43 protein-coding genes and 2 pseudogenes (1 of these 45 running past the window's edge) are annotated in these 57,671 nt (G+C 71.1%); 11 read left to right on the forward strand and 34 right to left on the reverse strand.

Annotated features, from left to right (window positions below; all coding sequences use genetic code 11):
- Positions 1 to 121 precede the first annotated feature (121 nt).
- The 3 genes from K336_RS0104020 to K336_RS0104030 form a co-directional block, all read right to left on the reverse strand.
- The gene (locus K336_RS0104020) at positions 122 to 409 is read right to left on the reverse strand and encodes a transposase (RefSeq protein ID WP_028706352.1); all 288 of its coding nucleotides are present in this window, start codon (positions 407 to 409) and stop codon (positions 122 to 124) included.
- A gap of 301 nt (positions 410 to 710) precedes the next feature.
- Positions 711 to 1,058 (reverse strand): hypothetical protein, encoded by a 348-nt coding sequence (locus K336_RS0104025; RefSeq protein WP_123826031.1) that lies wholly within the window; start codon positions 1,056 to 1,058, stop codon positions 711 to 713.
- A gap of 265 nt (positions 1,059 to 1,323) precedes the next feature.
- Positions 1,324 to 1,632 (reverse strand): thiamine-binding protein, encoded by a 309-nt coding sequence (locus K336_RS0104030; RefSeq protein ID WP_021796358.1) that lies wholly within the window; start codon positions 1,630 to 1,632, stop codon positions 1,324 to 1,326.
- A gap of 321 nt (positions 1,633 to 1,953) precedes the next feature.
- On the opposite strand from K336_RS0104030, the gene K336_RS0104035 reads away from it, so the two are divergent.
- Positions 1,954 to 2,544: a YagU family protein gene (locus K336_RS0104035; protein ID WP_021796364.1), complete on the forward strand. Its 591-nt coding sequence runs from the start codon at positions 1,954 to 1,956 to the stop codon at positions 2,542 to 2,544.
- A 427-nt stretch (positions 2,545 to 2,971) separates the two neighbouring features.
- Here K336_RS0104035 and cydC read toward each other — a convergent pair whose 3' ends face one another.
- From cydC to K336_RS14285, 5 genes and pseudogenes are all read right to left on the reverse strand, one after another.
- A complete protein-coding gene (gene cydC / locus K336_RS19265; protein WP_233418720.1) occupies positions 2,972 to 4,552 on the reverse strand; it encodes a thiol reductant ABC exporter subunit CydC in 1,581 nt (526 codons plus the stop codon).
- Positions 4,553 to 4,846: 294 nt separating this feature from the next.
- A pseudogene (cydD, locus tag K336_RS19270) lies at positions 4,847 to 6,463 on the reverse strand (thiol reductant ABC exporter subunit CydD); the annotation flags it as partial.
- Positions 6,464 to 6,647: 184 nt separating this feature from the next.
- A complete protein-coding gene (cydB, locus tag K336_RS0104045) occupies positions 6,648 to 7,793 on the reverse strand; it encodes a cytochrome d ubiquinol oxidase subunit II (protein ID WP_021797372.1) in 1,146 nt (381 codons plus the stop codon).
- Between the two features lie 10 nt (positions 7,794 to 7,803).
- A complete protein-coding gene (locus K336_RS0104050) occupies positions 7,804 to 9,312 on the reverse strand; it encodes a cytochrome ubiquinol oxidase subunit I (RefSeq protein ID WP_021797374.1) in 1,509 nt (502 codons plus the stop codon).
- A 371-nt stretch (positions 9,313 to 9,683) separates the two neighbouring features.
- Positions 9,684 to 10,307 carry a 3'-5' exonuclease gene (locus K336_RS14285; protein WP_162142553.1) on the reverse strand — a complete coding sequence of 208 codons (624 nt, stop codon included), beginning with the start codon at positions 10,305 to 10,307 and terminating at the stop codon, positions 9,684 to 9,686.
- Positions 10,308 to 10,501: 194 nt separating this feature from the next.
- Here K336_RS14285 and K336_RS0104060 point away from each other — a divergent pair, with 194 nt between their 5' ends.
- Together K336_RS0104060 and K336_RS0104065 are read left to right on the forward strand one after the other, a co-directional pair.
- The gene (locus K336_RS0104060) at positions 10,502 to 11,956 is read left to right on the forward strand and encodes a hypothetical protein (RefSeq protein WP_155944976.1); all 1,455 of its coding nucleotides are present in this window, start codon (positions 10,502 to 10,504) and stop codon (positions 11,954 to 11,956) included.
- A 298-nt stretch (positions 11,957 to 12,254) separates the two neighbouring features.
- Positions 12,255 to 12,629 (forward strand): FKBP-type peptidyl-prolyl cis-trans isomerase, encoded by a 375-nt coding sequence (locus tag K336_RS0104065; RefSeq protein ID WP_021798411.1) that lies wholly within the window; start codon positions 12,255 to 12,257, stop codon positions 12,627 to 12,629.
- 549 nt (positions 12,630 to 13,178) lie between these two features.
- On the opposite strand, the gene K336_RS0104070 is transcribed toward K336_RS0104065, so the two are convergent.
- From K336_RS0104070 to K336_RS0104080, 3 genes are all read right to left on the reverse strand, one after another.
- The gene (locus K336_RS0104070) at positions 13,179 to 13,592 is read right to left on the reverse strand and encodes a hypothetical protein (RefSeq protein ID WP_028706356.1); all 414 of its coding nucleotides are present in this window, start codon (positions 13,590 to 13,592) and stop codon (positions 13,179 to 13,181) included.
- A 114-nt stretch (positions 13,593 to 13,706) separates the two neighbouring features.
- A complete protein-coding gene (locus K336_RS18415; protein WP_155944977.1) occupies positions 13,707 to 13,859 on the reverse strand; it encodes a hypothetical protein in 153 nt (50 codons plus the stop codon).
- 579 nt (positions 13,860 to 14,438) lie between these two features.
- Positions 14,439 to 15,164 (reverse strand): hypothetical protein, encoded by a 726-nt coding sequence (locus K336_RS0104080; protein ID WP_155944978.1) that lies wholly within the window; start codon positions 15,162 to 15,164, stop codon positions 14,439 to 14,441.
- Between the two features lie 180 nt (positions 15,165 to 15,344).
- Here K336_RS0104080 and K336_RS0104085 point away from each other — a divergent pair, with 180 nt between their 5' ends.
- Positions 15,345 to 15,689, forward strand: a complete 345-nt coding sequence (locus K336_RS0104085) for a cupin domain-containing protein (RefSeq protein ID WP_028706358.1) — start codon at positions 15,345 to 15,347, stop codon at positions 15,687 to 15,689.
- Here K336_RS0104085 and K336_RS0104090 read toward each other — a convergent pair.
- The 7 genes and pseudogenes from K336_RS0104090 to K336_RS17485 form a co-directional block, all read right to left on the reverse strand.
- Positions 15,671 to 16,597: a sensor histidine kinase gene (locus K336_RS0104090; RefSeq protein ID WP_021798413.1), complete on the reverse strand. Its 927-nt coding sequence runs from the start codon at positions 16,595 to 16,597 to the stop codon at positions 15,671 to 15,673. The genes K336_RS0104085 and K336_RS0104090 overlap by 19 nt on opposite strands.
- Before the next feature lie 12 nt (positions 16,598 to 16,609).
- On the reverse strand, positions 16,610 to 17,434 hold the full coding sequence (locus tag K336_RS0104095) for an ABC-2 family transporter protein (protein WP_021798405.1): 825 nt from the start codon (positions 17,432 to 17,434) through the stop codon (positions 16,610 to 16,612).
- A 1-nt stretch (position 17,435) separates the two neighbouring features.
- Positions 17,436 to 18,338, reverse strand: coding sequence for an ATP-binding cassette domain-containing protein (locus K336_RS0104100; RefSeq protein WP_162142554.1), 903 nt, complete (start codon positions 18,336 to 18,338; stop codon positions 17,436 to 17,438).
- A 252-nt stretch (positions 18,339 to 18,590) separates the two neighbouring features.
- Entirely contained in the window at positions 18,591 to 19,277 is a 687-nt protein-coding gene (locus K336_RS0104105) for a response regulator transcription factor (protein WP_028706360.1), read from the reverse strand.
- 84 nt (positions 19,278 to 19,361) lie between these two features.
- The gene (locus K336_RS14290) at positions 19,362 to 21,620 is read right to left on the reverse strand and encodes a heavy metal translocating P-type ATPase (protein WP_043150250.1); all 2,259 of its coding nucleotides are present in this window, start codon (positions 21,618 to 21,620) and stop codon (positions 19,362 to 19,364) included.
- 48 nt (positions 21,621 to 21,668) lie between these two features.
- Positions 21,669 to 21,881, reverse strand: a pseudogene (locus K336_RS0104115) (heavy-metal-associated domain-containing protein); the annotation flags it as partial.
- A gap of 83 nt (positions 21,882 to 21,964) precedes the next feature.
- On the reverse strand, positions 21,965 to 22,294 hold the full coding sequence (locus K336_RS17485; RefSeq protein ID WP_226906078.1) for a metal-sensitive transcriptional regulator: 330 nt from the start codon (positions 22,292 to 22,294) through the stop codon (positions 21,965 to 21,967).
- A gap of 739 nt (positions 22,295 to 23,033) precedes the next feature.
- Between K336_RS17485 and dnaB the strand changes: the two genes are divergently transcribed.
- From dnaB to cysE, 3 genes are all read left to right on the forward strand, one after another.
- Positions 23,034 to 24,374, forward strand: coding sequence for a replicative DNA helicase (dnaB, locus tag K336_RS0104125; protein ID WP_028706361.1), 1,341 nt, complete (start codon positions 23,034 to 23,036; stop codon positions 24,372 to 24,374).
- Positions 24,375 to 24,694: 320 nt separating this feature from the next.
- Entirely contained in the window at positions 24,695 to 25,243 is a 549-nt protein-coding gene (locus tag K336_RS0104130; protein WP_021798087.1) for an NAD(P)H-dependent oxidoreductase, read from the forward strand.
- Positions 25,244 to 25,272: 29 nt separating this feature from the next.
- The gene (gene cysE / locus K336_RS0104135) at positions 25,273 to 26,046 is read left to right on the forward strand and encodes a serine O-acetyltransferase (RefSeq protein ID WP_021798099.1); all 774 of its coding nucleotides are present in this window, start codon (positions 25,273 to 25,275) and stop codon (positions 26,044 to 26,046) included.
- A gap of 35 nt (positions 26,047 to 26,081) precedes the next feature.
- Here the strand turns inward: cysE and K336_RS18420 are convergent, their stop codons facing one another.
- Positions 26,082 to 26,219, reverse strand: a complete 138-nt coding sequence (locus K336_RS18420) for a hypothetical protein (protein ID WP_021798094.1) — start codon at positions 26,217 to 26,219, stop codon at positions 26,082 to 26,084.
- Positions 26,220 to 26,401: 182 nt separating this feature from the next.
- On the opposite strand from K336_RS18420, the gene K336_RS0104145 reads away from it, so the two are divergent.
- Positions 26,402 to 27,625: an acetyl-CoA hydrolase/transferase family protein gene (locus K336_RS0104145; RefSeq protein WP_021798089.1), complete on the forward strand. Its 1,224-nt coding sequence runs from the start codon at positions 26,402 to 26,404 to the stop codon at positions 27,623 to 27,625.
- Here the strand turns inward: K336_RS0104145 and K336_RS14300 are convergent.
- Positions 27,549 to 28,955: an MFS transporter gene (locus K336_RS14300; protein ID WP_051245399.1), complete on the reverse strand. Its 1,407-nt coding sequence runs from the start codon at positions 28,953 to 28,955 to the stop codon at positions 27,549 to 27,551. The two genes, K336_RS0104145 and K336_RS14300, sit on opposite strands and share 77 nt — an antisense overlap.
- Positions 28,956 to 29,233: 278 nt before the next feature.
- On the opposite strand from K336_RS14300, the gene K336_RS14305 reads away from it, so the two are divergent.
- Both K336_RS14305 and K336_RS0104160 read left to right on the forward strand, forming a co-directional pair.
- A complete protein-coding gene (locus K336_RS14305) occupies positions 29,234 to 29,968 on the forward strand; it encodes an ArsR/SmtB family transcription factor (RefSeq protein ID WP_051245386.1) in 735 nt (244 codons plus the stop codon).
- Between the two features lie 197 nt (positions 29,969 to 30,165).
- Positions 30,166 to 30,444 carry an acylphosphatase gene (locus tag K336_RS0104160; protein ID WP_021798097.1) on the forward strand — a complete coding sequence of 93 codons (279 nt, stop codon included), beginning with the start codon at positions 30,166 to 30,168 and terminating at the stop codon, positions 30,442 to 30,444.
- 610 nt (positions 30,445 to 31,054) lie between these two features.
- Here K336_RS0104160 and K336_RS18425 read toward each other — a convergent pair.
- The 4 genes from K336_RS18425 to K336_RS0104190 form a co-directional block, all read right to left on the reverse strand.
- Complete coding sequence (locus tag K336_RS18425) at positions 31,055 to 31,645, reverse strand: ABC transporter permease family protein (protein ID WP_155944979.1); 591 nt, start codon at positions 31,643 to 31,645, stop codon at positions 31,055 to 31,057.
- A gap of 1,902 nt (positions 31,646 to 33,547) precedes the next feature.
- Positions 33,548 to 36,478: an ATP-binding protein gene (locus tag K336_RS0104180; protein ID WP_021798084.1), complete on the reverse strand. Its 2,931-nt coding sequence runs from the start codon at positions 36,476 to 36,478 to the stop codon at positions 33,548 to 33,550.
- Positions 36,475 to 37,485, reverse strand: a complete 1,011-nt coding sequence (locus K336_RS0104185; protein ID WP_028706367.1) for a hypothetical protein — start codon at positions 37,483 to 37,485, stop codon at positions 36,475 to 36,477. Before K336_RS0104185 ends, K336_RS0104180 begins: the two co-directional genes overlap by 4 nt.
- Positions 37,475 to 39,298, reverse strand: a complete 1,824-nt coding sequence (locus K336_RS0104190) for an HSP90 family protein (protein ID WP_028706368.1) — start codon at positions 39,296 to 39,298, stop codon at positions 37,475 to 37,477. Before K336_RS0104190 ends, K336_RS0104185 begins: the two co-directional genes overlap by 11 nt.
- A gap of 269 nt (positions 39,299 to 39,567) precedes the next feature.
- Between K336_RS0104190 and malQ the strand changes: the two genes are divergently transcribed.
- Complete coding sequence (gene malQ, locus K336_RS14315; protein WP_081660567.1) at positions 39,568 to 41,493, forward strand: 4-alpha-glucanotransferase; 1,926 nt, start codon at positions 39,568 to 39,570, stop codon at positions 41,491 to 41,493.
- Positions 41,494 to 41,665: 172 nt separating this feature from the next.
- On the opposite strand, the gene K336_RS0104200 is transcribed toward malQ, so the two are convergent.
- The 10 genes from K336_RS0104200 to K336_RS0104245 all read right to left on the reverse strand — a co-directional run.
- Positions 41,666 to 42,439 carry a hypothetical protein gene (locus K336_RS0104200; RefSeq protein ID WP_028706369.1) on the reverse strand — a complete coding sequence of 258 codons (774 nt, stop codon included), beginning with the start codon at positions 42,437 to 42,439 and terminating at the stop codon, positions 41,666 to 41,668.
- 12 nt (positions 42,440 to 42,451) lie between these two features.
- Entirely contained in the window at positions 42,452 to 44,536 is a 2,085-nt protein-coding gene (locus K336_RS0104205; RefSeq protein WP_051245387.1) for a beta-galactosidase, read from the reverse strand.
- Positions 44,537 to 44,556: 20 nt separating this feature from the next.
- Positions 44,557 to 45,528, reverse strand: a complete 972-nt coding sequence (locus K336_RS0104210) for an ABC transporter permease (RefSeq protein ID WP_021798107.1) — start codon at positions 45,526 to 45,528, stop codon at positions 44,557 to 44,559.
- A complete protein-coding gene (locus tag K336_RS0104215) occupies positions 45,525 to 46,967 on the reverse strand; it encodes a sugar ABC transporter ATP-binding protein (protein WP_226906056.1) in 1,443 nt (480 codons plus the stop codon). Before K336_RS0104215 ends, K336_RS0104210 begins: the two co-directional genes overlap by 4 nt.
- A 65-nt stretch (positions 46,968 to 47,032) precedes the next feature.
- Complete coding sequence (locus K336_RS0104220) at positions 47,033 to 48,196, reverse strand: substrate-binding domain-containing protein (protein WP_211223436.1); 1,164 nt, start codon at positions 48,194 to 48,196, stop codon at positions 47,033 to 47,035.
- A gap of 423 nt (positions 48,197 to 48,619) precedes the next feature.
- A complete protein-coding gene (locus tag K336_RS14320) occupies positions 48,620 to 49,696 on the reverse strand; it encodes a LacI family DNA-binding transcriptional regulator (RefSeq protein ID WP_123826041.1) in 1,077 nt (358 codons plus the stop codon).
- A 327-nt stretch (positions 49,697 to 50,023) separates the two neighbouring features.
- Positions 50,024 to 50,950 (reverse strand): class C sortase, encoded by a 927-nt coding sequence (locus K336_RS0104230; protein WP_081660568.1) that lies wholly within the window; start codon positions 50,948 to 50,950, stop codon positions 50,024 to 50,026.
- Between the two features lie 115 nt (positions 50,951 to 51,065).
- Positions 51,066 to 52,616 (reverse strand): SpaH/EbpB family LPXTG-anchored major pilin, encoded by a 1,551-nt coding sequence (locus tag K336_RS0104235; protein WP_021798106.1) that lies wholly within the window; start codon positions 52,614 to 52,616, stop codon positions 51,066 to 51,068.
- A gap of 163 nt (positions 52,617 to 52,779) precedes the next feature.
- The gene (locus tag K336_RS0104240) at positions 52,780 to 55,500 is read right to left on the reverse strand and encodes a CshA/CshB family fibrillar adhesin-related protein (protein WP_028706372.1); all 2,721 of its coding nucleotides are present in this window, start codon (positions 55,498 to 55,500) and stop codon (positions 52,780 to 52,782) included.
- A 348-nt stretch (positions 55,501 to 55,848) separates the two neighbouring features.
- Positions 55,849 to 57,671: the 3' portion of a SpaA isopeptide-forming pilin-related protein gene (locus K336_RS0104245; RefSeq protein ID WP_028706373.1), read on the reverse strand. It continues 679 nt past the right edge of the window; only the last 1,823 of its 2,502 coding nucleotides appear in the window; its start codon lies off the right edge, out of view — the gene reads right to left on this strand; its stop codon occupies positions 55,849 to 55,851.

Raw genomic sequence — 57,671 nt, forward strand, 5'->3', positions numbered from 1 at the left:
GTCGAGGACTTGGGTCGGTTTCGCCAGGCGTAGTAGCCGGACTTGGATACTTTCACCCACCGGCACATGGACTGGACGGGGCGGTTGCCTTCTTCGCGGTGGATGCGGCGGTATTTCGCGCTCACCCGGATTCCTGGGCGGAGAAGGCCGCCGCTTTTTTCAGGAACTCGTTTTCCATGCGGGCTTCCCGGAGCTCTGCCTTCAGACGTTTGATCTCGGCGTGCTCTTCCGCGGTCATGGCATCAGTGCTGAGGTCGGGGTGTTCCTTCCGCCATCGTGCGACCCAGTTCCCGACTGTCTGCGCCACAAGACCGTACGATCTGGCTACCTCGGCTATCGGCCTGGACTTCTGGACGATCTCGAGAACGACTTGTTCCTTAAATTCCGCACTATATTTCGGTGCCGACATGATCTAATTCTACCTCACGATCATTTCACCCACTGTCCGAAAAACACCAAGCACTCCATGCACCGGTGAGGGTGTCGACACAGATTCGACCATTGCTTTTCGCGAAGGCGATCAGCCCTTCAAGGGGTCCGTTCTGGCTGGTGATTCGACATGGCCGGTCAAGGACGCTGTACACGCCATGCAAATGTGTGGGTATCGTTCTCAGTCGTACGAGAATGTCCTGTGGGATATTGGCATCTGCGGCAATGGGCCAATCGAACCTGCCCACCTTGTCGCCGACAAGATGACCGGCGTCGCCCCACTACGGATCCTCCTGCTCGGTCCCCTCCGGCGGACTGATCCTCGGCCACGAGAGCACAGCCTCACGCTCGGCGAGATAAGCGTCCTCTCCAAGTTCCCTGGTGATGGCATCCGAGGGAATGCCGCGCAGATACGCCACTCGCCGACCAGCTTGCAGTGTGGACATGTATTCCCAGAGAGCATCTTTGGCCGACTCCGATGAATCGAATGATGCCTCGATGTGATCCAAGGACAGAGCAAGCTCGTCCATGATGGTGAGAACCTGTTTGATCTCGGACTCGTCAAAACGAATCATCTTCAGTTCACGGTGCATCATTTCCTCACGGTAGGGGTAGCGTTTCAGTCCCACGTCACCGACGACACAACTCTCACCGAGGCTTATTCACAGCCACAATGAACCAGACCATGGCTAGTGGTCGCATCTCTCGCTGAGCCTCTTGTGAGCAAGTCTCTCCGTACCCTGTCAAGGGATTCAGCAGCATGAACGGCGGGGCCGACAACCTGACCCGGTCCATCGCGAAGGAGGACCCGCGCCGCAGCTGGTGAAGCAGATCCGCGACAACAGCGACGCGTTCGAACCGGTGCTCGCCCGGCGGAGCCCCGCCGGGCGACCGTCACCCGAGCTCGTCGAGGGCCTTGTCCAGCCGGTCGAGCTTGCCGGTCATCTCGCCTGTGAAGCCGGTGCGGATATCGGCCTTGAGGACGAGCGAGACGCGCGGGCTCACTGCGGCGACGGCCTCGCAGGCGTCGTGGACGACCCGCATGCACTCGTCCCAGCTCCCCTCGATGTTCGTGAACATCGCATTGGTCTCGTTGGGCAGGCCGGACTCGCGAACCACCTTGACCGCGGCGGCCACCGCGTCGTGCACGTAGCCATGGGCGTCGTCGCTCGTGGTGGGGCTGACCGAGAAGGCGATGAGCATGGCACGAGCCTACGACCGCAGGGACATCCGCGCCAGGGGCACGGGGCGAGAGCCGCGGCCGAGTGATCTGACTCCAGAGACGCGCGCACCAGGGCGCGGGGCGGGAACGAGGCGAACCGCCCGGTCAGTACGGTGCCCGGTCCGCGCCAAGGGCCCGCCGGGCGGCGCCCCGCTCCCGGCCTGGCTCGACCCTGGACGAGCGGGCCCCGTCGTGAAACAGTGAGGATGACCGCGAGGAGGCCGTCGGGCCCCACAACCGCCTCCCGAGCGGCCCGGTCCGCATGCATCGGCCCAGCGCCGGTCCTCCCTTGGAGGCATCCCATGGCCACGTGGTTCTCGCATCCGTTCAACCGGACCGATCCGGCGCGCCGACGCACCGGCACGGCGGTCCTCGTCGGCATCATCGGAGGCTTCTTCTCCGCGATCGTCAAATTCGGCTGGGAGGTGCCCTTCCCGCCCCGCACGCCCGAGCGCAATGCCACGAATCCCCCGCAGACCATGCTCGAGCACTGGTTCGGCATGAGCTCCGCCCAGTCCCACACGACCGTGTCCTTCAACCTCAACGACACGCTGCCGATCTACTCGTTCATCGTCCACTTCGCCTTCGCGATCGTCCTCGCGATCTTCTACTGCGTCATGGCCGAGTACCTTCCGAGGATCAAGCTGTGGCAGGGCGCGGCCTTCGGCCTGCTCGTGTGGATCGGCGCGCACCTCGTCCTCATGCCGCTCACCGGGATCGTCCCCTCACCCTTCCCGTGGGTCGACGGCGGCCAGACCTGGTCGGAGCACTTCTCCGAGGCGCTCGGCCACGTCGTGTGGATGTGGTCGATCGAGATCGTCCGCCGCGACCTGCGCAACCGCATCACCCACGAGCCGGACGCCGAGGTGCCGCTGGCCGGCGCGACGCGCTGAACCGGCGCCCGACCGAGGGGCGAAGGGCCGCTGCGCCGGGGCTGCGCCGGGACCCCGCGGCTGATGCCGCTCCGGTCGTGAGCCCGAGGGGCCCGGCCCGCACCGCCGTCGAATCCGCCATCGACCGCCGAGACCGAGGTCGTGAGCGCGCGGGGGCCGGGCCCGCCCGGCCGCCGCTCCCCCGCCGCGGCGCTGTCGACCGGCAACCAGACCAACAATCGCGAGAGGAACGAGACCATCCCCCGCCCCCGGCGCTGTCGGCCGGCAAGCTGTCGGTCGGCGATCCAGGCCGGGCCCGCCCGGCCGTCGTTCCCCGAACGACCGCACCGGAGGGCTCTCGTCGGAGCGGCCCGGTCGGACCGGCCCCGGTCGGAAGGCGCGGCCGCAGGCGGCAGACCCGCTCCGCTCCCCTCATCCGCCGTGGCCTTCAGGTCCGCACAACCACCGGCCGCAGCGCCGTCTCGCGGTCGCAGGCTGCCACGAGGCCCGGGTCGTGGGTGATGACGAGCGCCCCTGCGCCCGCGACACCGGCCCAGACGTCATCCATGAGCGCCTCGGCCGTGTCGTGGTCGAGGTGCTCGGTGGGCTCGTCGAGGATGACGAGCCGGTCGCGGTCGCGGCCGACGAGCACGCGGGCCATCGCGACGCGGCGGGCCTCGCCGCCGGAGAGGGTGGCCCCCTCCTCCCCCACCTCGCGGTCGGGGCTCATGGCCGCCAGCCCGGCTGCGTCGAGCGCGGCGCGCACCTGCCCGTCCGTGGCGTCCCGGTCGCCGATGCGCACGTTCTCGGCGATCGTCGTGGCGAAGATGTGGGCGTCCTGGGCCAGGTAGCCGATGCCCGACGGGGCCGTGAGCGCGCCGCCGCGCGGGGGGATGAGACCCATGATCGTGGCCGCCAGGGTCGTCTTGCCGGTGCCGGACGGGCCGGTGAGCGCCACCCGCTCCCCGGGGGCCACGGTGAGGCCGATGCCGTCGACGATGACCGGGCCGCCCGGCCAGCCGATCGCCAGCTCGTCGAGCACGAGCTCGCGCACGCCGTTGTCGACGCCGATCTCGCGGTCGCCGCTGCCGACGGGCTCGGCGGACAGGAGGGCGAGGACGCGGCCGAGCGACGACCGGGCGCGGGTGAGGCTCTGGGCCCCCTTGATGAGGTCGTTGAAGCCCTCGTTGAGAGCGAGCGGCGTGAGGACGAGGACGGCGAGCTCGCGGGCGAGGAGCGTGCCGGCGGCGACCTCGTGCCCTCCGATGAGCAGCCCGCCGACCACCGCCGCCGCGCACATGAGCATCTGGCCCGCCGAGGCCAGGCCGCGGGTCCAGGCCGCGCGGGCCTCGGCCGCGGCCAGCTCGCCGTCGAGTTCGCGCAGCCCGGCCAGGGCGGTGCCGACGTCCCCGTAGGCGACGAGCTCGGGCGCGCAGCGGGCCAGCCGCCGCACCTCGTCGCCGAGGCGGCCGCGCAGGGGCGCCGCCGCCCGGTCGGCCCGCTCGGAGAGCCGCTGGCCGAGCCGGGGCAGGGCGAAGCCGGCGAGGACGCTCGTGACGAGCAGCAGCACGGCGTCCGCCGGTGAGAGCGCCCCCATGAGCGCGCTCGAGGCCGCTATGACGAGACCGGCGCCGGCGAAGGGCACGAGGACGCGCACGACGACGTCGAGGACGCCCTCCACGTCGGCGGTGACGCGCACGAGCAGGTCGCCGCGCCGGCTGCCGAGCAGCGTGGTGCGGGCCAGGCGGGCGAAGACGGTCTCGCGCAGGGCGCTCTCCATGCGCAGCGCCAGGTCGTGGCCGAGGAGGCGTTCGGCGTAGCGGAAGGCGCCCCGCCCGATGCCGAAGAAGCGGACGAGCACGGAGGCCGCGAGCAGGTGGAGCACGGGCGGGTGCTCTGCGGCGCGGGACAGCAGCCAGCCGGCCACGCCCATGAGGCCGACGGACGAGCCTGCCGCGCAGAAGGCCAGCAGGACGGAGCCGACGAACCGGAGGCGGCCGGCCGGGACGACCCCGAGCAGCGCGCGCACGAGCCGGCCCGGGGTGGTGACGCGCCGGGCCGGGGCGAGGACGGGCTGCGCCTCGGGCTCGGGGACCCGTCGGCGCAGGGCGTGCGGGTGCCCGGCGTCGGACAGGAGGAAGGCGTCCTCGGACCCGGCGGGCCCCTCGCCGCCGACTCCCACGACCCCCACGCGCCCGGACACCTCGTCGCAGGACCCGCCCGTTACCCTGTTGGTGGTGTCGGCGATGGGGTGCCGGCAGCCGGGGCCCGGCTCCCCGTCGCCGGGGCCGGTGTCCGACTCCGGGACGGGCCGCGGCGGGACGACCTCGACGACCCGGTCGGCCATCTCCAGCAGCGCCGGGCGGTGCGAGATGATGACGGCCGAGGCGCCGCTGGCGCGGACGGCCTCGAGGGCGCGGGCCTCGGTGGGCTGGTCGAGACCGGCCGTCGGCTCGTCGAGCACGAGGAGGCGCGCCCCGCCCAGCTCGATGCGCAGCAGGGCGCGGGCCAGGGCGACCCGGCGGCGCTCGCCGGAGCTGAGGCCCTCGCCCTCGTCGGCCACGACGCGGTCGAGGGCCAGCGCCTCCCCTCCGGCGCGGTCGAGGGCGTCGCGCAGCCGGGCGTCGTCGGCCTCCGGGAAGCCGATGCGGACGTTGTCGGCGATCGTCCCGCCCGGCATGGCCGGGTCCTGGGAGACGTAGGCGATGCGGGCCCGCCACTGGTCGGGGTCGACGCTCGCCAGGTCGACACCGCCGACGAGGACGCGGCCGCCGGTGGCGGCCCGGAAGCCCATGAGGACGCTGAGGGCGGTGGACTTGCCGCCGCCGGAGGGGCCGGCCAGGGCCAGCACCCGGCCCGGCTCGATCCGGCAGCTGAGCGGGGCGAGGGCGGGGCGGTCGGCGCCCGGGTAGGTGACCGACAGCTCGTCGAGGACCACCGGCACCCGCCCGGGGTCGGGGGCCGGGGCGGTGCCGCCGATCCGTCCGGCCTCGGCCCGCTCGATGACCTCGAACGCCTTGGCCGCGGCGGCGGTGCCGTCGGCGGAGTCGTGGAAGTGGACGCCGACCTGACGGATCGGCAGGTAGACCTCGGGGGTCAGGATGAGGACGAACAGGGAGGTGCGCAGGTCGAACCGGGCGTCGACGACGCGCATGCCCATCGAGACGGCCACGAGCGCGACCGACAGGGTGCTGATCAGCTCGAGCACGAAGGACGACAGGAAGGCCAGGCGCAGGGTCCGCATCGTCTCGGTGCGGTGGGCGCGCTCGGTGATGCGCAGGCCCTCGAGCTGGGCGCGGGCGCGGCCGAAGACCTGCAGGGTCGGCAGGCCCGCGACGAGATCGGCGAAGTGGTTCGACAGGCGGGCCTGCTGGGCGAAGCGCCGGTCGACCTGCCGCTGGGTGGCGATGCCGATGAGCGCCATGAAGACGGGGATGAGCGGGATCGTGGCGGCGATCATGAGCGCCGAGCGCAGATCCTGGGTGAGGATGGCGACGCCGGTGACCAGCGGCACGCTGACGGCCATCATGAGCTGCGGCAGGTACTTCGAGTAGTAGCCATCGAGGGCGTCCAGGCCCTGGGTGACGAGCGTGATGAGCGTGCCCGAGGGGGTCGAGGCGTCGTCGGGCAGCGCGAGACGGGCCCGCATGACGTCGGTGCGCAGCTGGGACTTCACCGCCGAGCAGGCGCGGTGGGCGAACAGCTGGGACAGCCAGTTCAGGCCGGCGCGGGCGGCGAGGACGGCCAGCAGCCCGGCGGCGACGGGCCCGATGCCGTCCATGGCTCCCGTGTCGACGACGCGGGCGACGCCGTCGGAGAGGAGGCGCGCCTGGGCCAGGACGAGGAGGGCCGTCGCCACGCCGACGAGGGCGACGGCGACGAGGAAGAACCGCGTCGCCTTGGCGCGCCTGACGAGGCGCGGATCGAGCGGACCCGGCATGGGCGGACCTCCCTGGTCATCGTGCGCCGTCGTCGGGCGGACGCCGGCACGGCATTTTTCACAGTACAACTTGTGAAAATTATGCCGCGGTCGTCACCCCGGCCCCGCGCCGTCGCCGGTTCCGGGGGCCGGCAGGCTCTCGCGAGGGTGGGACGTCACCCCGCCCCCGCGCCGCCGTCGGTCCTCACGCCCAGATCGTGGTCGCGACCTCGTTCGGCTCGGTCTCGTGCTCGGGCAGCTCCCGGCCGCTGATCCGCCTGTGGAAGACCCAGTAGCTCCAGATCTGGTAGGCCAGCACGACCGGCACGACGCAGGCCGCGAAGATCGTCATGAGCCTCAGCGTGTGCGGTGAGCTGGACGCGGTGACCATGGTGAGGGGGTCCCCCATGTCCGCCGGGACGAAGCCGAGCGTCCCGTAGATCCTCGTGAAGATCATGACGAACAGGGCGACGATCGTCGCCCCGGTGAGGAGGAAGGCCCAGCCGTTGCGCTCGACGCGCTGGGCCAGGACCGCCACGGCCAGGGCGAGGACCGAGCCGAGGCCGGCGACCCACACGACGACGCCGGCCGCGGTGCCGAGGTAGGGGTTCCGTCCGGCGCCGTGGACGGTGCAGGCGATGACGACGAAGGCCGCCAGGACGGCCACGGTGACAGGGCCGAGGGTCCGCAGGAGCGCCATGGCCCGCTCGCGCACCTCGCCGTAGGTCTTGAGGGCGAGGAAGACGGCGCCGTGGGTGCAGAACAGCAGGACGAAGAGCGCGCCGCCGAGCAGACCGAACGGGTTGAACAGGCTCCAGAAGCCCCCGGTGAACAGGTTCGGGGAGCCGAAGGCCGTCGGGTCGGGGGCGACCGGCAGGCCGCGGACGAAGTTCGCGAAGCCGATCCCGAGCACCAGCGAGACGACGAGGGAGCCGATGCTCGCGCAGGCGTCGAAGGCGTCGCGCCAACGGTCGTCGGGCATCTTGGCGCGGTACTCGAAGGAGACGCCGCGCGCGATGAGCCCGACGAGGACGAGGAACAGCGGCAGGTAGAGGGCGCTGAACAGCGTCGAGTACCAGCCCGGGAAGGCCGCGAACATGCCGCCGCCGGCGGTCAGCAGCCACACCTCGTTGCCGTCCCAGGTGGGGCCGATGGTGTTGATCATGACGCGGCGGCGCCCGGGATCCCGGCCCAGGACCGGGTAGAGCATGGCGACGCCGAAGTCGAAGCCCTCGAGGAAGAAGAAGCCCGTCCACAGGAGAGCGATCAGGCAGAACCAGACGACCTGCAGGGGGCTCGCGCCGAGCTCGATCTGCAGGGGGACCGCGCCGGTCAGCATGGTGGTCAGCATGTCAGTCACCTCAGTACGCGAAGGACATCGGACGGTCGGCTCCGTCCGCGACGGGGTCGACCAGCTCGGGCAGGCCCTCGCGGATCGTCCGGATGAACAGCATGAGCACGACGACCGCCACCGCCGCGTAGACGAGCGTGTAGAGGATCATCGTGAACAGCAGGTCGCCGGCGCCGTTGCCCGGCGAGACGCCCGCCGCTGTGGGCAGGACGCCGTAGACGAGCCACGGCTGACGGCCCATCTCGGTGAGGATCCAGCCGAAGGAGTTGGCGAACAGCGGCAGGAACGGCAGGCACACCATGACGGCGGTGAAGAATCGCCCGCCCCGGGGGACGCGCCCTGTGCGGGTGAGCCACAGCATGACGACGCCGACGAGGATGGCCAGGCAGCCGAGCCCGATCATGAGGCGGAAACTGCAGAAGTTCACCATGATGTTCGGCACGGGGTCGACGGGCATGCCCTTGAGCTCGGAGGCGAAGGCGTCCTGCAGCTGGTTGACCTCGCCGTCATCGGTCCGGTAGCCCTCGTCCAGGTACTGCTGGCGCAGGTCCTGGATGCCCTGGACGGTGGCGTTCGGGTCGTGTTGGGCGAGGACCGACAGGACATAGGGCACCTCGATGCTCAGCGCCTTGTGGTAGGTGGTCTGCTCGCCGTCGCCCTCGGTCGTGATGATGGCGACGACGGAGAACGGCGCCCCGTCCTCGGTCTCGGTGAGGCCCTCCGAGGCGGCCAGCTTCATGGGCTGGTAGCGGGTCTCGAGCTGGGCCTGCAGATCGCCGGAGACGAGGGTGACGAGGCCGGCGAACAGCAGCACCCAGGCGCCCAGCCGTGCGGACCTGCGCCAGGTGGCGGTGTCGGGCTCGACGCCGGCCTCGGCCTGGGCCGCACGGCGCTTGGCCGCCAGCCACCAGCCGCTCACCCCGAGCAGGAGGGCGCCGGCCACCATGAGGGAGGCGCCGAGCTGGTGGGGCAGGGTCGCGAGGAAGAACGGGTTGGTGAGCACGTCGGTGAAGCTCGCCAGTTCGGCGCGTCCGGTGGCCTCGTTGTAGACCGCGCCGACAGGGTTCTGCATCCAGCAGTTGGCGGAGAGGATGAAGGCGGCCGAGGCGGTGGTGCCGATGGCGACCAGGTAGATGCAGGCAAGGTGCAGTCCCCTGGGCAGGCGGTTCCAGCCGAAGATCCACAGGCCGATGAAGGTCGACTCCATGAAGAAGGCGACGAGCGCCTCGAGCGCGAGGGGGGCGCCGAAGATGTCGCCGACGAACCGGGAGAACTCCGACCAGTTCATGCCGAACTGGAACTCCTGCACGATGCCGGTGACGACGCCGGCGGCGAAGTTGATGAGCATGAGTTTGGCGAAGAACTTCACCAGGCGCAGCCACTGGTCGTCCTTCGTGCGCAGCCATGCCGTCTGCATTCCCGCCATGAGCCAGGTGATGCCGATGGTGAGGGGGACGAAGAAGAAGTGGTAGACGGTGGTGATGCCGAACTGCCACCGCGAGAGAACCTCAGCATCCATGGACGCAGGCTAGGGCCCCGCGACACCCTGACGCAAAGCTCCGGAACAGGGCCGTTCGCGTCCGGCTGACGGATTCGCCCCGGATGATCTCGACAGCCGTTTAATCATGGTCCCAGCCATGCAAAAGAATGGGTGACACGCCTTGTGACGAGGATTCCACCGGGGCGGTTCACCGGCCGCGAACGACGGCGGCCCGCACCCCGGGAACCGGCCGCTCCGGGGCGGCAGGTACGGGACCGGGGCACCGCGGGCGACTGCCCGCACTCGTCCACACCTCCGCCCGGATGGTGCGTGCGCGGCGGCCGGACGACCGCCCGCACCCCGTGCCCGCGACCGACCGCGGGGCCGGGACGCCATGAGCCCGGGGCGGCTCAGGGCCGCGGGAGCAGCGGGGCGTCGTCGGGACCGACCAGGCCGACGGGCCAGGGGTAGTCCTCCGCCGGCCCGAGCTCCCGCTCCCACGGCGCCGGGCCGTCGAGCCCGTCGGTGATGCCCATGTAGACGCGGAACAGCTCGGCCGTGGCCCTGGCGTCCCCCAGGGCCGAGTGCGCGTGGTGCAGGCCGACGCCGGTGGCCCGGCAGCAGTCGGCGAGCTTGAACGTGGCCGGGCGGGGGCGCAGCAGGGCGCGCCCCAGGCGCATCGTGCAGGCCCGGGGCATCATCGGCCCCGGGAGCGGGACGCCGGCGCGACGCAGCTCGGCATCGAGGAAGGGCACGTCGAAGGAGGCGTTGTGGGCGACGACGAGACGCCCGCGCAGCTGCTCGACGAGGCGCCCGGCGATCTGCTCCATGGTCGGCGCGCCGGCGACGTCCTGCTCGGTGATGCGGTGCACGGCGGTGGCGCCGACGCTGCGCCCCGGCTGGACGAGCGTGCCCCACTCCCCCTGGCCCCGGCCGCGTCCGTCGAGCAGCACGACGCCGATCTCGACGATCCGGTCCCCCCGGCGTGGTGAGAAACCGGTGGTCTCGAGGTCGAGCACTGCGTATCCGGGCATGGAACGATTCTTCCACCGAACCGGAAGCCCCCGTCGCCCCTCGTCATCGCGATTTCGACGCACCGGGGGCGATGGCATCGGCCGCCGTCGGGGCCCTTCGCGGCGCGCAGCCGGAGGATGCGAGGAACGGACGGCTCCCCCTGAACCGGCCCGTTCTCATAAAATGAGCACGCCACAGGAGAGGATCGATCGTCATGAGTACACCCCAGCAACCAGGATCCGGCGGACCCGGGCAGAACGGGCCCTGGATGGACCAGCCGCCCCAGCCCGCCAACGGATGGCAGCCCGGCGGCGCCCCGCCCCAGGGCCCCGGCGGCCAGAATCCCCAGGGCTGGCAGCAGCCTCAGCCAGGCGGTCAGCCGCCCCAGCACGACGGCCAGCAGCCCCAGTCGCCCTACGGGCAGTCCGCGGCCTTCGCCGCGCAGGGTCCGCAGGGCCCCGCGCAGCCCGGCCCGGGCCAGCCGAACGCCTTCCCCGGCCAGCCCGCCGGCCCCCAGGGTCAGCCCGGCCCCGGCCAGCCGAACGCCTTCCCCGGCCAGCCCGCCGGCCCCCAGGGTCAGCCCGGCCCCGGCCAGCCGAACGCCTTCCCCGGCCAGGGCACCGCCTTCGCCGCCCCCGGCGCCGCATTCCCGGGAGGCCTGCAGACGGGCTCGGCGACGAAGCCGAAGTCCAGGAAACTCGCCATCATCATCGGCAGCATCGTTCTCGCGCTCATCATCGGCACGGTGATCGCCATCGTCCTCGCCGCCGGGGGATCCGACCAGACGAAGGCCAAGAAGACAGTCACCGATTATCTCACCGCCGTCTCCGAGGGCAACGCCAGCAAGGCCAAGGACTACCTGTCGAACAGCCTCGATGACACCTCGCTGCTCACCGACGACGTGCTGAAGGACTCGCTCTCGCGCGCCCCGATCTCCAACATCGTCGTGAGCGACGCGGCCCAGGGGCCCACCAACTACGAGTTCGACGTGCCCGCCACCTACACGATCGGCGACAAGGACGTCTCGACCACCTTCGAAGTCGACTTCTTCTCCAAGAAACCGGTCATCGCCACCAGCTCGTACCTCTCGTTGTCCTCGTTCGACGGCGTCACCGTCACGGTCAACGGCACCGCCCCCAGCAGCACCTCGCCGTACGTCTTCCCCGGCGACTACAAGGTCTCCACCGACCACCAGTACCTGACGATCAACGGCAGCGACATGCAGGCCTACGACCCCGCAGACGGCTACGTGAGCGGTTCGGACCTCGAGCTGGCCGTCTCCGACGCCGGCGTCCAGATGTTCCGCCAGAAGGTCATCTCCGAGGCCCAGGCCTGCCTGGCTTCGACGAAGATCGACCCCGGGTGCGGCGCGAAGCTGGCGGATCTGGACGACGGCTCGCAGATCAAGGAGGACTCGGTGCACCGCACCCAGGACGCCGAGAACGCCGCCAAGCTGCAGTCGGTGACCCCCGAGCCCGGCATCACGACGCCGACCGTCATCAAGGCCGATTACTACGATCTCGGCAAGATGGACATCACCGCCTCCTGCGGCAAGGACGGCAACTGGAGCAACTGCGAGCTGTACGGCTTCGGCTCCGGCTCGGGCATGTACTTCGGCTCCCCGTCCATCGACCTCAACGATCCCGACCTCAAGGTCGTCTGGGGGTGATCGGGCCCTCGTGCACCGTTCCGCGCACGGGGCAGTGCTGACGCCTGCCCTTCCCCTGCTCCCACCTCACTTTTCTGCTGACACCCGGGACATGTCCGAGGTGAGAACGCAAAGGTGAGGCGGGAACGCGCAAGTGGAACGCAAAAGCGGGGCGGGGACGAGGAGGACGCCGCGCGAAGGGCGCAGCGACCATGCTTCGCCTCCCCCGGCCCGCACCCCATGCCCCGGGCTGTGCCCTGACCGACCACGTCGAGTGCGATGGACAGAGCCCCGCACCCCATGCCCTAGGCTGTGCTCCATGACGAACCCCACGAAACCCGACGTCGTCCTGCCCTCCACCGTTCCCACCAGCCTCGTCGTCGAGGACCTCGTCGAGGGCGACGGCGACGAGGCCGCCAACGGCGCGCTCGTCGACGTCCACTACGTGGGGGTCGCATTGAGCACCGGCGCCGAGTTCGACTCGAGTTACGACCGCGGCGACCCGCTGACCTTCCGGCTCGGCGCCGGCCAGGTCATCTCCGGCTGGGACCGCGGTGTGCGCGGCATGCGAGAGGGCGGACGCCGTCAGCTCACCATCCCTCCGCACATGGGTTACGGCGCCCGCGGCATCGACGGCGTGATCAAGCCGGACGAGACCCTCGTGTTCGTCTGCGATCTCGTGGGCGTCCACTGAAACCCGTTCACAGCGCCGATGAACCGAGTCATGCCATGACCAGGGGCTGCTCCTCGCTGGACCTCCTGCGAACAGGCCCCACCGGGTTGAGGAGGCTGACGAGCAGCGGGCGGGGGAGGGGCCCGGACGAGCGGTACGCCCCGCCGAACGGTCTGCGGAGAGCGCCCGGCGAGCCGGACGACCGACGCACGGCTGCGGAGCCCGGCAGCGGAACGACGGCCGATGCACGAGGACGCCGACGCGAGAACATCGCGTAAGAAAGGCTCGTCCTGATGGCAGCGGGATGACGTCCGTCGCTCGAGGACCCCGACCGTCCGGGGAGACGATCCGAAGAAGAAGCGGTGGGCTCGGCGCATCCGATCTCGCCGAGCCCACCCCGCCGCCCGATCACGGGGAGCCGGGCATGCCCCTGGGCCCGTCCCCACGAGCGGCGCTCCGCGCGGTGCGCGGAGCCGGGTTCCCCGATCCACAGGAGGGAACCTCATCTTGTGGGAGCCGGGCGTCGATCCGAGACTCCGCGCCCGACCCACTGGCAGTGATGATGACTCGTCAATGCTGGGGCTTCCTTCGAGACTCCGTTGAGTCCTCTGTGAGAACGGGGCCCGTCGGCCCCGGACTCTCAGCGATGACGCAGCTGGGTGACCGTGGCCGTGCCGCCGTCGCCCCGCGATGAGTCCACGCGGGGATGAAAGGAGCGTCGAGGGCCGCGAACCGGTTCCCGGAGTGCTCCGCGGCATCGGGAGGGGGCGTCATGACGGTGGTGACCAGCCGGTGGGCGGGCTCGTCCGGACCGCTCAGGGCATTGACCCAGCCCTCCCCCGCGTCGACGTCGAGGGAGCGGCCCAGCGGAGCGGCCATCACGGCCCCGAGCGTGATGATGTCGTGCAGGACGAGGGCCTCGGCCAGCGAGCGCACCAACGGCTCGCACGCTCCGATCCCCTTCTCGACCAGCCGGTGCTGCATGATCCGGCAGAGCCCGCCCAGCTGGTGGACGAACTCGTAGTCGTAACGCGTCGACCACGGCTCGGGAAGGGTCCGTCGGATGTGGCTCTTCCCGAGTTCGCCGAGACGGGCCCCTCAGGGCAGTTCGGCGAGGCCCTCCAGGTCCTCGGTGAGGGAGCGATCGCAGGGATCGGCGCCGAGGGCGAAGCAGCGCGCAGCGTCCTCGCCGAGGGCCGCCACGAGCAGCGATGAGCAGCCCTCCCCAGGGCGAAGGGGATGTCGTCCCATTCCGGGAGGCCGAGTCGTCCTCCTGCGCCCCGCATGACGGCGTCGAGGGTCTCCGGATCCTCCCAGGCGCGACGGATGGCCTCCTCGCCTCCTCGTCATCGCTGTCGAGGGGGCCGAGCAGCTCGGGATCGTCCAGCCATGCGGGCCCGGAGCGGGCATTCGGCCGCTCCCACCCCAGCCCCAGGGCCCGCCACACCGCGGGCTGCCTGTCCTCCCGCACCCGGGTGCGCCCCCTGCTCGTGGTTGCGCCGACTCTGCTCGGAGACCTCGGCGCGCCGGGCCATCTCCCGGGTCGACGGACCGGGTTCCCCGCGCCGGGCTCGCATCGCCACGGCGATGTCCGGGTCGTCGGGTTCGTGATGCACGGATTTCATGCTCCTACGGCTCATGCCCATGCTCCTGCGCGATCCTTCGGATGGTTCGCGTCTCGCCCGAGGGGGTCCGACATGCCCGCGGGGCCCACGCCGGCCAAGAGCGCGCCAGCAGACGATGCGGGAGTCCCCGGGGGAGTCACAGGGAACTCCCCCGGCCGCTCGGGCGGCCCCGGTGGCCCGGGCCGTCGGGACCGCCGCGGCCGGCTCAGCGTTGCAGCATCCCAACGGCCTGCTCGCCCGTCCAGCTGTACTCGGTCATCTCGATGACGCGCGAGGGCGCCAGCTCCTCGCCCCAGCCGATGCCGGCGCAGGAGACGGCGACGGCGATGCAGGCGTCCTGGAGCCCGGGCACCAGCCACTCGGGCTCGGCCTGCTCGTTGACCAGCTCGTCGAACTCGTGGTGGTCGCCGGCGATGGCGGCGCGGACGGTGAGCATGGCGTAGGCCCGGGCGGCGACCTCGGACTGCTCCTGCGACTCCGTCACCAGACGCTGGCCCAGCACCGTGGCCACGAGGTGGGGCAGCTGCTCGGGGGTCAGGCCGGCGCCCTGCTCGGCGAGCCAGTCCGGCACGAGGACGGGCTCGCCGGAGTCGACGGCGGCGCGCATGCGCCTGCCCAGGTCGGTGAGCATGCTGCAGGCCAGCGTCAGGGCGCCCACGAACTGGCAGACGAAGGTGACGCCGTAGGTGAGCCAGTTGCTCTCGTCCGAATCGCCGACGCCCTCGCCGGCCTCGACGGCCCGCGCGTCGGCCAGCAGCACGTCCCTGTTGAGCCGCCAGGCCTCCTCCCAGGGGATCGTCACGGAGTAGGGCTGGTAATGGATCTCGCCGTTCTCGTCCGGCGCGGGCGCGGGCACGGGTTCGGCGTCCGGGTCGCCCCACCACCGCCCCGTGACCGGGTAGGCGATCTTCTTGTCGTGGCTCATGCTCATGGTCGGGCCCTTCACGTGCGGGAACTCGCGGGGTGCGGATCACCGGCCGCCGGGACGTCCGCAGCGCCGAGACTACCGGGCGGGTCCCGGTCGGGCCTCGGAGGGGCGCCGGCTTGCCCCCGCCGGCGGGCCGGGGGAGGCTGGACCCAGGGCACTCGGACGGCGCCGAGGAGGGCGGTCATGGACGAACGGATCATCACCATCGCGGATCATGCGCGCAGCAGCGAGGAGGCGGCGGTCAAGACCGTCCTCCACAGCACCGACACGAGCAGCACCTCGGTGTGGGTCGTCCGGCCCGGTCAGCAGGTGCGGCTGCACAGGCACCACCACGCCGGCGACGTGTGGGTCTGTCTGGCCGGCACCGGTCTCTACCATCCCGGGCCCGGCGTCGACGTGCCGCTGCGCGCCGGCCAGGTGGCCGTGGCCCCGAAGGAGGCCTGCCACGGGCTGACCAACACCGGCGACGAGGACGTCGTCTTCGTCAGCGTCTGCCCCGAGACGAGCAACTACGAGCCGATCGACTGATCGCCGCCGCCGGCCAGCGGCAGGGCGACGGCGAGGACCAGCTCGTCGTCCTCGAGGGAGGCCTCGACGGTGCCGTCCATCCGCGCCACCAGCTCGGCGACGATCGACAGGCCCAGCCCGGCGTGCGGGCCGCGCCTGGCCGGATCAGTGCGGTAGGAGCGCTCGAAGAGCCGCGCCAGCTCACGCGCGTGCACCTCGGGGGCCCGGTTGGCCACGACCAGCACCGCCAGCCCGCGATCGGCGGACAGTTCGACGCGCAGCCCGCCGTCGCCGTGCACGAGCCCGTTGGAGACGAGGTTCGTCACAACGCGGGTCAGCGCCGTCCGGTCGGCCATCACCATCACCGAGCGCGGCGGAAGGCTCACCCGCGGCGCGACGCCGCGCACGGAGAGGTGCGCCCGGTGGCCCAGCAGGGTCTGCGAGACGAGCGCCGTGGCATCGACCCGTTCGATGGTCAACTCGTGGTCGTCCGAGTCCAGCACGCTCAGCTCGAAGAACTCGTCGACCAGCCTCGACAGGTCGTCCACCCTGGCCAGAACCGTGTTCATGCGCTCCGGGGAGGCCTGCGGCCCGTCGCGCTCGAGGAGCTGCAGATAGCCCTTGACGGCGATCATCGGCGTCCTGAGGTCGTGGGAGATGTTGGCCATCTCCTGGCGCAGGCGCTGCTCGCGGCGCCGGGCGTCGGCCAGAGCCGACTGCTGGGCCTGCCTGGTGAGGTCGATCTGCGCGGCGAGGGCCTCCAAGGCGTCCCCGCTGGCGTCGACGACGAGGGGCTCGCGCGAGTCCGACTCCCTGCGCGCCTCCACCTGGTCGCCGAGGCGGCGGATCCGTGCCCGCTGCCGCCGGAGCCGCCATCCGAGCACGACCGTGACGGCCGCCAGCGCGGCCGTCACGGTCCATCCGAGCATGCCCCGATCCTGTCAGCTCAGCTCGCGCCGGCGCAGCAGCGCCGCGCAGCCCGCCAGGCAGGCGGGAACCGCCACCGCGACGAGGAGCCACGCATGCGCGAGGATCTCCGGTTCGGCCCAGGCGCGGGAGATGGAGAAGACGAAGTGCATGGGGTTGAGCTGCTGCACCGTGCCGATCCAGTGGTGATCCGCGTGCGACAGCGCGCTGAGGATGACGTCCGCGACCATGAGGGCGATGACCACGGCCAGGGAGGCGATGCGGCTCCCCGTGAGCACCGTGACGAGCGCCGCGACGAGCATGACCGTCAGGTAGAGGCAGAACTCGGTGCCGACGAAGCCGAGCCAGGTGCGGACCTGGGCCGCGGTGACCGACTGGTCGTAGTGGGCCAGGGTGAGGAGAAGGCTCACGACGTTGTGCACGAGCCACAGGACGGCCGTGAGGACGGTGACGATGAGCACCTTCGAGAGGAAGAGCCTCTCCTGGGACTGGCCGCCGGCGACCGCCAGCTTCGTGATGCCGTCGCGGTCATCGGCGGAGACGACCATCACCATGGTGAGCACCATGCCGAGGATCGCGAAGAGCCCGAAGCAGGAGGCCGTGTAGAGGAGCTCCCAGAAGGCGGGGTGCGCGGGATCGGTGAAGCCGAAGCCGTAGAAGCCGTCGATGAGGGCCACGCCGTCCTTGTGACCGATGACGCCGCCGAACGCGAAGGTGCTCCCGCCGTGCATCATGAGTGCGAAGAGCGCCAGCAGGAGGACGAAGCAGGCGGCCGCGATCCGGGCGAAGCGCGAACGGACGAAGCGGTAGGAGTCGGCGCGGACGATGTTGACGAACATCTCAGGCCCCCTTCACGAGCTCGGTGTAGTAGTTCTCGAGGCTCATGGAGCGCGCCTCGAGCGCGTCGACCGCGACGCCGGCGTCGACCAGCGCCGCGTTGAGGGCGGCCGCGTCCTCGAGGCGCTCGGCCAGGACGATCCCGCCGTCGCCGATCGTGTAGCGGCGCACGCCGAAGGACTCCTCGAGGACGGTGGCGGCCCGGGCCGGATCGTCGACGCCGATGCGCAGGCTCCGCTCGCAGCGGGCGTGCAGCTCGTCGGCGCTGATCTGCTGGACGAGCCGTCCGTGGTGGATGAACCCGTAGTGGCTGGCGAACAGGTCGAGTTCGGCCAGCAGGTGGGAGGAGACGAGGACGGTCGTGCCCTGCTCGCGGGCCCGCCGGACGAGTTCGTGGCGGATCGCGATCATCCACGTGGGGTCGAGGCCGTTGACCGGCTCATCGAGGACGAGCAGTTCCGGGTCGCCCAGGAAGGCGCTGGCCAGGGCGAGGCGCTGGCGCATGCCGAGCGAGAAGGAGCGCACCTTCTTCCCGCCCTCGTCGGCGAGCCCGACGATCTCGAGGGCCTCGTCGGTCCAGTGGCGCCCGGCGAGGCCCCGCTGGACGCGCAGCGCCTCGACGTGCTGCCTGGCGGTGAGGTCGAGGCAGAGCGCCGGGACGTCGATGAGGGCGCCCGCGCGGCGGCGCTGCCTGTTCAGGCCCGTGGTCCGCCCGAACAGCGAGAGCTCGCCGGCGCTGGGGCGCGCCAGGCCGGTGAGCAGCCGGATGAGCGTCGTCTTGCCGGCGCCGTTCTGACCCACGAGGCCGTAGATCTGCCCGGTCCCCACCTCGATCGACACGTCGTCGAGCGCCTTGAGGCGCCCGTAGGCCTTGCCCAGCCCCTGCGTTCGGATGACGGTCTCCATCACTGCTCCTGATCCGGGGTTCGCCCCGCGCGTCCGCCCCTGCGGCGATGCCATGATCCTGTCGGGTCGACCTCAAGAGAATGTGAAGCCGGCCCTCAAGACTTCGTCAAGGATCGGGGGCGCGGCCCCGGCGCTCCCGGGGGAGCCGGGCATGCCGCTGAGGACGGGGGTGGGTGAAGGACGGCACCGGCGTTCCCGACAGGACGGACGACAGCGGCCCGTCCCCACGCGGCCGGGCCCGGGGCGGGCCGCTCAGGCCGGTCGCAGCGTGTAGCCGATCCCCCAGACCGTCCGTATCGGGTCGGCGCCGCAGGCCTCGCGGATCTTGCGCCGCAAGTTCGACACGTGCGTGTTGACGGTCCGCTCGTCGTAGCCGACCGACTCGCCCCAGACCTCGGCGTACAGCTGCGGTTTGGAGAAGACCAGGCGCGGGGCCCTCATGAGCACGGTGAGCAGGCCGAACTCGGTGCTCGTCAGGGCCAGTTCGCGCCCGCCCGCGGCGGCGCGGTGCTCCGTCTCGTCGAGCACGAGGCCGGCGGTCTCGTGGACGGTCCTGGCGGCGCAGGCCCCGCCCGCCCTGCGCAGCGCGGCCTCGGCCCGGGCGACCACCTCGTCGACGTCGAAGGGCTTCGTGACGTAGTCGTCGGCCCCCATGCGCAGCAGGTCGACCTTGCTGCGGGTGGTCTCGCGGGCGGAGACGACGATGACCGGCACCTGGGAGGAGGCGCGGATCGACGCCAGCACCTCGTCGCCGCTCTTGAAGGGCAGCATGAGGTCGAGCAGCACCAGGTCGGGTCGGGCGGTGCGGGCCAGCCGGATGCCGTCGGGGCCGGTGAGGGCGGACACGACGCGATAGCCCTGCTCGGCGAAGATCTCGCCGAGCAGGCGACCGGCCTGTCTGTCGTCCTCGACGATCAGCACCACGGGGTTCGCGCTCACAGGGTCATTGTCCCAGCCCTTCCCGGACGGCGGGCGGCGCGGGGCGGACTGGTCGCGGGTGCCGACCGGGCCCCGGGGCGGGGCTCAGCGCACCGGCCGGAAGCCGCGCAGCCGCAGGCTGTTCGTCACGACGAAGACCGAGCTGAAGGCCATGGCGGCCCCGGCGATCATCGGGTTGAGCAGGCCGAACGCGGCGATCGGGATCGCGCAGACGTTGTAGAAGAAGGCCCAGAAGAGGTTGCCCCGGATGATGCGCAGCGTGGCGCGCGACAGGGCGATGGCATCGACGGCGAGCATGAGGTCGTGGCGCATGAGCGTGAGGTCGCCGGCGGCGATGGCCGCGTCGGTGCCGGTGCCCATGGCGATGCCGAGATCGGCGGCGGCCAGGGCGGCGGCGTCGTTCACCCCGTCGCCGATCATCGCGACCCGGTGGCCCTCCGCGCGCAGCCCGTCGACGACCGCCAGCTTCTCCTCGGGCAGCACCTGGGCGTGCACCTCGTCGATGCCCACCAAGGCGGCCACGTGGCGCGCGGCGCGCTCGTTGTCGCCGGTGAGCATGACCGTGCGCAGGCCCAGCGCGTGGAGGCGCCCGACGGCCCGGGCGGAGTTGTCGGCGAGCTCGTCCGAGACGGTGAGGACGCCGCGCACGGCGCCGTCCCACGCCACGAGGACGACCGTCGCGCCCCGGTCCGAGGCGGCCACGGCCGCGGCGGTGAGGACGTCGGGGACCTCGAGACCCTCGTCGGACATGAGGGCGGCGCTGCCGACGAGGGCGTCCGCCCCGTCGAGGACGGCCCGCACACCGCGCCCGGGGACGACCCGGAAGTCGCCCGCCGCGGGCGCGGGGCCCCGTCCAGCGGCCCGGGCGACGACGGCCCGGGCGATCGGGTGCTCCGAGCCCGCCTCGAGGGCGGCCGCGGCGACGAGCACGCGGTCCTCGTCCTCGCCGGGCGCCGCGGTGATCCGCTGGACGCTCATCTCGCCCCTGGTGAGGGTACCGGTCTTGTCCATGACGACCGTGTCGATCGCCCTGGCCCGCTCCAGCGCCTCGGGGCCCCGGATGACGACGCCGAGCTGGGCGCCGCGCCCCGTGCCGGCGAGCAGGGCCGTCGGGGTGGCCAGGCCGAGGGCGCAGGGGCAGCTGATGATGAGCACCGAGACGCCGGCGGTGATGGCGAAGCCGACGCCCGCGCCGGCGACGAGCCAGGCGCAGAAGGCGAGGAGGGCCAGCACGATGACGACGGGCACGAAGACCGAGGCGATCCGGTCGGCCAGGCGCTGGGCGTTGGACTTGCCCGTCTGCGCCTGCTCGACGAGGTGGGCGATCTGCGACAGCTGCGTGTCGGCGCCCACGGCCGTGGCCCGCACGACGAGGCGGCCGTTCGTGTTGAGCGTGGCGCCGACGACGCGGTCGCCGGGGCCGACGTCGACCGGCACCGACTCGCCGGTGATGACGTGGGCATCGATGGCCGAGGCGCCCTCGACGACCTCGCCGTCGGAGGCGATCTTCTCGCCGGGACGGACGACGAAGCACTGACCCACCCGCAGGGCCTCGATGGGCCGGGTGGTCTCGGTGCCGTCGTCGTCCAGGACGTGGACGGCCCTGGCGCCCATCGTGAGCAGCTCGCGCAGGGCCGAGCCGGCCTCGGAGCGCGAGCGGGCCTCGATCCAGCGGCCCAGCAGGATGAAGGTGATGGTGCCGCAGGCGGCCTCGAAGTAGACGGCGTCGAGCGAGTCGGCGCGCACCAGGTGCAGGCTGAACGGATGCTTCATGCCGAGCGTCCCGGCGTTGCCGAAGATCAGGCAGAAGGCGCTCCACAGGTAGGCGGCCAGGGTGCCGACGCTGATGAGCGTGTCCATCGTGAAGGCGCCGTGCCGGAGGTTGACCCATGCGGAGCGGTGGAATCCCCGGCCGCTCCAGAAGAGCACCGGGGTGGTGAGCGCGAAGGCGACCCACTGCCAGCCGGGGAACTGCCACGGGGTGACCATCGAGACGGCCATGACCGGCACGGCGATGGCCGCCGAGACGACCAGCCGACGCCTGATCGCCTCGGTGCGCGCCCTGGCCGCGGCCTCGGCGTCCTCGCTCGGGTCGGGCGGGCCGGCGTCGTAGCCGGCGGCGCGCACGACGTCGATGAGCGCCTCACTCGTCGTGCCGCGCGGCGCCAGGACGTGGGCCCTGGCGGTCGCGTAGTTCACCGCGGCCCGCACGCCGTCGATCCTGTTGAGCTTCTTCTGGATGCGCGCGGCACAGGACGCGCAGGTCATGCCCTGGACGTCGAGGTCGATGCTCGTGAGGGCCTCGCCCCGCTCGGCGGCGGGCGTGCCGACGGTGTCGGTCATGTCAGTGCCTTCCGTGCCCGCGACCGCGGGCGCTCCTCGGTCGGATCAGGCCTCGGCGACCCGGTAGTCGCCGGCCTCGTCGACCGCCTCGGCGATTCGGGCGAAGTCGATCGGGGCGTCGCTGGTGACGACCATGGAGCCGTCGGCGAGGCTGACCTCGACGTCGATGACGCCGTCGAGGGCCGAGACCTCCTCGGTGATGTGGTGGACGCAGTGCTCGCAGGTCATGCCGGTGACGGTGTAGGCGGCGGTGGTGGCCATGTCTTCCTCCTGGTTTCTCATGGGTGCCGACGGTGGGTGGACGATGGGTTGCCCGTCGGACCACGGGTCCGGGGGCGTCGGGCTCAGGAGCGGACGAGCCGGGCGATGGCGTCGGAGGCCTCGGCCAGCCTGATCTCTGCCTCGTCGCCTCCGGCCCGGGCGGCGCGTACGACGCAGGTGCTCAGGTGCTCGTCGAGCAGGGTCAGGGCCACGGACTGCAGCGCCCTCGTCGTGGCGGAGACCTGGGTGAGGATGTCGATGCAGTACTGCTCGTCGTCGACCATCCGCTGGAGGCCGCGCACCTGACCCTCGATGCGACGGAGTCGCTTGAGGTAGCCGTCCTTGTCGGCGAGGTAGCCGTGGTGGTGCCCGCACTCGGGGTCACGGCCCCGTCCGGGGTCGCCGTCGGACACGGCGCCGCCGGACGGGGCCGGCGCCGTTCCTGTGACGGAGAACCCCTTTTCTGTGTGTCCGTCCTGCGCGTTCATGGGGCTGAGACTAATACCCCACAGGGGTACTTTCAAGATACCCCCACCCGGTATCCGCAACGGTCTCGTGGAGCGGTACCGGTTGTCTTCAACAATTCAATCACCAGGGTCGGATGTTCCCTAGTGGACGCGCATGAAACACCCCTAGGGGGCGACCCTCTCGAAGGGGGTCGCCAGGGGTCCCTCGTTATCCACAGCAGGGGTGCCCGCCCGTGGACAACCCCGGTCTCCCCCGGCGCCCATAGCGCAGCGACGAGGAGAGCGCAAGTCGCCCGCCGACCCGCCGCAGCGCACAGAAAATCTCACAGTCGACGCACATCACCCCTTGTCAAATAGATTTACCCGCACACGATCCTGTGAGCGCACAGCACTGTGCACAAGCCGTCCACGGGACACGCCGGGAACGTCCACACCCATCCCGGAGTTGTCCACACGGCCTGTGGACAACTCCGTCGGAATCGGTCGGCCCGCGGTGGACTGGCACCCCGCGCAGCGCTAGCGTGAGGGGCCGTGCGGGTCGATCGACTCACCCGCGGAGGGCCTTCGGACGCCGCCAAGACGGGCCGGCGGGCGCTGCGCGGATCCGTGTCGGTGGTCATCCCTAGCGTGGTCCGCATCGCCGCTCGGAGGACGGAAGGGGAGGATCATGACCATCACGTCGATCATGAACGAGGCGCCGGGCCCCGAGGCCCTCGACCGCACCCCCCCGCAGGACATCGAGGCCGAGAAGTCCGTGCTCGGCGCCATGCTGCTGTCGAAGGACGCCATCGCCGACGTCACCGAGGGCCTGCGCGCCGACGACTTCTACCGTCCCAACCACGAGGCGATCTTCAACGCCATCATCGAGCTCTACGGCCACGGCGAGCCCGCCGACGCGGTGACTGTCGCGGCCCAGCTCGAGAGGACGGGCGAGCTCGAGCGGGTGGGCGGGCGCGTCTACCTCATCGACCTCATGCAGTCCGTCTCGATCGCCGCCAACGCCGGCCATTACGCCCAGATCGTCCACGACAAGGCCACGCTGCGACGCCTCGTCGAGGCGAGCATGAAGATCTCCCAGCTCGGCTACCAGGGCGCCGGCGAGGTGCCCGACATCGTCGACGCGGCCCAGCAGGCCATCTACGAGGTCTCCGACATCAACACCTCCGACGACTACCAGTCGCTGAAGGATCTCCTCGAGCCGACGATCGACGAGATGGAGGCCATCCAGTCGCACGACGACGCGATGTCGGGCGTGCCCACCGGCTTCGCCGAGCTCGACGAGCTCACCAACGGCCTGCACGCCGGCCAGATGATCATCGTCGCGGCCCGCCCGGCCGTCGGCAAGTCGACGCTCGCGCTCGACCTGGCGCGCTCGGCGGCCGTGAAGAACGGCCTCACGACCGTCTACTTCAGCCTCGAGATGGGCAAGACCGAGCTCGTCATGCGCCTGCTGTCGGCCGAGGCGGGGGTGCCGCTCAACCACATCCGCAACGGCAGGATGAGCGAGGACGACTGGCAGCGGATCGTCCGCAAGACGGGCCACGTGCAGGAGGCGCCGCTGTTCATCGACGACTCGCCCAACCTCACGATGATGGAGATCCGCTCCAAGGCCCGCCGCCTGCGCCAGCGCAACGACCTGCGGCTCGTCATCATCGACTACCTCCAGCTCATGAGCTCGGGCCGCAAGGTCGAGAGCCGTCAGCTCGAGGTCTCCGAGTTCAGCCGCCAGATCAAGCTGCTCGCCAAGGAGCTGCAGATCCCCGTCATCGCGCTGTGCCAGCTCAACCGCGGCCCCGAGCAGCGCAACGACAAGAAGCCGATGCTGTCCGATCTGCGCGAGTCCGGTTCGCTGGAGCAGGACGCCGACGTCGTCATCCTGCTCCACCGCGAGGACGCCTACGACCGCGACAGCCCCCGCGCCGGCGAGGCCGACTTCATCGTCGCGAAGCACCGCAACGGCCCGACGGCCACCGTCACGACCGCGTTCCAGGGCCACTACTCGCGGTTCGTCGACATGCAGCGCTGACGCCGCCCGCGGGTCTCCGCCGGGATCCCCACGGGGAGCGTGCTGTCACGAACCGCCGCCCGCCCCGCTCGCGGGCTCGGCACCGGCCCGTGCGGGATGCGCGCCCGAGATCCGGGCGCATCCGACATGCGAGCCCGGGCCGGGGGGTACGTCGTCGGACCGGGGGCCGCCGACCCGACGGCCGGCGGGAGCGCATCCGGCCCCGCGAGGGGCGCCCGCGGGCCATCAAGGGGTTGAACCCGGGTGGAACACTGTCTCACTGAGCAACCGCCACACGAGGCGCCGCGCCCTGCGGGCGGGCGCCGGAATCCGGAGAACCGATGAACACGACCGTCCTCGTCTTCCACCCGCACTTCGACCGCTCGCGGGTCAACCGGGCGCTGGCCGACGCCGCCGAGGGCGTTCCCGGCGTCCAGGTGCGCCGGATGTACGAGCTCTACCCCGACCTTCGGATCGACGTCGCCGCCGAGCAGGCCGTCCTGGCCGCCGCCGACCGCATCGTTCTGCAGTTCCCCATGTACTGGTACTCGTGCCCCCCGCTCCTCAAGCAGTGGGAGGACGACGTCCTCACCCACGGCTGGGCCTACGGCTCGACCGGCACCGCCCTGCGCGGCAAGGAGCTCCTGCTGGCCGTCTCGCCCGGCGCCCCCGCCGACAAGTACCGCCGCGACGGCGACTACAGGTACCGGGTCACCGATCTGCTGCGCCCCTTCCAGGCCACGAGCAATCTCATCGGCACCCGCTTCGTCACGCCGTTCGTCACGGCCGGCGCCATGTCGATCGGCGACGCCGAGCTCGCCGCCCGCGCCGAGGACTACGCCGCCTATCTGACCGCCACCGTCCTGCCGGCGCTCGGCGACCACGAGTAGTCGGGCGCCCCGCCCGTAGGATTGGGCCCATGACCGCCAAGGATCCCCTGTGGGAGCTGATCCGCTCCGAGGCGCGCCGCGACGCCGACGAGGAGCAGCTCCTCGCCAGCTTCCTGCACGCCTCGATCCTGGATCATGAGCGCCTCGAGGACTCGATCAGCTTCATCCTCGCCTCGAAACTCGGCAGCGAGACGCTGTCGTCCATGAGCCTGCGGCGCCTCATCGACGACGCCCTGGCCGGCGAGCCGGGCATCGGCGTCGCCATCCGCGAGGACCTGCGCGCGGTGCTGCGCCGCGACCCGGCGTGCCGCAGCTATTCGACGCCCCTCCTGTTCTTCAAAGGATTCCACGCCCTGCAGTCCTACCGCGTCGCCCACCACTACTGGGTGGCCGGGCGCACGGTGCTGGCCCTGTACCTCCAGAGCCGCATCTCCGAGGTCTTCGCCGTCGACATCCACCCCGGGGCGCGCATCGGCAAGGGCATCATGTTCGACCACGCGACGAGCGTCGTCATCGGCGAGACCGCGGTGGTCGAGGACGACTTCTCGATGCTCCACGAGGTGACGCTCGGCGGCACCGGCAAGATCGGCGGCGACCGCCACCCGAAGATCGGCCGCGGCGTCGTCATCGGGGCCGGGGCCAAGGTGCTCGGCAGCATCCGCGTCGGCGAGGGCGCCCAGGTGGGCGCCGGCTCGGTGGTGCTCCGCGACGTGCCGGCCCATGCGACGGTCGTCGGCGTGCCGGCCAAGGTCGTGAGCTTCCCGATCGAGGACTCCCCCTCCGACAACGACCCCGGGGGCTGACGGGGGTGGCGGGGAGGGCGCGGGCCGGCGCCCGGTCAGTCTCCGTCGCGGCGCCCCCGGTTGGAGCCGCGCATCGCGGCGGACAGGACGCTCACGACGGCCAGGAGGAGCAGGGCCGGGAGGCCCTCGCCGCGGAAGGCGCCGCGCTGCCTCCCGATCGTCTTCCTCGCCATCGTCCTCCCCTTGTCGCGTCAGGATCCTTCGGCCGGGCAGGACCCCGCCGGCGCGTCCTGCCGGGACGCCCCGCGCCCGCAAGGTTAACGCGGCGGCGCGCCGGGCGGCGCACCGACCAGTCCGCGGGCGCCGTCGGCGCCGGGCGGCGCGGCGGCCCGTCGGTACCCTGTGCGGCATGAGAATGATCCGCCCCGAGGGCCTCGGCGCCGTGACCGATGGCCTTCCCGACGAACCGCGCCTCGTCGCCCCGGGCGGCTTCTCGACTCCGCTGGAGCTGCTCGCCCTTCTCGACGCCCGGCTCGACCGCTGGGCCCTGTTCTGCGTCAACGCCCCGGCCGGCATCCCCTCGCACGAGGGCGTCACGCACGAGACGATCTTCCTCGGCCCGGCCATGCGCGCCTCGGGCCGATCCCGCTACTTCCCGATGCGGCTGTCCCTGTCGACGCGGCTGTTCCGCACCACCTGCCCGCCCGACGTGGTCGTCCTGCACACGACGGCCCCGCGCGGCGGCAGGGTCTCCATGGGCATCGAGGTGCAGGTCATGCTCGGCGCCCTCGAGGCCGTGCGCGCCCGCGACGGCATCGTCGTCGCGCAGGTGAACCCGCGGATGCCGTTCGTCCACGGCGACGGCGTCCTGAGCGTGGACGACATCGACTACGGCGTCGAGATCGACCACCCGATGATCACGATCCCCGAGCCCGTCCCGGACGAGGCCTCGCTGCGGCTCGGCGAGCTCATCGCCGCCCGCGTCGAGGACGGCTCGAGCATCCAGGCCGGCATCGGCGCGGTGCCCGACGCCGTGCTCGGCTGCCTGCACCCCCGGCGGGGGCTGCGCTTCTGGAGCGAGCTGGTCAGCGACGGCGCCATGCTCCTCGACCGCGCCGGGGCCCTCGACCCCGACGAGCCGCTCATCGGCACCTTCATGCTCGGCACCCAGGAGTTCTACGACTGGGCCGACGACAACCCGCGCGTCCGGCTGCGCCGCTGCGAGGTGACGAACGATCCCGCGATCATCTCGACCCTCCCGAAGGTGGTGAGCGTCAACACGGCCATGCAGGTCGACCTCTTCGCGCAGACGAACGCCACCCGCCGCGGCGACCGCATCTACTCGGGCACCGGCGGCTCGACGGACTTCCTCGTCGGCGCCCTGCACTCGCCCGGCGGTGAGGCGATCATCGCCCTCCGCAGCCGGCACCCGAAGGCGGGGGTCTCAACGGTCGTGCCGAAGATCGCCTCGCCGATCACCTCGCACCAGATGAGCGCCATCGCCACCGAGAACGGCATCGCCCAGGTCTTCGGCAACGACGAGGACGAGCAGGCCCGGCAGATCATCGAGCACGCCGCCCACCCGGACGCCCGCGACGAGCTGCGCGAGGCGGGCAGGGCGATGGGTCTGAAGGTCTGAGGGCGACGGCGGCGGTCAGGAGCGCTGCGGCGCCGAAGACCCCGCCCGCGGCGGCGGCGGCCGAGTGGAAGCCGGGAAGAAAGGCTCCGCCGGCGACCCCGGCGCCCAGGACCGCGACGCCGACGACGCTGCCGGTCTGGCGTGCGGCATTGACGACCCCTCCGGCGACGCCGACGTGCTCCGGCGGGGCGGACGCCACCGCCGCCGAGGTCGCGGCCGGCACCGCGAGGGCCGTCCCGAACCCGGCCGTGAAGGTCAGCGCCGCGACCACCGCGTAGGGGGTCTCCGCGGTGAGGAGTACGAGGCTGCTGAAGCCGGCAGCGCCGATCACCAGGCCGGCGAGCATGGTGGGGAACGCGCCCCACCGGGCGGCGCAGCGACCGCCCAGCGGTGACGCGACCACGGCACTGCACGCCTGGGGCGCCAACGCGAGGCCCGCCAGCCACGGCTCGTAGCCCAGGTACCGCTGGAAGAAGAGGGAGAGCACGAAGAGCTGCCCGAAGAAGCCGACGTTGAGCGCGAAACCCACCACCGCGGCCACGGAGAACCGGGCACGGGTGAACAGGGCGACCGGCAGCATCGGCTCCGGTCGCCGTCGCTCCACGACGGCGACCAGGGCGAGGAGGACGCCCCCGACGATCAGTGTGCAGACCTGCCGCGGCGACCACCCCCGTTCCCCGGCGGTGATGACCGCATGGGTGAGCGCCACCAGCGCGAGCACGGAGAGCAGCTGCCCGGGCGGGTCCGCACGCCTTCCGCGCCTGCCTGCGGGCGCGGGGACCGCCCGCAGGGTCAGGAGGCACCCGACGGCGATGACGGGGAGGTTGGCCCAGAACACCGCCCGCCAGCCGATCGTCGACACCAGCGCCCCGCCGAGGACGGGTCCGATCGCCGCGGCAGCGCCTCCCGCGCCGCCCCACAGCCCGATGGCGCGTGCCCGTTCCCCCGGATCGGCGGACACGACCGACAGCAGCGCCAGCGAGCCCGGAACGATCGCTGCCGCGCCGAGGCCCTGGACGGCGCGGCCGACGACGAGGAGGCCGCCCGTCGGGGCGAGTGCGCACACGGCCGAGAGCACGGCGAAGACCACGAGGCCGGCGAGGTGGACCCTGCGAGCACCGAGACGGTCGCATGCGGCCCCGGCGGTGAGGAGGAACGCGGCGAACGTGAGCGCGTAGGCGTCGACGACCCACTGCAGGGAGCCCACCGTCATGCCGAGGTCGGCGCCGATCCCCGCCAGGGCGACATTGACGATGGTCGTGTCGAGCATGACGACGAAGAACCCGAGGAGGATCGCGGCCAGTGCCGTGCGCCGGGCCGTCGTGGTCATGAGTGCGCCCCCGGCGGGGCCTCGGCCGTCCGCCCGCCCGGGCCCCGGCCCCGGGTTCGATACGGCCGGTCCGGCGATGTCGGCGGCACCGGGCCCGCCCGGGACCCGGTCACCGCGTCCCCGGTGGAGACGCCCGTCGTCGTGCCCGCGCAGCCGCCGGCGGCCCTCGTCCATTGCGCTCACTCCCCTCGTCCGCGGATGCCATGGATCCGGTGCGTCCAGGCTGCGCCCGTGACTGTTCGGTCGGCGCCGAACAGTCACGGGCGCACACTGGGGGCATGGGTGCGCGCGTGTTCCCCGAAGCGGTCCCGGATGTCTCGGCCGTCGCCTCGGCTCTGGCCGACCCGTCGCGGGCGGCGATGTGCGCCGCGCTCATGGACGGGCGGGCATGGACGGTCGGGGAGCTCGGCAGGTACGCGGGCCTGGCCCGGTCGACCGCCAGCGAGCACGTCGACGCGCTCACCGCCCACGGCCTCGTCCGCGAGCTCCGCCAGGGCCGTCACCGCTACATCCGCCTGGCCGGGGAGGACATCGCCCGTGTCATCGAGAGTCTCGGCGTCGTCGCCGGCTCGTCCCTGCCCACTCCCCGCAGCCTCAGCGCCTCACGCGCGAACGCGAACCTCCGAGCGGGCCGCACCTGCTATCGGCACCTCGCCGGTCGGCTCGGGGTGCGCCTGGCCGAACAGCTCGAGGACCGCGGGCTCATCGACCCCTGCTGGCGGGTCACCGGCCGGGGCCGTCGCCTCCTCGCCCGGTGGGGCGTGCCCGCCGAGATGCTCGACACGGGCGGCCCGTGCATGGACGCCACCGAACGCCGCTTCCACCTCGCCGGCCCCCTCGGCACCGGTGTCTGCACGGCCCTGCTGGACAGGGGATGGCTCTCCCGCACCGGCCGCACCCGGGCCGTGCGGCTCACCCCCGCCGGACGGGCGGCGCTCGACGACGCGGGCATCCGGCTCGACCGCCCGACGGCCGCCCCCGAGGATCCCGGTCGCCCTCCGGCCCGGACGTGACCCCGGGGGATCGTGCCCGGTGCCCAGCACCCGCGCCCCGGCCGGGACGACGAGCGGCGCCGCCTGTGCGGGGAGGAGCCCGGGACCGGGATCGTGGGATGCCCGCGCGCCCCGACCGCCACGCCGCCCCGTCCGTCACGGCACGGCTCTCGGACGTCCGATAATGGGGGACGCCCACGACCACGGGAGGAGGGCCCATGGACGACGTGCGGAGCGTCCGCGTCCTCGTGAGCGGCCTCGTCCAGGGCGTCGGCTTCCGCTGGTGCACGCTGCGGCAGGCCGACGCGCTGGGGCTGACCGGGTGGGTGCGCAACCTGCCCAGCGGCGACGTCGAGGTGTTCGCCCAGGGGTCGGCCGACGCGGTCGGGGAGCTCGTCGCATGGCTCCGCGAGGGCCCCGGTTTCTCACGGGTCACCGGGGTGCGGGTGCGCGAGGCGCCGCGGAGACCCGGACTGGGCGGGTTCACCGTGCGCTGACTTCGGCGGGCGAGGACGAGGAACCGGGCGGGCGCCGGCCGCCGGCACATCTGCCGCAGACCCCGTCGCACGCATGGGCCGGCCGCGTCATGGCCCTCGTCCACGACACACCAACCGTCCCTGGCCCCCGACTGCCGACGGGATCGCCGGAAGAACCCTGCAGCGCATCGGATCGGGCGGGCCGCGAAGCACGAGGGCACCGGGATCCCGTTCCGGGCGGAACGCCCCTTCCGCGGACCGTGCGCCTCGGCCCCTTCTCCCCAGGGATGCCCGCCGCCCCACCCGGAGGCCCGGGACGCCGGGTGGCACGAGGAAGCTCGTTCACAGCATGCGGCCGGGGCGTGACAAGGGGCACCGCCTCTGCATGGGGTCCGGGCGATCCACGAGGCATGGTGGATCGATCGCGGCTCCGACATCCTCCACGGCCACCCCGTCTGCCGGGCGCCGCCGACGAGGCTCTTCCGCGGCAGGACGGCCCATGCCATGGGCACAGCGAGCAGGGGGAGGAAGAACAGCCCGGGCACGAACGTCCGGGGAAGCGGTTCGACCTGGACGAGCGTGTTCACGTGGAACCAGGAGAGCGGGAGCCGTCTGTCGAGGACAGCCGACATCACCGGCGAGGAGGGGGAAGGCCACAAGGACGGGCAGCACCCCCGGGACCGTGGATCCGAGGACGACGATTCCCCGGACGGCGCGATCCGCGAAACCCATGACGCCTCAGAAGACGGTGCTCCTCCCGTCTGCCGATGATCGTGCAACCCAGGCATGCCCCGACGAGAAGTCCGGCCACAAGAATGCTCATCAGCGCGCCAGCCCACAGCAACGCCGTGACCTGATCACTCGACTGGACCACGAGCGTCGAGATCCCGCTCTCCGTCATCGCCTGCCGCACGGCGCCCTCGCCACCCAGCTCGTGCGCCGGGCTCTCGGCCGTGGGACCCGTCCCGTCAGGCCGAACCACGACTCCCGTCACCCGCCCGCCCAGGCCGGAGAGCTCCTGACCCGGCTCCTCGGGGACTCTCGCCTCTCCCGGCAGCGCCGAGGACATCGTGCCCACCAGCCGGACCCGGCAGGAACCGCCTGCGGCGCGAATCGTGAAGGAGTCCCCCGGGGCCGGATCGAGGTCGCGAGCGACCCCCGATTCGAGGACGGCATCGTTCTTCGCATCGACGTCGATGTCCCGGCCCTGCAGGATGCTCACCTCGTGCCAGTGGTTCGTGGGGTCGAAACCCTCCTGCGAGAAGAGTGTGCGAGTCCCCGCCGTCGCCCCCTGAACCACCGTCTTGACGCAAGGGGTCCGCTGCTGCCGCTGCACACCAATGATCACCCATCAGCGTCCCCGCCTCACCGGTGGTGACGGGTCTCCCGGAATCGACCATCACGTCCCACTCATGACGGGCCGCCGAGTCCGTGGACGTCGTCATCACAGTGGGGCAGGAGAGGAAGGAGGCGGCGGCGAGGCTGGATCCGGCCCCCACCGGCAGAACGGTGACGAGGGACACGAGCGGGGTGCGCAGAGGATCTCCTGCCGCGATGCGCGGCGGAGGCCACGGTGTTCCGGTGGCGAGTCGGCTGAACCGGCCCGGCCGATGACCATGATGAGGGCGAATCCGCGCCATGGCCTCCTCGGGCGACATCGTGAAGACGACTCGCAGCGCCAGCGCGGCTCCCCCTGCGAAGATCACGGCCGCCGAACCGACGGGGACGAGCAAGGGGTCCATCACGAGCTCGGCCCTCGGAAGACCGACGCTCCCGGTGAACGCGGAGCACCAGCCGGCCGACGGCCTGATCGTCGATCGTCGCCGGCGCGGGGACCACCGAGACGGCCAGATCCCTCCGCCCCTCGACACCGGTGCGCCCCTTCGCGATCGTGTCGGGTGACCGCCGAGTCCACACCCTCCGCGGCGGGGAGCGAGGCGAGGGCGTCGGGGGACGCCTCGTCGAAACGGAGCTCCACGTCGGGCGGCTCGCCCTCCTCGTACCAGCCGTTCCGGCCATGGGCGATGGTCCCGTCCCCATCGCCGGGCAGGCTCCGCAGGAGGACGCCGGCGCGACGGCTGCGACAGCGCGCAACAGCACCAGGCGCCCCGCCATCCCCCATGCGGAGCCGAGCGGGAACCTCGCCGAGGCCCACCGGGAACGTGGTGACCTGGTTCCGGATCCTTCTCGCTCCCTCACCACCTCGACATGCCCCGACGCGAGGCGCCGCCCGACGGAGGCGTGTCGTACGACCAGCGCATCATGCGTGGCCATGATGAGTGCGGTCCCGAAGGAGCGCTGCGGCTCGCGCATGAGATCCATGACCTGCTCCGCCGACCCCTCGTCGAGGGCACCGGCCGGCTCATCGGCGAGAAGAAGGCGCGGACGCTTCACCGGTGCGCGCCATGGCCACCCGCTGCTGCTCGCCCCGGGGAGCTGGTCGGGGAGCTTCTCGACGTACCCACCGATCCCGACGGCGTCGAGCATCGCGATCGACCGCCCGCGCCGTTCACGACGACCCACCCCGAGGGCCGTGGGCGAGATCCCCACGCTCTCCACGACGTTCAGCACGGGGGAGGATCGAAGTACTGGAAGACGAAGCCGATGCTCTCCGCCCGGGATCCCGCTCTCCGGGGCACGGGGAGTCCTCCGAGGCCCCGCCCGCAGACCGTGACGCCTCCCGAGTCGAATCCGTCGAGGGCGCCGAGCACGGTGAGAAGCGCCGACTCGCCGCTCCCCGGGACGCCGCGGAGGACCACCGCCTCCCCGGGTCCCGCCGAGCACGAGATCCCGTCGGGCACCGTCACCGACCCGTCGGCGACGGATGGCTCTTCGCCAGCCCCCTCGACTCGACCATCGCCTCCGATCCCGGACCGATCGGTCCGTGCTGCGCGCCCGCCCCCATCGGTCCCCTCGCTCCCGGACGCGTCACGGGATCGGCGGGAACGACCGCCCTCTCCCCGACCCGGAATCGGGCTCCCACGCCGTACCCGCCGTCCCCCTCACGATGGGGGTCCGGCCCCGTGGGGCGCACGACGGGTCATGGGCACCAACGATGCGTGACCGGACGCCCTCGTCGCAGGACACGAGCCCTGCCCCCATCATCCTCCCCGCAGGCCCGCTCTCAGTCCTCCTGCCGACCCCGGTTCGCCGCCCAGAAGCGCTCGGCCTCGTCGCTGCGGCCCTCGCGGTCGAGCCAGGTCGCGCCGAGCGCCGCGAAGTCCCTGCGCAGTGCGGCGTCCTCCATCCGGTCGGCCAGCCCCATGGCCGCGCCGATGTCGGCGAAGGCACCGCGCTCGTCGTGGACCGCCAGGCGGAGCCGGGCGCGCAGGTCGTGGACCGTGGCGGCGAACCTCTCGTTGCCGTGGGCGAGGATCCGCTCGGGCGCGTCGCCGAGCTCGGCCAGGGCCCGGTCGGCGGCGTGGTTGCTCCCCAGCAGGCGCACCCGGTCGATCGCGATGTCGAGCATCGTCATCTCGGGGTCGATGTTCGTCCGCTCGGCGAACTCGGGGTCGGTGAGCACCCGCTCGCACAGCGCCTGTCCGGCGGCGACCGCCTCGGCATGCACGGCGAGCCCGGCGTCCAAGCCGTCGGCGTCGGCGGCGGACCACATGCGGCGGCGCTGCAACGCCAGCAGCTCCATGGCGTCGCCGGCGGCGCGGGCCTGCTCGACGCCCTCCGTGTACGCCCGCAGCGCCTCGATCGCGTCGCGCTCGCTCAGCCCGTCGCCGACGATCTCGAGCAGCTCCGCCGCAGTGGCGGCCCTGCCGAGCTGGATCGCGTCGTCGGCGCCGCGCCGGGCCAGCGAGACGGACCGTTCGGTCTCCCCGAGGCCGAGGCACAGCCGGGCGCCCATGCCGGCGATCTGGGTGCGCGAGTCGAGCATGGCGTCGGTGCCCCATCCCACATAGGGGTCGTCGGGGATCTCCAGGTCGGCCAGGGCGTGCTCGGCCACCTCGATCGCCTCGACGTCCCGGCCCTGCTTGAGCAGGAGCGAGCACAGGAAGCCCCGCGCATGGGTGCTCGCCTTCGGATCGCCCACACGCTGGGCGCAGGCGAGAGCGCGCTGGTAGCGGCGCTCGGCCGTGAGCCGGTCGCCCAGGAACTGGTGGATGCGGCCGCTGTAGCGCAGGGCCTGCGCCAACTGGTCGAGGGCGCCGGCGCTCTCCAGACGCCCCACGGCGTCGTCCACGACGGCGGCCGCCTCCTCGGCGCGGTCCTGCCTCCACAGCGCCTCGGCGCGGTGGTCGGCGAGGCGGCGCTGGAGCTCCGGGAACTCCCCCGGCTGCAGCAGCGCGGCGGCGCGCTCGCACAGCGCCGACGCGACGTCGGGGTCGCCCGAGCAGCACATGAGCACGAGGCCGACCCAGCGGCTGCGGAGCTTCGGAGCGGACTCGGCCGTGACGCCGAGCGAGTCGAGCTCGTCGAGACGGGCCCGGCGCGACGCAGGGTCCTCGGGATCGAACACGGCGGTGCCGATGACGTTGAGGATCTCCTCGACGTCGCCGCTGGCCCGCACCTGCTCGGCGAGCGCGGCGGCACGCTCCTCGTCGTGGGTGATGGCGCTCGCGATCGCATGCTGGAGCGCCGCCGCGCCCACGGTGTCGCCGGCCTGCTCCAGCAGCCGGATGGCGATCTCGGTCGCCTCGAGGCGCTGGGACTCGTGCACCGCCCCGGCGAGGTGGAGCGAGTTCACCACGAGGCTCGCGACGCTCCGGAGCAGCTGCGGGTCGCCGCTCGACTCGGCCCGGGCGATCGCCTCGTCGCGGAGCGTGCGCCAGCGCGCCTCGAACGCCGCGGCGGCGTCGGAGCCGCCCCACCGCAGGATGCGGTCGAGCAGCCCCTCGAGGTCCTCCGGCCGCGCGGCGGCGATCTCGTCCGGACGCACCGCGCGCGGATGCGACGACAGGCCGTTGAGCGGCTCGGCACGGCGCGCATCGGGCGCCGTGCCCGTGGTCAGCGGCATCGGCGGCAGCGGGCCGGCATCGATGAAGTCCTCGCGCACCATGCGGCCCACGGAGTCGTTCCCGTTGCGGGCGTCGTAGGCGGCGGCGGTCTCGAGGGCGCGGGCGACCAGGTCGTCGTAGAGGCCCTGGTCGATGACGAGCTCGCTGCCGTCGTGGACGCGCAGCGCCTGCCCCGCCATCCCTTCGGCCAGGCAGGCGCCGACGAGCCGGGCGGCAGCGGCCCGCAGGAGCATCCCGGTCCGAGGGTTGTCGAACTCGCGCACCTGCTCCCAGCGGTGGGCCATCAGCTCCAGGCCACGGGCCAGGGCCCCGGTGCGCGCGCACAGCAGGACGTGCCTGTCCACGACGCCGGTCTTCCCGACGTCGTCGCGCGTCTGGCGCCAGGCGCGCAGGTGGTGCCCGGCGGCGTCGTCCATCCGGCCGAGCTCGGCGGCGCACAGGGCGGCCAGGCTCAGCGAGTGACAGGGCTCCTCCTCGCACGCGGACCCGCCCTGCAGCACGGGGGCGAGGAGTTCGAGGGCGCGCTCGTACCGGCCCCGGTCGTACCAGTGCTCGGCCCGGGCCCGGGCCGAGCAGGCCGGGCAGTCGCTCATCTCGCAGCGGGGCAGGGCGGTCCAGGCGTCGAACTCGGCCTCGGCGGCGGCTTCGCCGCGGGTGGCCGAGACGAACTCGTAGCGGCACTTGGCGACCGGTTCCGGGCCGATCCCGGCCGCCGTGTAGCGCCGCTGCATGTCGGCCAGCAGCGCCTCGACCTGGGCGAGGGGGATCTGCGGGTAGTCGGGGGCGTTGTCGACGATCCACTTGTTGCACCACAGGATGGCGTGGCGGTACTCGTCGGTGAGGGCCGGTGAGTCCGCGTCGTAGCGCTGCACGAGCCAGGCGAAGGGGACGAAGGACTCCGAGGGGCGCCCGCCGAGGGTGAGTGCCGTGACGAGCGCCAGGCGCACGGCGATGCCGAGCCGCTCGTCGCCGAGCTCGTCGGCCAGCCCCACGGCCTGCTCGAGCGGCCCGATCCGTTCGGCGTAGGGGCGTCCGATCATCGTGTCGTGCAGCCGGATGATCCGTTCGCGGATGTCCTCGTCGCTCATGCCGCTCCCCCTCCCGCCGGACTCCCGGACGGATCGTTCCACGGACCCGGGTCGTCCCGGTGGTCCTCGTCCCAGCGCACGGCCTCCTCGTGGCGCCCGTGCTCCTCGAGCCAGTCGCGGCCCTCCGCCAGCAGCCGCCGGTGCTCCCGCTCGTCGCCCCGCCCGCGGGCCAGGTCCTCCAGCTGCTCCGAGGCCCTGTGCATGAGCCTGGTCACCTCCACCGTCATGCCCATCGAACACTGGCGGTCGGCCTCGGCGCGCAGGATGGCGACGGCCTGCGCGCCCTGGCCGGTCTGCCGGGCCGGGTCCGCCCGGCGCCGGGCCCGGGCGGCGCGCAGCGCGGGGAACTCGTCGTCGAGCAGACAGGCGTCCACGGGATCGGGGAGGTCGAGGATGCCGTCGAAGGCCGCTCCGAGGCCGAGGACCGCGCGGCCCATCCGCATACGGGTCATCGGCTCGCTCATCACGTCGATGCCCAGGGCCCGCAGCTCGGCCAGCCGGGCGCGCGCAGCGTCCGGGTCGCCGCCGTCGATCCGGGTGCGGGAGAGCGCGGTGACGAGGACGCGGGCCCCGCCGCAGGCGCGGGTCCGGTCGAGCAGCATGTCGCCGCGCACGGCGTCCCCGTCGAGCCCGACCGCGAGCAGGTGCTCCAGGTCGAGCGCGCGGGCGGTGTCACCGGCCCGGGTGAACAGGTCGACCACGGTCTCGATGCGCTCCGGGTCGCGGGCGTCGGTGACGCCGAAATCGGCGATCCCGGTGTCCATCTCCAGGCAGGCCGGCGCATGGGGCGGCTCGCGGTCTCCCGTGGCCCCGGCCCACTCGATCGCTCCGGCGCGCAGCTCCTCCCAGCGCGTCACGATCGCCTGCTGCGCCTGCCAGCCACCCCAGCGGGTCGCGTCGACGAACAGCTCGGCGAGACGGCGGGCGCCGGCGCGGGCCACCGCCTCGGGGGCGAAGGGATGACGGGACAGGCCGCTCGCCGGTCCCGCCTCGTGGTCACCGGTCATCGTCGCCCTCCAGGGCGCGTTCGAGCAGGGCGAGGAAGGAGTGGTCGACGGCCGCCAGGTCGGCCGCGCGCAGCCGGTGCCCAGCGGCCAGCAGGGCGCGGGCGTAGAGCGACTCGGCGGCCGGGGAGACGAGCTCGTCGTCGCCGAGGGCGAGCATCCTGCGCACGAGGGGGTTGTCGTCGTTGAGCAGCAGGCGGGGTCTGACCGGCGTCGGACGCATCGTCGCGAGCAGGGCCGCCCAGGTCTCGTCGGCGCCGGCGGCGACCTCGTCGGAGGCGGCCGCGGCGCGGGCCCGCCCGTCCTCCAGGTGGAGGGCCGGCATCGAGGACGGCGCGAAGGCCCGCAGCTCCACGTCGACGTCGAGCCGCCCCAGGGCCCGGCGGGCGCGCTCCAGCGCGGGCCGGGCGGCGCGCAGCCGTTCCTCCGGCACGGCGCGGATGTGCGCGTCGAGGTCGCGCGGCGACAGGGGTTCGGCCCGCAGCCCGGGCAGCACCCGTGGGGCGCGCAGGGCCAGCTCGGCGTCGTAGACGTAGCCGCCGTTGAGCACGTCGATGCCCTGGGCGGCGCCGACCGCGGCCATCTGACGGTAGTCGTCGACGGTGCGCGCCACGCGGATGACGTCGGTGCGCTCGGCGAGCTCGGGCAGGGTCGCCTCGCCGGTGTTCGTCTCGAAGCGCAGCACCGGCAGCAGGGTCTCGAAGAGCTCGTCGTCACCGAGCGCCATCGACTTGGCGGCGACCGAGTGCACGGCGAGGAAGCGGTTGATCCGGGCCGGGTCGGTGGCGGCCAGGCGCAGGATCCAGCGGCGGATCTGCCCGCCGAGGCTCGTGCGGACCGTCTCGTGGAGCTCGTCCTCGCGGAGCCCCTCGCGGCTGGCCGTCGGCGTCAGCCGGGTGGCGTCGACGACGGCCCGGGCGAAGAAGGCCCAGTCGGGCAGCAGACCGGGAACGTTCTCGGACAGGAGCATGCCGTGCAGGTGGACGCGGTGGCCGCCGCGCGAGCCGGCCTGCGCCTGCTGGTCGAGGATGACGACGACGCCGTCGAGACCGGCCTCGGGGACGGCCACCGGCAGCACGGCGAGGGGCTCGACGCCCAGCTCCTCGCGGGCGAGGCGCTCGCACTCGCGACGTCGGGCGCGGCCCGCCAGCCGCCACGGCGGCGTCGTCGGGGCGATGGTCACCGGGGTCGCGTCGGGGCGGGCGCTCACGACGCGGTACGGCAGGTAGGAGCCGAAGGTCCTCGCCAGCCGGGTGACGCGCTCGGAGGTGAGCCAGTGGGCGGTGGCGGCCGTCGGGCGCAGCGAGACGCACGTGCCGGGGCCGGCGGCGAGCCAGGCGGTGCGCTCGTCGTCGAGGCCGGACGCCGGGACCGTCTCGTGGGTGCCGTCCTCGTGGCCGATCCAGCGGATCGCCGGCCCGTCGCCCTTGCGGGTGAGCACCTCGATGCGGTCGGTGACGACGAAGCAGCTCAGCAGGCCGATGCCGAAACGGCCGAGCATCGTCTCGTCGTGGCCGCGCTTCGACGAGCCGCCGATGGTGGCGAGGAAGGCGCGCACGTCGTCGGCGTCCAGCCCGACGCCCGAGTCGAGGCAGTGCATGCGCCCGTCGGAGGCGGCGTCCGAGCCGATGAGCTCGATGCCGGGGCGCCGGTCGCCGGGGCGGGGATCGGATGCGGTGAGCGCGTCGACGCCGTTCTGCAGGAGCTCGCGCACGAAGACGCGCGGGCTCGAGTAGAGGTTGTGGCCGAGCAGGCCGACCAGGCCGCGCAGGTCGACCCGGAAGGCGTCGTCGCTCTGGGTGTCGTTGCTGGGCACGTGGGCAAGCCTAGGCCCTGCCCCGCCCGGCGCGCCGGACGGCCGCGGAAGGGCCCGGAGGGGTCGGGGCCCTCGTACGCCCGCGGGGCGAGCCGCGTCCGGGCTCGTCAGGGCCCTCATCGTGCGGGGCGGGCGGCCCGCGCGACGGCCTCCGCGCCCCGGCGCGTGCGGGGCGGCGCCACGCCGGTGCGGGGCCCCGTCAGGGGGTCCCCGAGCGCCCCGGCCCGCGGATCGCCCCTGCCGCCGAACCGGCCCTATAGCCTGGGGGGGTGAGTTTGAAAGAGAACGCTCACGCCCCTGGCTTCGGCGATCAGGCTGCGGGCGGGCAGAGCACCGAGGCGAACCGGCGCGACGACCTCCTGGGACGACTGGAGCCGTTGGGCGTGAGCGGCAGCTACGTCAACGCCGCGGGCGCCGTCGTCGAGGTCCCCACGAGCACGCTCGAGCTCGTCGACGACCACTTCCGCGACGAGCCGCCCCCCGGCATCGGCGCCCCGCTCGTCTGCACGCCGGGCCGCCACCATCCCGAGCTCTTCGGCGATCTCGTCCTCGAGGGCGGCCACCACTACCGGGCCCACGGCGTCGTCGACGTTCCCGGCTACCACGTCCTGCACACCGATGACGGTCTGCGCCGCTTCGTCATCGCCGCGCCCGAGAGCCTGCGCTCCCCCGACCGCAGCTGGGGCTGGCAGCTGCAGCTGTACGCCGCCCGCTCGCAGGACTCGTGGGGCATCGGCGACTTCCGCGACCTGGGACGCATCTGCCGCATCGCCCATTCCCAGCACGCCGGCTGCGTCCAGGTCTCCCCGGTGCACGCCATCGCCCCGGTGAGCCATCCGCAGGACTCCCCGTACTCCCCGGCGAGCCGCCAGTTCCTCAACCTTCTCCACGTCGCGCCCGGCGAGGCCCCCGGCGCCGAGCGCGTCGACCTGTCCGATCTGTCGGCGGCCGGGCGGGCCCTCAACGCGGAGCGCCTCATCGACCGCTCCGCCGTGTGGGCCCTCAAGAAGGAGGCGCTGTGGCGCGTCTGGGGCGCCGTGCGGGACGAGGAGAACATCGAGTACACCGACTACCGCCAGCGCCGCGGCAGGGCCCTGCGCGACTTCGCCGTGTGGTGCGCCATCGCCGACGAGCTCGACAGCTCCGACTGGCAGGAGTGGCCCGCCGAGCTGCACCGCCCGGGCTCGGAGGCGGTGCGCCGCTGGGCCGGGGCGCACGCCGACAAGGTCTCCTTCTACGCGTGGTGCCAGTGGGTCGCCGACGTCCAGTACGCCGAGGCCTGCACCTGCGGCGTCGACGTCATCGCCGACCTGGCGGTCGGCTTCGACCAGGGCAGCGAGGACGCCTGGGCCTTCCAGGACTCGTTGTGCTTCGACTTCGAGATCGGCTGCCCGCCCGACACCCACAACATCGAGGGCCAGCGCTGGGGGCTGCCGCCGTTCAACCCGCAGGCGCTCGTCCTCCACGACTTCGGACCGTTCATCGAGATGGTCCACGAGGGGCTGCGCCACGCCAAGGCGCTGCGCATCGACCACGTCATGCAGTTGTGGCGCCTGTACTGGGTGCCGAAGGACGGCACCGCCGCGGAGGGCGTCTACGTCACCTACCCGGTGCACGCGCTGCTGGCCGTCCTCCGTCTGGAGGCCATGCGCGCCGGCGCCTGGATCGTCGGCGAGGACATGGGCACCGTCCCTGCCGGGGTGCGCGAGTCCATGACCGACATCGGCATGCTCGCCAACCGCTCGGCCATGCGCGTCGACACCGACGACTTCCCCGAGCTGGCCATCGGCACCTCGTCGACCCACGACCAGGTGACGGTCGCCGGGCTCATCACCGGCTCGGACGTCGAGGACCTGCGGCGCATCGGCAAGAGCGCCGACTGGGACCAGATCGAGCGCACCCGCCGCGAGCTCGCCGTCGACGCCGGCGTCGATCCCGGCAAGCCCGGCCGCCGGATCGGCGAGCAGGAGATCCACGACGCCATCATGGCGCGCTACCGCCGTCTCGGCTCGGCCCCGAGCAGGGTCGTCCTCGCGGTGCTCGACGACGCCGCCATGGTGCGGGGCCGGCCCAACATGCCCGGCACGGTCGGCGTCTACCCCAACTGGCGGCTGGCCCTGCCCGAGCCGGTGGGCCGCACGATGCGCAGCCCGATGGCGCGTGACCTCGTGCAGCTGCTCAGCGAGAACCGCTGAGGCGCCACGGCCCCGTCCCGCGGCTGGCTGCCACGACCGATGTCCGCCGGTCACGGGCTCGTGGTGGCTCCGGGGGAAACACCCGATGTCGTGCCGACGACAGGCGGGTGTCCCGGGCAGGAACTGCCCGGGACACCCGCTCATCCGGCCGGTTGGACGACCACCGGAGGATTCATGGCGTGCGGACGGTGGCCTCACCGGGGTGGGCGGCGATCACCCGCGCCTTGTCCGTGGCGGCCAGGAGCTCGGGCGCCAGCTGATGATCGACGGACAGCGCGAAGCCGACCCTTCCGCCCTGCTGCCCCACCAGGTCGATCAGCCGTTCGAGCACTTCCTCACGTCCCCCGATCAGGTCGACCCGCTCAGGGGCCGCCGTCGTGAACAAGTCGACCTCGAGGTCCTCGTCGAAGTGGATGAGAAGACTCGCCACGAGCCGGTCGACGTCGTGACTGCCCAGAACCACCCAGGAATCCGGCGATATCGCCGAGGCCACCTTGGCGACGATCTCCTCATGGCCCCAGCCGAGTCGCCATTGCAGTCCCAGCTGACCGCTTGCCGGCCCGGGATGCACCACGATACCCTCAGGATCGTCGTCGAGGGCGGCAAACATGGTCGTCACGAAATCGTCCAGATCGGCGTCGATCGTCCATGCCCCTTGGACCCGGGCGAAGTAGTCATCGACGGCATCGCGTTCCATGACCATGACGAATTCGACCCGCTCGTTGAACTCGGCGAACAGTTCCACGGCCGTCCGCCTGGGATCGGTGATCGAGGTCGGGGCATCGGCGAGGGGTTCCCCGTCGGAGAAACGCGCCTTCTGGACTCGGCCATGGTCGTGGATGATGACCAACCGGGGAGCAGCCTTCCCGGAATGCAGGATGAGGTCCTGGGCGGCGCGCCATTGATCGACGTCGATGTCAAGCATCTGCGCATTCGCGTGCAACATTGATGGTTCCTTTCAGTCCAGGGCGATGCGGAAGGCGTGGACGGTGTAGGGCAGGAGTTCGCACATGAGGGGTTCCGTGCTGGACAGCTGTTCGCCCGACCACGCATCCTGGCATGCCACGATGGGGGTCTCGGCCGTGACCGTAGCGGTCTGCGGCTCGTCCGTGGGGTTCGCGATGAAGACGACGACATCCTTCGGGTTCGCCGAATTCAGATGGATCGTCGAGCGCAGCAGCTGGTTGTCGACCGTCACCGGGGTTTCCCCGAGACCGGCCAGGACCCGGCCCAGTACAGCCGCCATGTCGCCGGGCGACGCGACGACGTGAACGCTCCCCTCGCCGAGCTCCGCCGATCCCGCCGAATTGCCGCCCAGGGCGTCGGAAAGGATCGTGCACGGCTCCATGTCGGCACCGAGAGTCGGGACCGTGGGCCCGATGATCAGCGTCCCGCCCTGACGAACGTAATCGACAAGGGTCCGCTGGGTCTGCGCGGAGAGGAACTCGAAGGTGGTGAGGACAACGATCCTGCGCTGCGCGAGCAGCTCGAGATCTGCCTCCGTGTCGCTGATGACGAAGCCGGCACGTGACCGCTCCAAGTTCTCGTACCAGGCCCCGAACCAGTCGCGCTTCGCCAGCTGGACGGGCTGCTGGAATCCGATGTCGCTCTCATCGACGGTGAGGATGTTCGGGTACTCGCTGAACGTGCTGGGGGTCTCCAGGAAATCGCCCGGGAACGACACGAGCACGCTGGCAGCCTCCAGCCTGTCATAGTCACGATTCGCCAGCAGGGCGACCGGGGCGAGAAGATCCATGTGCTGCCAGTCGAGGCGGTCGAGCATTCTGTTGGCCTGCCCGAAGACGTGGGCCTTGTCCTCCCGCACGGTGCCATCACGACGGATCGGGGAGTCGAGCCACCTGTCGCGTTCGACGAGCATGTACCTGCTGAACCCCTTGATGCCATGCATCAGTGCAGCCTTGGTGACGAATTCCTCATCACGCAGGTCCCCGGGGTTCAGGTACCAGGCCCAGACACCTGCGATGAACTCCGGGATGTACGGATACCGGCTCGACCCGGACACATAGCTCGTGACCGTCCTCACGTGCTGGAAGAGTTCCTTGCGGGAATAGACATCGAAGCCGACGAAATCGACAACCCGCTCCAAGGCGATGAGATTGAACGGCGTCGTGAAGTTGGACGAGGCACCGCCCGGCCCGAGCGGATGCGGGTAGTTGTGGAAGAGCGGAATCGAGGCCAGGCCACGCTCACGGAGCATGTCGGCGAGCCGAGCAATCGAGTCGACCAGATAGTTCTCCCGGTACTGCGCCCAGTCCAAGTAGACCGGCAGGTCGCCGGGCTGCCGTGCGCAGAACTTGCGCGGCGGATCCACGTCTTCCAGGGCGTCGTACCGGGTACGGTGGGCCTTGGAGATCCCGGCCAGGGAACCGTACTTCTCGGCGAGGAACGCGCGATACTTCTCGATCGAGGCCTCGGAGTAGTCCGACGAATAGTAGTTGAGTCCGAAGAAATAGGCCATCTCGTTGTCGACCTGGCAGGCGACGAGCCCGCCCTTCGGGTAGGCGTGCCGTGCTAGGATGGGGCAGATCGCGTCATACCACAACGCGGTCTCCTCGAAGAACTTGTCAGCGGCGTAGCTCAGGGCCGGGATCGGGCGGGGCGCCTGGGTGAGGACCACTCGCGTACCGCGTGCATTGCGGGCGTGCAGCGACTCATCGGCGAGGATACGCTGCGGGTACCCGAATCCGGTGAGTTCGGAATTGATCTGCGGCCCCGGCCGCACGACGATACGAAGGCCTTTCTCCTCACAAAGGCTCAGGAAGGCATCGATGTCGTTCGCGGGGTTGATCTCACCGAAATCAAACCTGCCGCGCTCCAGCTCATGGACCTCCCACGGGATGTAGATGGAGATCATGCGATAACCCATGGCCACGACGGCGTCGAGGATCCCTGACCACTTCTCCCGATCAAGCCGCCAGTAGTGGACGGCACCGCCGTAGAGCGCCCCGGGCTCACCCTCGATCAGGAATCTCTGGTTCGCCACCTCGAGCTGAGGCGTCTTTTCCAATGGAACGGTTCCCATGTTATTTCCTTTCACTTCTCTTATTTCTTGCTGCCCAGTGCCACGGCAAGGATGATGATGACCCCTCGGACGACCTGCTGCTGCGGGGAACTGAGACCTGCCAGAATCAGCCCGTTGTTGATGAGTCCCATGAAGAGTGCGCCGAACACGGTCCCGAGGACGGAGCCACGGCCACCCGCCAGGGCCGTGCCGCCAAGAATGACGGCCGCGATGGCGTTCATCTCGTCGCCTTGGCCCCACTGGTACCGTCCGGATTGCAGCCGCCCGGCGTACAGCATTCCGCCGAGCGCAGCGACGACCGCGGAGATCAGCATGACCAGGAATTTCGTTCGGACAACGCTGATCCCGGTGTAGATCGAAGCAGTCGGATTGGCGCCGACCGAGACGACATGACGCCCGAAGCGGGTCTTCTTGAGAACAAATGCGCCGCAGCCCGCCACGATGAGGAACCAGATCACCAGGCCCGGCAACGGTCCGATGTCACCGGAGCCAAAGGCCATGTTGTAGCCCTGCTTCAGGATGGGCTGGGGCGCAGAATCAGTGACCCATTGGGCCAGGCCGAACGCGATCCCCATCATTGCCAGGGTCACCAGGAATGACGGGATCTTCACGAAGGCCACCAGACTTCCGTTGATGAGACCGATGAGCATCCCGACCATGAGCCCCACGACGATTCCGGCAAGAATGCCCCAGTGGGAGATCGCCATGGCCGTGACCACGGAAACGAGTCCGGCCACCGAGCCGACCGAAAGATCGATTTCGGCATCGGCGATGACGAAAGTCATCCCCACCGCGATCACGCCCACGATGGCGCTCTGCCGGAGGATGTTCATGAGGTTTCCGCTGGTGAGAAAGCCCCGATCGTCAAGCACGACTGCGAACAGGACGAAAGTGACGGCGAACGCCAGGTATATGATGTACTGCCCAAGGTTCACCCGGCTCAACAGGCCCTTGGCCCGGGAATGTGTCCCCCCGATTGATGATTCGGTCATTGCTCAACTCCTTGTACCCACATCTCCAACGTGGTTTCGTCCGGCACCGCATCCGCCGGAAGACTGCGGATGATGGAGCCACCTCGCATGATGAGATACCGATCACTCATGGCGATGAGTTCTTGATACTCACTCGAAACAACAAGGACTGCACCGCCGTCTCGAGCAAACTCCCTCACCTGTCTGACAATTTCTGATTTCGTTCCGATGTCCACCCCTGCGGTCGGCTCGTCCATGAGCAGCAGTCGGGGGCCGACCCCCAGCCACTTGCCGATCACCACTTTCTGCTGGTTGCCGCCCGACAGCACCTCGACGGGCAGGTTCGGGCCTGCGCCCCTGATGCCGTAGGAACCAATCAGCTGAACTGCGCGATCCCGTTCGGCGGCCGCGGAGAGCAGACCGCCGCGCAGCACCGCCGAGAGATCCGGAAGAACGAGGTTCTCCTGGACGGAGTGCTTGAGTATGAGTCCTTGACGGCGCCGATCCTCCGGAATCAGCACGACGCCTGCCGCGATGGCGTCCCTCGGACTCTTCGGCGACATGGGTCGACCGTCGAGGACGACACTGCCCATGGTTATCCGATTGATTCCGAACAAGGCCTCAAGGAGCTCGGTCCGGCCGGATCCCATGAGTCCTGCCACCCCTATGACCTCACCGGCGTGCACCTCGAAGGAGACATCGTGCAGCTTGCGCTGCGCACTCACGCCGGTGACTTGCAGCAGCACGCCCCCGCACTGCCCCGTGGAACCAGCAGCAGTGAGGGCCACGGCCTTCCCCGCTATCCCCCGAACGATCTCTTCCTGGGTGGTCTCGGAGATCGGCCTGGTGAGCAGATTCGATCCATTCCGGAGAATCGTTATCCTGTCCGCTATCTCGTAGATCTCCTCCATGCGGTGGGATATGTAGATGATGCCGATGCCCTGCTCCCGAAGGTTCCGCAGCAGCTCAAAAAGCCGATCCGCCTCCTTCCTGGCCAATGACGCGGTGGGCTCGTCCATGATGAGCACTCGGGCTCTCCCCCGCAAGGCCTTGGCAATTTCGGTGAGCTGCCAATAGGCCGTGCCCAGGGACGCCAGCTCGGCACACGGATCCAGGTCGACCTGCATCCGCTCCAATATCTCCCGGGCGCCGGCAACCATCTCAGCATCCCGGATGAGCATTGCCGAGCGCGGCTCATCATTGAGGTAGATGTTCTGCGCGACCGTCAGCGTGGGGACCAGGGAGAACTCTTGGAAGACCATCCCGATACCCTGACGCCGCGCATCGGCGTACGTGTTCAGCTGGGCCGGCCTCCCCTGGATCTCAATCGTTCCGGCATCTTTCTGGTAGACGCCCTGGAGGATCTTCATGAGAGTTGACTTGCCGGCCCCATTCCCTCCCGCCAGCGCGTGTATCTCCCCTGCCCTCACTTCGAAGCCGACATCGTTGAGGACCTGCACGCCGTTGAAACTCTTGCGGATGCCCGACATCCTGATCAAGGTCGGCTCAGTGCAACCGGTCACAGTCATCCCTCCAGCGCCTGCCGCACTTCTTCGGGCGGATCGGTGTGATAGACGCTCCGCCAGGCATCAGCAACATTGTCCCTGGTCACCGCCAGCGGGCTCAGCGCAATGAAGGCCGGAATCGTCTGGCCAAACAGGGCCTTGACCGCTGCATTTGCCTCGGTGATCCCGGCATCATATGGACGCTGTGCGCCGAGTCCGCAGACATACTGGCCCTGGGCCATTGCGATAGCAACATTCTTGCCAAGATCTTCGGAGGCCACTCCAAGATCTGTCCGGCTTGCCGAACGCGCCGCCGCGATGACTCCCTCAGCGGGGACGTCCCACACGGCCCAGATGCCGTTCAGATCGGCGTTCTGGCTGAGGAGGGCATCGGCTTGTTTCTGCGCAGAGCCGGCGAGATCCGAACCACTGATGCCTCGCTCCGCAATGATCCGGATGTCCGGGTAATTGCTCGTGAGCGTCTCTTTGAACCCCTGGTAGCGCTGGTTCGTCACGAAGTAATCGGCTTCGTAATAGATGGCAGCGATCTTCCCCTGCCCGCCGAGGGTCTTCGCCATGAGATGCGCTGAGATCGCCCCGTTCCCGTAGTTGTCGGACGAGACGACACAGGCATAGTCCGAACCAGCGGTGAAGCCGTCCGGACAGTTGTCCATGAACACGACCTTGACGCCTTGGTCCACGGCCATTCGATATGCCGAGGCAGTCGCGACAGGATCGGTGGGGATGGAGACGAGGATGTTCGGTTTCTGGGCCAGGATCGTCTCGACGTCGGACACCTGCTTGCTGGGGTCCATGTTCGCGTCCGTGGTCGACGTGATCTTGATGCCGAGCTCGTTGAACCGCGACGTGAGGCCAGCGATCTGCGCCGCCGACCAGTCGTCACCGCTCGTGTGCATCGCAATCGCGGCGGTCGCCCCCATCGCTTTCACGGTGTCGATGTCGGAGTCGGTGAGGTCGACCTCCGAGGCGGCGGCGGCGCTCTCGCCATGCGGCCCGGTGGCACTCACGGCCGATTCCAGCTGACGGATCGCCTCATCGGCCTTCGCGTTGACCTCCGCATTCGTTGCCGTTGCCGTGCTCTCACCAGAAGACGTACATCCCTGCAGGAACAACGCGCTGATCGGAATACCAGCCGCAGCAAGCAAGACAGTTCGTCGTTGCATCGTCAATCTCCTTCGATCCACGTTGACTCACGGTTGACGCGTGCGCCGCAATCCTTTGATTGTGAACGTTTCGTCATCACATAGTGTGAACGTTTTGCACAGCCGTGTCAAGAGCTGCTCCCGCACGGATCAGCGCCGCTGATGCGTGGCTCGGATCCGCCCCGGGACGAGGCATCACACCTCTTCCCGTGGTGGGCAGCGGGATCGAGCACAAGGGCGGCGGTACGTCACGTGAACGCCATGAGTCCGCTCACCCGGCGCCCAGCGCACTGGTGGGACGTCCGGTGACTGACGAGCCGATGGGGGCCACGCCCGTCCCGTCGGCCCGACTCGCTCGGAGGACGTCCCGTTGCACCGCACCCCGGGACGCGACCGGACGTCGCGGCACGCCGGGCCGCGCCCCCCGGGTCACCGATCGGGAACTCACCCGGTGGTGCTGGACCGTGCGACGGCGGCACGGGGCCGTGCGACAGAGCTCCTCACCGTCAGCACCGGCGGTATGGCGACCGTGCCGGCGGGTTCGCCCTGGATGAGACGCAGGAGCATGTGCACAGCCTCCTGCCCCAGGCGGTTGAAGTCCTGCCGGACGCTGTCGAGCGGGGGGTAGAACTGGGCGGCGAACTCGCTGTCGTCGAAGGAGACCGCGCTGATGTCGTCCGGCACACGCACCCCGGCCTCGTAGAAGGCCCTCAGCATCCCCAGGCACATGAGATCACTCGCAACGAAGATCGAGGAGGGCAAGCCCTCGTCGAGCATGCGCCTACCCGCGGCGTAGCCGCTCTCCCCGGTCCAGTCGCCCTGGATGTGGGGTGGCGGCTCGATGCCCGCTGCGCGCAGCTCGGACTGCCACCCGCGCAACCGCACCCGGCCATCCAGCCAGCTGAGTTCCCCCGCGAGGTGAGCCACTTCACGATGTCCCTTGTCGAGCAGGCGACGTGTCGCGAGCCGCGCACCGTACTCCTGGTCCTCCGAGACGACGGCGACCCCTGGGACGCTTGACTCCCCGGCAGCGACCATCACGACCGGCACTGAGAACTTCGTCTCACGGACCGCCTCCGCCAGAGGCAGTTTGGGGGCGATGACCACGATGCCCGCGACGCCCTGATCGATGAAGTGCTGGTACGCGCGAACCGTGCCACGCGAGTCGGCCTCGGCAAGCACGAGGACATTCGCGGCGTAGCCCTCGTCCCTGGCCGCGTTCTCGACTGCCGCGAGAACGCCGGCCGGCCCGTAGCGCGTCGAGCCATCGGTGAGAATTCCGATGAGGCTCGACCTCCGCATGACCAGCGCCCGGGCTGCGGGGTTCGGGACGAAACCCGTGGACTGGATGATCCTCCACACGTGATCGCGAGTACGGTCGCTCACCCGTGGGTCGTCATTGATCACGCGTGAGACAGTCTGGTACGAGACATCTGCCAAGCGGGCAACGTCCTTGATGCTCATCCGTTCCGAGCGATGGGCCCGCGCGACGGTTGCCCTGGTCTTCTTGGGGTTGCTCACCTCGGAATTGTCCCACTCCAGTCGTGAGAACCGGCCGGCCCGGCCCGGATCTCCTGGCTGCAGCACGGCGCCCCGGCCCGAGGCGCGATGCTTCCAGCCGATCGCTCATGCGCACCGGGCGTATGAACAGGGCCGGTACGGTACGCACTCCTGCTGCACTGGCGTCCCGGCATCTCTTCGCAGCACCGGTCCACGTTCCTGGTTCTCGCCCGCACCGGGACGGAAGTACTGGCGCGCACCAGACACGGGCAGGAGCCGGTCGAGCTCGCGGATTCGAACCCCGACCTTCGAGCATCGAGATGACCACCGGCGTGTCGGCCCCGCCGCTCACTCCTCCCGCGTTCTCGTCCTGGCGGGCTCGTACCCGGCGCGCCACACGTACACGCCGATGAGCGCGGTGCCGCCCGCCATGGCGGGCGCCCACCAGGGGAAGCCGGGGTCGGCCGGCCGGCCCGCCGCCTCGATGTCCTCGGTCGGGGTCGGCTCGACGCGCTCCCCGGTGACGAGGATGCGGTGGGTGTTGATGCCGAGCGGCGTGCAGGTGACCAGCGTCACGAGGTCGTGACCGGCCTGGACGCTGAGGGTCTGCGTCTCGGTCGGCTCGACCACCCGGGTGTCGTTCACCTGGTAGGTGAGCACCTCGCCGAAGACCTCGATGACGAATCTGTCGCCGACCTTCACCTCGTTCAGCCTGGTGAACATCTCGGCCTGGGCCAGGCCGCGGTGGCCGGTGATCACCGCGTGGGTTCCGACGCCCCCGACCGGCAGCGACGTGCCCTTGAGATGGCCGAGCCCCTTGAGCAGGGTCTCGTCGGAGGTGCCGTGGTAGACGGGCAGGTCGAGGTCGATCGAGGTGATCTTCAACCGCGCCATGAGCCCCTGCGAATCGGCGGTGAGCATGGAGTCGTAGTCCAGGGAGTCGTCCGCGCTCGTCCCGTCGCCAGTGGGCACGTTCGAGCCGGCCTGGAGCATGGCGCCGGCGTTGAGCGCGTCGTTGTAGGCCCGGGCCCGGGCCAGCTGCTCGGCGGCGTCGGGCTCGGCCGTCGCGACGTCGGACGCGTAGTCGCTGACGACCTTCGACTGGTTGTACCGGGAGATCCAGCCGGCCACCGTCGGATAGGCGAAGACGACCATGCCGACGAGGGCGAGGAGCCCGGCCAGCAGCGAGAACGGGGACAGGCGCCACGTTCGCTTCGCCGTGTCCTCCGCGGGTCGTTCATCGGGCACCGCCGCGCCCCTCCTCTTCCCGGTCATGCTCTCCCCCGGTCGTGCTCTTCGCGGTCATGATGATGTGGTGGGGAGGCCGGGCCTCCCCACCACATCATCGTCCTCCCGGCCGGTCATCGGGCCGGTCGGTTCATCGGTCGCCTCAGGCGCTCGTCGCGTTCCGGCGGGAGCGGACGACCACGGTGGTCGCCGCCGTGAGGATGAGGACGGCGCCGACGACCATCATGAGCAGCCGGCCCTGAGCGCCGGTGAGCGGCAGGCCGGGGACGGCCTCCTTGGTGTTCTTGATGGTGGCGTCGTAGGCGACGCTGGTGTCGGTGGTGCCGGTCTTGACCGTCACCGGGGTGTCCTGGCCCAGCTTGACGAAGCCGGCCGGGGCGGCCGTCTCGACGAGCACGTAGCAGCGCTGGGTGGCGTTGACCGGGCTGTTCTTCGAGTCGGACACGAACAGGCCCGCGACGTTCACGACGCCGCTGTCATCGGAGGTGAAGCTGCTCTGGTTGTTCACCGTGATGGGATCGCCGGTCTTCGTGGCGCCGGAGCAGTCATCGGCGTAGGGATCGGTCGCGTTGTACACCTGGAAGGTGGCGCCGGCCAGGCCGGCGTCGGTGTGGTCGGCATCGACCTTGTGCACCGTGAGGTCGCCCCAGTGGGTCTGCACCTCGGGGCTCGTGGGCGGGTTCGGCGGCGTGGGCGGGGTGTCCGGCGGGGTGTCGGGCACGGGGCCGTACTGGGTGTCGGTGAGCAGCTGGGCGGTGTTCTTGATGGTGCCGTCGCCCACCGAGGACACCGTGCCCTGGAAGGTCGCCTTGACATCCTGGCCGGCGCTGTTCTTCAGCTTGGTGAGGCCGGTCTTGGTGAACTTCACCGTGACGGTGTTGGTGGCGTCGTCGACCGCCACCGTGTAGTCATCGCCCGCGGTCAGCGGGGCGCCGTTGAGCGTCACCGTCGGGACGCCCACGCCGGTGAACCTGGCGTCCATCGTGTCCTTGATCTGGAAGTACTGGAAGTTCGCGTTGTTGTCCAGGGCCGGCACGGTCGTGGTCACCGGGAACGAGACGATCGAGCCGAGGCCGTAGCCGTACTGCGACTGCTGCTCGACGGTCTTGTCGATGGCGGCCACGGTGTTCTTCGGGTAGACGTTGACGTCGTACAGCCACTTGCCGTTGTCCGGGTAGGGGATCGTCGCGACGAAGGGCTTGGCCTTCTGGACGACATTGGCGGGCGCGGCGGTCTCGCACACCAAGTAGGCCCTCACGGGCAGATCGCCGATGGTGGCCTGACCATTCGAAGCGGTGGTGCCGCTGCCGGCCGAGGCGCCGAGCGTCTGGCCGGACAGGGTCGGCGCGGTCGGGTTGGCGCAGGAGCTGTCGGGCACCACGAGATTCGACAGGGTGTCCCAGTCGGTCTGCTTCGACAGGTCGAGGCTGGTGATCGGGTAGGCGGCGAAGGTGACGTCGGCAAGGGGATCGCCGTCGGCATCGGCCGAGCCGTCGGGCTTGCCCTGGCTGCCATCACCGCCCGTCAGGTGCTTGTGGATGATGATCGAGCCTTTGGCGTTCTGATCGATGTTGCCGTACGAGGGGTCGGCACTGGCGATGCCGGCGCCGCCGACCAGGCCGGACAGGCTCAGTGCCAGAACCCCGGTGGCTGCGACGAGGCGCCTCCCGACGGGGTGTGCATTCGTGTCCATTGGTTTCAGGCTTTCTTTCTCGAACCGTCCGGACCATCCGGTACGGCATGGGGGTGGGCTGGGTGGGGTCGGCCACTCCGGTGGCGTTCCCCGGTCGTGCCGGCCCCTGCGGGCCGGCTCGGTCCGGGCCCCGGGGGGCCGTGGCTCATGTTCATGGCGGTCATCAGGCGCTCCGGTTCTCCGCGGACGCCCGGACACGGCGCCTGCGGACGGCCGCGGTGCCCGCGCCGACGCCCAACAGTGCCCCGCCGAGGAGGAGGAAGAGCTGTGCGCCTCGCCCGCCCGTGAGGGGGATGGTCGGTGAGCCGTGCATCGCATTGGTGAAGCTGCCCAGGTCGATCGTCGTGCCGGCGTTGGCGGCCCCGATCCGCACGCCGTGCACGTCCTTGGACAGGACGTAGCCGGCGGGCGCCGATTTCTCCTTGAGCTCGTAGTCGCCCCACGTGAGGCCCTCGACGAGGAAGCCGCCGGCAGCGGGGTCCTTGTCGGGGCCGGTGCAGTCATCGGCGGAATCGGCCCGGCAGTCCTCGACAGTCATCGCGACGCCCGCCGGGTCGGTGGGTGTGAGGGTCCACGTCGACTCGCCGAGGGGCGAGCCGTCCGCAGCGGTCTTCGACCACTTCACCGCGGCGTCCTTGCGGTCGTCGGGCACCGCCTGGTCGAGGCTCGCCTCGAGGGAGGAGTCGTTCACGGTGAGGATGTAGGTGTTCGGGTTGAGCCCGTAGCCCTGCGGGGCCGACTTCTCCTTCAGGGCGTAGTGCCCCCAGTCCAGGCCGGCCACGGTGAACGCCCCCTCCCCGGGATCGGTGTCGGGGCCCGTGCAGGCGGCGGCGTCGTCGGCCACGCAGTCCTCGACATCGGTGCCGTCGGGATGGCTCGGGCCGGTGAGGGTCCACACGGTGCCGCCCAGCGGCCGGCCGTCGGCACCGTCGATCTTGGACCACGTGGCGCTGCCCTGCCGCGCGGCGTTGGTGAGGGTGCACGTCACCCTGTCGTGGCCGGTCAGGTCGACCGTGGCCCCGCCATCAGCGTCGCCGGTCGTCAGCTGCTGCCCGTCGGGGGTCGTGCACTCGACGTCGGTCAGCTCGTAGGCCTGGGCACGGGGATCGTCGGAGGACTCGGTGACCGTGTACCGCCCCGGTCTCACGACGGTCTCGGCGGTGGAGCCCTGGCCGGACAGCACGTCCCGACCGTCGGCGGCGGCCGTGAGCGTCCAGGAGTCGGGTGCGAGGGGCTGGTCGTCGGCGACGTGCGCGGCGTCGACGTCCTTCACCAAGCGCAGGGTCGGCACGCGCACGTCCACGGCGTAGTCCTCGACCTCGCCGGTGCGGGTGTTGCCGGTGGCCCTCAGCGGGCCCGCGTCGTTCGTGATGCGCACGCGCAGATAGCTCGTGGCGCCCTCGTCCGCCACGGAGCGGACCACGTCGTCGGGCACCGTCCAGCTCAGCGTCGCGCTCCCGGACGCGGAGCAAGATCGTTCGGCGCTCTTCTCGGTGGATTCGTCGAACCGGCCGTTGCGGTTCCAGTCGACCCAGCCAGCGATCCTGCCGGGACCGGTGCAGGAGACCTGCTGCGTGTACGAGCCCCCCGGCTCGGTCTCGATGCCGCCGGCAGGCAGTGCGACGCCGTCCTCGTCGTCGATCCCGCTGTAGTCGTCCCCGTTCGCGCCGGTGGAGAACTTCTGGTCGCCCTCGCTGTCGATGCCGGCCCCCAGCCGGGTGTCGGAAGCGCTCATGGTGGCCTGGTCGACGGCGAAGGCGTCGGTGGTGCGGGTGATGCGGCCGCCGGTCCAGGTGGGCTGGAACAGCGAGCTGGCCCGGCCGTACGAGGCCGGGGCGTCGCCGAAGTCGGTGCCGACGACGAGGCCCAGGGCGACGGCGCTGTAGCCGCGGCCCTGCATCGAGATGCGGGCCTCGGTGCTGCCCTGCATGAAGAGCACGGTGCCGGGGCCGCCGGTGCCCTCCGGCCTGGAGTACCTGCCGCCGTTCTGGTAGACGCACTCCTCACCGGTGGGCAGGAGCTGCACGGTGTCGCCGCCGTTGGAGACGACAGCCTGGGTCGTGACGGGGCAGCTCGAGTCCTTGTAGGCGTCCAGGACCCGCCAGCTGGTGTCGGAGCCCTGGGTCGCGGTGGCCTGCACCCACTCGTCGCGGTAGCCCTTGGGGCTGTGGGCGCTCGAGGCCTCGGCGTCGGCCAGCACCAGCCCGCTCAGCGGGACCTCCTCGCCGTTGAGCGACGCCGAGCACTGCATGTCGAAACTCATCCTGGAGCCGTAGCCGACGCCTGCGTTGCCCCGATCGGCGAAGCCGTTGGACAGGCCGATGACCATCCGGTTGTCGTTGACGTAGTCCCCGGGGTAGGTCAGGTTGCCGCTCCTGGCGATCTGCCCATCGCTCCAGTGGCCCGGGCCGCCGACGTTGTACAGATTGTCGAGTGCGTCGCCGGCCCACTTGCCGGGAACGGTGGCGACGAGCGGGGCCCGTTGCACCGGGCCGGCGTCGCCGTTGGCCTGCCCCACGTTCTCGGTGACGAGGCCCGACAGGGTGCACGTCGTCGTGAGCTTCAGGGTCTGCGCGTCGTCGAGGTAGCGGTAGTTCGTGATCGTCCGCGTGGCCGAGCCGTACTGGTCGCCGTAGCCGAGCACCGTGTTGTCCTCGGCGTTGGCGGCCAGCGGGTAGTCGCTCCACTGGAGCCACTGGATCGCGTCGGTGAACCGGCCGTCGCCGCCCGTGGCGTACACGGCGGGCAGTTCGCCGCCGGGGGCGGCGGCCGCCGGCGGTACGGCCCCGATCATGCCGAGCAGGAGCGCCGCCGCGCTGGCGGCGGCCGCCGCGCCGCGCAGACGGCCCCTCGTCCCCGTTCTCGTCGCTCTGCGGGGGATCATCGCCGACCACCCCTCTCGGAGCGGCACCCGACCAGGGCCGGCCGGCCCCGCAGAGGGTTCGAGGGCGTCCGGAACGAGCCGGTCCGCTGGGCCGTCCCCAGCGGAACGCCGTCGGCACGGCACCCGACCGTCCCGGCCGGGATGCGCACCAGGACAGGGCGAACAGGGGTTTTCTCAGGGTGAGGTGTCATGACAGTCTTCGACCAGAGGCGTTGGTAGGAATGCAGATCGCACCCAAGGGCCATCTGACCCTTAGGTGAATCAAAGATACATTAATTGTCAATCATTGATCAAGTCAGGGTTCCTCGGGGTTCCGGGCCGGCGTGCCGGCCCGGAGCCTTCGCTCGCTCAGCGAGCGTTCCTCCGCCGGGCCCGCCGCTGGTGAAGAGCCGCTGCGCCACTGCCCGCGAACAGCGCCGCGGCGCCGAGGGCTGGGAGCAGCCGGGCGAGACCGCCGCCGGTCAGCGGCAGCGGCACGGCGATCGCCGTGTCGTGGATCGTGATGGTGTCGGGCACCCGGCCCGTCCGGGACACGGTGACGGTGCCCGCTGCCGTCTCGGGGTCCAGCAGGGTGACACCGTCTGCGGCGAGGTGGAAGCCGACGGGCTCGGACAGCCGCTGGTGACCGGCCGGGGCCTGCGTCTCCACCAGCCAGTAGTCGTGGTTGATGTCCAGGGGGACGGTGGTGAAGAGCGAGCCGTCATCGGGGTTCACCATGACGCCCCGGTCGACGGGCGCGGCGCCCGGCGTGCTCGGGTCCATCGAGTAGACGTCGAAGACGGCCCCGCTCACGTCACCCATGACGCCGGTCTTGTGGATCGTGACCGGGAGCCTGCCGACGCCCGGGTCCACCGGCCCGCAGGCCGTGTTGTTCCCGGGGCCGTCGACGTCCTTGCCGTCCTCTGCCAGCACCTCGTTGAACAGGCCGTGCCCGGCCTCATAGGCGCCGGAACCGGTCTGGGAGCAGCCCAGGTTCTCGTCGGTGTAGCCGGACGCGGCCGGGTCCAGCGTCGCGTTGACCCGGACGTAGAAGACCTGGCTCTGCCCGGGCTGGACCGGTACGCCCTCGGTGAGCCGGTACCCGTCGGCCGCGCCTTGGACCACGGACTGGGGCTGACCGAGTAGGCCCTGGTCCTGGCTGGCCCACACCGTGTTCACGGTCAGACCGGGGGCGAGGTCGGGCCGGTCGACGAGCGCACCGGTGTCCTGGGCCGTGCTGCCGTCATTGGTGACGGTGATCGCATAGTCGGCGTTGAGGGTCGGTGTGCCGGCGGTGGCGTCGGAGCCGATGAAGGTCTTCTCCACCCTCAGCCGGGGAGTGGGGTCGACGTACTCGTTGTGCCAGGTGCAGGTGATGGGGACCTCGGCGGAGCTCCGGGCCAGCCCGGCGCGGTCCAGGTCCAGGGTTCCCGCATCGAGGTTGACGGCGTCGGTCTGGTCGAGGACCCTGCCGTCCTGGTCGAGAAGGGGTGTGCCGTCCCCCTGCGTGCAGGTCACGCCGGACAGGCGCCACCCGGGCGTGCTCTCGGTGGGAGCCGGCCCGGACTGGTCCTCCCTGACGGCGGCACCGCCGCCTGGGGCGAACAATTCGTAGGTCCTCGGGTCGGTCGCGGCGTGCTCGCCGCCCCATCCGGTGGGCCGGAGCGGGCTCGGGTCGCCCCAGCCCTCGAGGGCGGAGGACCCGGTCTGGGAGACGTTGGTGTAGGTGAACTGGGGGATGCCCACCGTTTGCTGCGTGATGGCGCTGCCCGAGACGTCCTTGGCGAAGGTGACCTGACGGACCTGCTCGAGGGAGCCGTAGAGGCAGCCGTAGGTGTCGTTGTTCTCCTGGGTGACGAAGGAGGTCTCCAGCCGGGCCTCGGCGGTCTCCGGGTCCATCACGGTGCACGTCTCGTTCCGGCCGTTGTTGACGAAGCCGCGCAGCACGAGCTTGTACGGGACCCCGTTCGCGTCCGCCCAGACGCTGTCGGAGCTGACGGCGGTCATCGTGAGGACGTCGTCCTCGCAGGACCTGCCGTCGAGGCCGTAGAGGGCGCCGTCGTCGGACCCGCTCGCCGAGGTGTCCCCGGCGGGGAAGGACCGCAGTCTGCCACTGCGGTCGTAGGCGTAGTGGTAGTCGGAGCTCCACCCCCGGAACTGCCAGGAGGCCCTCGGGCCGATGGCCCCGGTCG

The organism is Propionibacterium acidifaciens DSM 21887, from assembly GCF_000426605.1.
In the GTDB taxonomy this organism is placed as follows: Bacteria; Actinomycetota; Actinomycetes; order Propionibacteriales; family Propionibacteriaceae; genus Propionibacterium; species Propionibacterium acidifaciens.

Coding starts and splice junctions, on each gene's coding strand:
- K336_RS0104130 (WP_021798087.1), top strand. CDS start 24,695: ATGAACACGACCGTCCTCGTCTTCCACCCGCACTTCGACCGCTCGCGG.
- K336_RS14305 (WP_051245386.1), top strand. CDS start 29,234: ATGGGTGCGCGCGTGTTCCCCGAAGCGGTCCCGGATGTCTCGGCCGTC.
- cydB (WP_021797372.1), bottom strand. CDS start 7,793: ATGCTGACCACCATGCTGACCGGCGCGGTCCCCCTGCAGATCGAGCTC.
- K336_RS0104220 (WP_211223436.1), bottom strand. CDS start 48,196: ATGCAACGACGAACTGTCTTGCTTGCTGCGGCTGGTATTCCGATCAGC.
- K336_RS0104185 (WP_028706367.1), bottom strand. CDS start 37,485: ATGACCGGTGACCACGAGGCGGGACCGGCGAGCGGCCTGTCCCGTCAT.
- dnaB (WP_028706361.1), top strand. CDS start 23,034: ATGAACGAGGCGCCGGGCCCCGAGGCCCTCGACCGCACCCCCCCGCAG.
- K336_RS14285 (WP_162142553.1), bottom strand. CDS start 10,307: ATGCCCGGATACGCAGTGCTCGACCTCGAGACCACCGGTTTCTCACCA.
- K336_RS0104070 (WP_028706356.1), bottom strand. CDS start 13,592: ATGCAGCACCGGCTGGTCGAGAAGGGGATCGGAGCGTGCGAGCCGTTG.
- K336_RS0104065 (WP_021798411.1), top strand. CDS start 12,255: ATGACGAACCCCACGAAACCCGACGTCGTCCTGCCCTCCACCGTTCCC.
- K336_RS0104085 (WP_028706358.1), top strand. CDS start 15,345: ATGGACGAACGGATCATCACCATCGCGGATCATGCGCGCAGCAGCGAG.
- K336_RS0104210 (WP_021798107.1), bottom strand. CDS start 45,528: ATGACCGAATCATCAATCGGGGGGACACATTCCCGGGCCAAGGGCCTG.
- K336_RS0104020 (WP_028706352.1), bottom strand. CDS start 409: ATGTCGGCACCGAAATATAGTGCGGAATTTAAGGAACAAGTCGTTCTC.
- K336_RS18420 (WP_021798094.1), bottom strand. CDS start 26,219: ATGGCGAGGAAGACGATCGGGAGGCAGCGCGGCGCCTTCCGCGGCGAG.
- K336_RS14300 (WP_051245399.1), bottom strand. CDS start 28,955: ATGACCACGACGGCCCGGCGCACGGCACTGGCCGCGATCCTCCTCGGG.
- K336_RS0104230 (WP_081660568.1), bottom strand. CDS start 50,950: ATGACCGGGAAGAGGAGGGGCGCGGCGGTGCCCGATGAACGACCCGCG.
- K336_RS0104030 (WP_021796358.1), bottom strand. CDS start 1,632: ATGCTCATCGCCTTCTCGGTCAGCCCCACCACGAGCGACGACGCCCAT.
- K336_RS14290 (WP_043150250.1), bottom strand. CDS start 21,620: ATGACCGACACCGTCGGCACGCCCGCCGCCGAGCGGGGCGAGGCCCTC.
- K336_RS0104060 (WP_155944976.1), top strand. CDS start 10,502: ATGAGTACACCCCAGCAACCAGGATCCGGCGGACCCGGGCAGAACGGG.
- K336_RS0104205 (WP_051245387.1), bottom strand. CDS start 44,536: ATGGGAACCGTTCCATTGGAAAAGACGCCTCAGCTCGAGGTGGCGAAC.
- K336_RS0104050 (WP_021797374.1), bottom strand. CDS start 9,312: ATGGATGCTGAGGTTCTCTCGCGGTGGCAGTTCGGCATCACCACCGTC.
- K336_RS0104200 (WP_028706369.1), bottom strand. CDS start 42,439: ATGTTGCACGCGAATGCGCAGATGCTTGACATCGACGTCGATCAATGG.
- K336_RS0104035 (WP_021796364.1), top strand. CDS start 1,954: ATGGCCACGTGGTTCTCGCATCCGTTCAACCGGACCGATCCGGCGCGC.
- K336_RS0104090 (WP_021798413.1), bottom strand. CDS start 16,597: ATGCTCGGATGGACCGTGACGGCCGCGCTGGCGGCCGTCACGGTCGTG.
- K336_RS0104100 (WP_162142554.1), bottom strand. CDS start 18,338: ATGGAGACCGTCATCCGAACGCAGGGGCTGGGCAAGGCCTACGGGCGC.
- cysE (WP_021798099.1), top strand. CDS start 25,273: ATGACCGCCAAGGATCCCCTGTGGGAGCTGATCCGCTCCGAGGCGCGC.
- K336_RS0104145 (WP_021798089.1), top strand. CDS start 26,402: ATGATCCGCCCCGAGGGCCTCGGCGCCGTGACCGATGGCCTTCCCGAC.
- K336_RS0104180 (WP_021798084.1), bottom strand. CDS start 36,478: ATGAGCGACGAGGACATCCGCGAACGGATCATCCGGCTGCACGACACG.
- K336_RS18415 (WP_155944977.1), bottom strand. CDS start 13,859: ATGGGACGACATCCCCTTCGCCCTGGGGAGGGCTGCTCATCGCTGCTC.
- K336_RS0104235 (WP_021798106.1), bottom strand. CDS start 52,616: ATGGACACGAATGCACACCCCGTCGGGAGGCGCCTCGTCGCAGCCACC.
- K336_RS0104240 (WP_028706372.1), bottom strand. CDS start 55,500: ATGATCCCCCGCAGAGCGACGAGAACGGGGACGAGGGGCCGTCTGCGC.
- K336_RS0104160 (WP_021798097.1), top strand. CDS start 30,166: ATGGACGACGTGCGGAGCGTCCGCGTCCTCGTGAGCGGCCTCGTCCAG.
- K336_RS0104095 (WP_021798405.1), bottom strand. CDS start 17,434: ATGTTCGTCAACATCGTCCGCGCCGACTCCTACCGCTTCGTCCGTTCG.
- K336_RS0104080 (WP_155944978.1), bottom strand. CDS start 15,164: ATGAGCATGAGCCACGACAAGAAGATCGCCTACCCGGTCACGGGGCGG.